Raw genomic sequence first — 57,671 nt, 5'->3', positions numbered from 1 at the left:
AGAAAGCATGCAGTTATGCGGTCTTCATCCGGCACCTCAGTGACTTCCCTAATAATCCGCAATGCAGAACAAACACACACAAAAATTGGTTGACGGAAAGCGAACGCCCGTGCCAAATTTGTTCCGCTCCGCCGCCCTTCGCGATGCGCAGTCCGCAGCCGAAGGTGCGTTTTCAAGCATCGGCTGTCGCCGTCGGGATTGAAGTGCCGCGGCATGCGCCGAAAGCCAACGCAATGCGCACCCAGTGTGTCCCAGTGGGAGGATGTCGAAGCGTGGATATGTTCTTGCAGCAGGTCCTCAACGGCTTGACGCTAGGCGGCATTTACAGCCTCGTCGCGCTGGGTCTCACTCTCGTCTACGGCATCCTCGCGGTGCCGAACTTCGCGCACGGCGCGTTCTACATGGTCGGCGCGTTCGTGTCGTTCTATCTGATGAGCCGCCTCGGCCTGAACTACTGGCTCGCGATGATCGGCTCCGGCATCGCGGTCGCCCTGCTGGCAATCCTCGCCGAGCGGCTCGTGTTCACTCCGCTGCGCAAGTCCTCCGAATTGCATCCGATGATCGCCGCGATCGGCCTGCTGCTGTTTCTCGAAGCCGGCGCGCAAGCAATGTGGGGCGCGGATTTTCATCGGATGCCGACGCCTTATACCGGCATCGTCGAGCTCGGCAGCGTCAGCGCGCCGTTGCAGCGGCTGCTGATCATCGGCGCGGCGTTCGCGCTCGTCCTGCTGCTGCAGCTGTTCCTGCGCTTCACCGTGATCGGCGCGAGCATCATCGCGATGGCGCAGGATCGCGAAGGCGCATCGCTGATGGGCATCGACACCAACAAGGTGACGATGCTCACGTTCGGCATCTCGGGCCTGCTCGCGGCCGTCGCCGCGACGCTCTATGCGCCGATCAACCTCGTCTATCCGGCGATGGGCCAGCTCGTGATCCTGAAGGCGTTCGTGATCATCATTCTCGGCGGCATGGGCAGCGTGCCGGGTGCGATCGTCGGCGGGCTCATCATCGGCATGGCCGAGAGCTTCGGCGCCTTCTATATCTCGACCGACTACAAGGACATCATCGCGTTCGTGCTGCTCGTGGTGATTCTGTCGGTACGTCCCCAGGGACTCTTCACGAGGGAACTGCGCGCATCATGAAACTCTTCGAGGGCAAGACCGGCTGGACGTTGCTGTTCGCGCTAGGGCTGGCGTTTCCGTTCGCCGCGACCAACGACTACATGCTGACCGTGATGTCCACCGCGTACATCTTCGCGCTGGCCACGGTGGGCCTGAATCTGATCACCGGCTACACCGGCCAGTTCAATCTCGCGCACGGCAGCTTCATGGCGCTCGGCGCGTATACGGTAGGCATCCTCACGGTCGATCATCAGGTGCCGTTCTGGCTCGCACTCGTCGCGGCCGGCGCGGTGGTCGCCGTGTTCGGCGCGCTGGTCGGGCTCGTGTCGCTGCGCTTGCGTGGCCACTACTTTTCGATTTTCACGCTGTGCGTCGGCTACATCATGTTTCTCGTCATCGAGAAGTGGGACTCGCTCACGCATGGCGTGACCGACATCATCGGCATTCCTGCGCCCTCGGGTTTCGGCCTCGTGTCGTTCGACACGCCCCGCGCGCTGTACTACCTGACGTTCGCGTTTCTCGTGCTCGGCGTGTGGCTGATGCATCGCATCGTCAACTCGCTGCTCGGCCGCACCTTCATGGCGATCCGCAACAGCGACGGCCTCGCGCAATCGCTCGGTATCGACCTGATGCGCAACAAGGTGCTCGCGTTCGTGCTGTCGGTCGTCTATGCAGGGCTCGCGGGCGGACTCTATGCGGGCGCCGTGCGCTTCCTCGGCCCGGACCTCGCGGGCGTCGAGCATACGTTCGACATGACGATGTACATGCTGGTCGGCGGCATCGGCACGCTCGCGGGTCCGCTGCTCGGCGCGCTGCTGGTGCCCTGGCTCACGCAGTACCTGCAGTTCCTGCAGGAGTATCGCTTCGTGGTGTTCGGTCCGATCCTGATCGCGCTGGTGATCTTTCTGCCGAACGGCATCGTCGGGCTGTATCAGTCGCGCAAGCATCGACGCGCGCGGCGTGCCGCACCGGCCAACGGCCGCAGCGCGGTTCATTCGACGCAGCAGCCGCAGCCCACGCATGGAGACCGGCATGCTTGAAATCGACTCGCTCAGCAAGCGCTTCGGCGGTCTCGTCGCGGTCGACGACGTCAGCACGCGCATCGAGGCAGGCAAGATCAACGCGATCATCGGACCGAACGGCGCGGGCAAGACCACGTTCTTCAATCTGATTAGCGGCACGCATCTGCCGAGTTCAGGTCGGATCGTTTTCCAAGGCGAGGACGTGACGAAGCTCGGCGCCGACAGCATGGCGCGGCTCGGCGTCGCACGCACGTTTCAGTCGACCGCACTATTCGATCGCGCGAGCGTGCTCGATAACCTGATCGTCGGTCACCGTTTGCGCACGCAATCGGGGTTGTGGGACGTGCTGCTGAATACGCGGCGCCTGAAGCATGAGGAACGCATTTGCCGCGAAAAAGCGCGCGAAGCGCTCGACTTCGTCGGCCTGTCCGCGCTAGCCGATCGGCTCGCCGGCGACATCTCGCAGGAAGAGCGCAAGCGCGTCGCGGTTGCGCTGGCGCTCGCCACCGAGCCGAGCCTGATGCTGCTCGACGAACCGGCCGGCGGCGTCAATCCCGAGGAGACCGAAGGCCTGGCCGAACTGATCCGCAAACTCGTCCGACACGGCATCACGGTGTGCCTCGTCGAACACAAGATGAACATGATCATGAAGCTCGCGGATCGCATCATGGTGCTGAACTACGGCCGCAAGATCGCCGAGGGCACGCCTGCCGAGATTCGCGCGAACCCGGCCGTGATCGACGCCTACCTCGGGAGCGAGCATGCTGAAGTTTGACAACGTATCGCTCGATTACGGCAGTTTCCGCGCGCTCGACGGCATCAGCCTGCATGCCGGCGACGGCGAACTCGTCGTGCTGCTCGGCGCCAACGGTGCGGGCAAGAGTTCGATCTTCCTGACGACCAGCGGCCTGCGCCGTGCGGCCGCGGGCAGCCTGCGTTTGGGAAACCGCGAACTGCTCGGCATGACGCCCGCGCAAATCGTGAGGAGCGGCGTGATCCAGTGTCCGGAGGGGCGCAAGCTGTTTCCGGGCATGTCGGTGCTGAAGAACCTGACGCTCGGCGCGTACGTGCATCGCGGCGACAGCGCCGGCAACCGGCGCAATCTCGACCACGTGTTCAGCCTCTTTCCGCTGCTCGCCGAACGCAAGGATCACGCGGCCGGTTCGCTGTCGGGCGGTCAGCAGCAGATGGTCGCGATTGCCCGCGCGCTGATGGCGCGGCCGAAAGTGCTGTTGCTGGACGAACCGTCGCTCGGTCTTGCGCCGCTCGTCGTCAAGCAGGTCTTCGACGTGATCCAGCAGATCAACCGCGCGGGCACCACGGTGCTGCTCGCCGAACAGAACGCGTTCGCCGCGCTGAAGATCGCACACCGCGCGTACGTGATCGAAAACGGCCGCATCGTGCTCGAAGGCGATCAGGCGAGCCTGATGAACAACGAGGCGGTGCGGCGCGCGTACGTCGGCGGATAAAACGGGTTGGACGCGCCGATGCGCGGGCATTCGAACCACACCCTGGTCATTCAGGACATTCCATAGGAGACACGTATGACGAACCAACGCCCGGGCGTTCGCGCCGGACTGCTTGCGATCGCTGCCGCCACCGCCCTGCTCGGCTCCAGCGCCGTGATGGCGCAGCAGGTCGTGCACATCGGCTACTCCGGTCCGCTGAGCGGCGGCGCGGCGAAGTACGGCCAGGAAGTGCTCGACGGCATGCAGATGGCCGCCGCCGATGTGAACCAGGCCGGCATCGACGTCGCAGGCAAAAAGATCAAACTCGAAATCGTGCCGCTCGACGACAAATACAATCCGAGCGAAACCGCGATCAACGCGCGGCGTCTCGCCCAGGAGCAGCAAGCCGTGGTCGTGCTGGTGCCGCATTCGGGCGGCGGCTTCGCGGTGCAGACCACCAACGAGCAGCAGAAGCTGTTGCTGCTGTCGTACACGAGCGTGCCGCAGATCAGCGAGCGCGGCAACAAGCTGACCGTGCGCATTCCGCCCGCGTTTACGTCGTATCTGGACTCGTTCATCAAGTATGAAATGAAGACATACGGCAAGAAGGCCGCGCTCGCCGCGACCGATACCGATTACGGCAAGGTCTGGGTCGCCGCGTTCAAGCCCGCGTGGGAAGCGGCCGGCGGCACGATCGTCGCGGACAACGCGATGTCGTATAACCGCGCGACGGATTTCTACAGCGGCGTGAGCCGCGTGCTCGCGGCGAAGCCGGACGTGATGTTCATCGGCGGACCGTCGGAGCCGACCGGTCTCGTCGCGCAGCAGGCGCGCGAACTCGGCTTCAAGGGCGGCTTCATCGTCATGGACCAGGCCAAGCTCGACGAAGTCGCAAAGGTCACGAACGGCTACGCACCGCTGAACGGCGCGATCGGCGTGTTGCCGCTCGCCGACGACACGACGCCGAACGCGAAGTCGTTCGTCGAGCGGTTCCGCAAGACGCACGGCGGGCGTGATCCGAGCCAGGAGGTGTCGCTGAATTACACGGCTGTGTATGCGACCGCGCTCGCGATGAAACTCGCCGGCACGACCAGCGATGCCACCGCGATTCGCAATCAGTTCGACAAGGCCGTGAAGGCACTGCCGCCGCAGAACAATCCGCAAAGCGTGTCGGGGGTCGACGATCATGGCGGCTTCGTGCTCGGCAATCCGCTCGCGGCGGTGGTCGAGGGCGGCCAACTGAAGGAGGCAACGCTGAGTTCGCTGACCGCGGCGAAGTAATGGGCGTGATCGACCCCGCATGAAAAAAGCGCCGTGAATTTCAGTTCACGGCGCTTTTGTTTGTGCTTTACCTTCGACCTATTATCCCCGCAACGCCGCCACGACCTGCTCGCGCACCTGTGGCTTCTCGGCAAACGGATCGGTCGGATTGCGCGGCGTGACGATATCTTCGGCACGCGTCTTCACCGCATTCAATGCATGCGGATGCGAGTAGATATAGAACTGCTCGTCGCGGATCGCATCGAACACCATCGCCGCGACCGCTTCCGCGCTGATCTTGCCCGAGCTGACCGCCTTTTCGCTCAACGCGCGCGCGACACGCTGCGATAGCGTCGGTGGTGCGTCGTTCGCGAGATCGGCCGGACGGTTACGCTGTGCGTTCGCGATGCCCGTCGGCACGAAGTACGGACAGAGCACCGAGCACGCGACCTGCTGCGTGACGAGTGACAGATCCTGGTACAGCGATTCGGTCAGCGCCACGACCGCGTGCTTCGACACGTTGTACGGCCCCATCAGCGGCGGCGCGAGCAGTCCCGCCATCGACGCCGTATTGACGATATGCCCGCGATAGCCGGCATCGCGCTTCGCCTGATCGAGCATCAGCGGCGTGAACGCGCGCACGCCGTGTATCACGCCCCACAGGTTGACGCCGAGCAGCCACTGCCAGTCGCGCTCGGTGTTCTCCCACACGAGCCCGCCGTTGCCGCCGACGCCCGCATTGTTGAACACCAGATGCACGCCGCCGAACGCATCGAGCGTGGCGCGAGCGAGCGCATCGACCTCGTCGCCCTTCGCGACGTCGACGCGGCGCGCGATCGCCCGTGCGCCGGACGCCGTGACTTCGGCGAGGGTTTCATCGAGCGCATCCTGCTGCACGTCGGCGAGCACGAGCCGCATGCCGAGCTTCGTGCCGAGCCGCGCGAACTCGCGGCCGAAGCCGGAGCCCGCGCCCGTGATCACCGCGACCTTGTCTGCGAATTGGTTCATGCGTCGTCCTGTTTCAGTATTGATCGGGATTGCGCTTCGAGCGTGATGCCTCAACGCGAAACCGGATAGAACTGCTCACGCAGTTCGCGCTTCAGCACCTTGCCGATCGGGCTGCGCGGCAAACTGTCGAGAAACGTCAGCGCCGACAGCCGCTGCATCTTGCCCACCCGCGTGTTCACCCATTCGAGCAGCCCTGCTGCGCTGATCCGCGCGTGCGCACGCAACACGACGAATGCGACCGGCGTCTCGCCCCATTGCTGCGAGTGCGCGCCGACCACGGCCGCGTCCGCGACCTCGGGATGCTGGCGCAACTCGCCTTCGAGATCGCTCGGGTACACGTTGAAGCCGCCCGAAATGATCATGTCCTTCTTGCGGTCGAGCAGCGTCAGAAAACCGTCGGCGTCGAAGCGGCCCATGTCGCCGGTACGAATGAAGCGCTTGCCGCTCGGGTCGTACCACTCGGCTTCAGCGGTCTTGTCGGGCTGGCGGTAGTAGCCGGTCATCATCGCCGGCGAATGGCCGACCACTTCACCGACCTCGCCCAACGGCACCTCGTTGCCGCGTTCGTCGATCAGGCGGATGTCGTGCCCCTCCATCGGCCGGCCGACCGAATGCAGCTTGTCCGGCCACTGATCGGCTTCGAGCTGACACGAGCCGCCGCCCTCGGTCATCCCGTAGTACTCGGTCAGACGACCCGGCCAGCGGCGCACGATGTCGGCCTTCAGGCTCGCGGCGAACGGCGCGCTCGTGCAGAACTTCGCCTGAAAACTCGACAGGTCGTAGCGGTCGAACTCCGCATGCGCCATCAGGCGCTGATACTGCACCGGCACCAGCATCGTGTGCGTGACGCGGTGGCGTTGCGCGAGTTCGAGGTAGCGCGTCGTCTCGAACTTCGGCATCAGCACGACGGTGCCGCCGAAGGTCAGCGTCGGCATGAAGCTCACCAGCGTCGTGTTCGAATAGAGCGGCGTGGAGATCAGCGTGATCGCGTCGGGACCATAACCGCGTTGGACGCTGCGCACCGCGTAGGCCCAGCGCATGCCGTGCGACTGCACGATGCCCTTCGGCGTGCCCGTCGTGCCCGACGAGTAGATGATGTTGAACGGCCATGCCGGATCGATCGTGACCGGCGTGGGTGCGGTGCCTTGCGGTGCGAGCCATGCGTCGAGTGCCACGCTGCCCGCGTGTCCATCGAGCGCGACCGGTGTTGCGCCGATGTCCGCCGCGACCGGATCGAGCAGGCGCTTCACGTCGGCATCGAGAAACAGGAGCCGCGCAGCCGAATTTCCGATCATGCCCACGAGGCTCGCCGCGCTCGACGCAGGCGCGAGCGGCGCGACCGCGGCGCCCGCGCGCAAGCCGCCGAGAAACGCGACCACGTAATCGACCGATGCGCTCGCACACAGCGCGATCGCATCGCGCGGCTGGATGCCGTCGCGTTGCAAGGCGGCGGCGAAGCGCTCGACGCGCGCATCGAGCGCCGCGTAGGTAAGCACCTCGTCGCCGCAGATCAACGCCGCGTGCTCACCACGCGTTTTCGCAAAGCGACGCAGCATGTCGGTGATGCAGACGAACGGTTCGTCCATCAAGCTATCGAGCCAGTTCATTGCGCGGCGCCTCCGTTGCCCGCCTGACCGGCCGCACTCGCCGCCGTGCGCGCCGCATCCTCCTCCTGCAGCTTGCGCCACAGAATCTTGCCGCTGCCCGATTTCGGCAACGACGCGACGAACTCGACGATACGCGGCGCCTTGTACGCGGCCATCTGTTGATGCGCCCAGTCGATGATCTCCTGCGCGCCGATCTTGCCCGCCTGCGCCGACGTCGGCACGACCAGCGCCTTGACGGTCTCGCCGCGCTTTTCGTCTTTCACGCCGATCACGCAGACTTCGTGAATCGCCGGATGGCGGTACATCAGCGCCTCGACCTCGGCCGGCCAGACCTTGTAGCCCGACGCGTTGATCATGCGTTTGAGGCGGTCGGTCATGAAGAAATAACCGTCCTCGTCGATATGCCCGAGGTCGCCCGTGCGCAGAAAACGCTTGCCGTCGAGCTCGATGAACGCTTCGTCGGTGGCCTTCTGATTGCGCCAGTAGCCGCGCATCACCTGCGGCGCGTTGACGACGATCTCGCCGGTCTCGCCTTGCGGCAACTCCTGCAGCGTGACCGGATCGATCACGCGCGAATCGACGTCGAACACCGGAATGCCCAGACACTGCGGCTTCGGCCGATGCGGCGGATTGATGTGCGTGCCCGCGATCGTCTCCGACATGCCGTAGCCCTCGACATAATCGAGCCCGGTCAGCGTCTTCAACTTCTTCGCGATCGCGTCGGGCATCGCCGCGCCGCCGCCGCGCGCGCCGGACAGGCTCGACAGATCGTATTCGCCGAGCCGCGGATTCGACAGGAAATCGACCATCATCGTCGAGATCGACTGCCATGCGCTGATCCGGTAGCGCTGCATGCAGACCGCGGCGGAATCCCGATCCCAGCGCGACATCACGACGATCGTGGTGGCCGAATACACCGCGTTGTTCATGCCGCCCTGCATGCCGGTCACGTGAAAGAACGGCAGCACCGACAGATGCACGCCGTCGGCCGCCGCGCCGAACCACACGCAGCCGCCGAGCAGCGTGCTCATCACGCTGCGATGTGTATGCATGCAGCCCTTCGGCCGGCCCGTCGTGCCCGACGTGTACGGCATCACGCACAGATCGTCGGGGCCGGTAGTGAGCGGACCGGGCGCGAGGCGTCGATCGAGCGCGTCCTGCCACGCCGTGACGCCCGCGCAATCGATCCTCTTGCGCGGCGCCGCGACGAATTCGGGCACCGCGATCGGCGACGGCCGTTTCAGATAGTCGCTATACGTCGCGACGATCGCATGCTCGAGCCCTTGTCCCGGCCCGTCGCCGATCAGCGGCTCGACGTTGTCGAACAGACACTGCGGCGCGATGATCGTCGTCGCGCCGCTATCCTCGACGTAGTGCGCGAGCTCGGTGCCCATGTTCATCGGATTGACCGGCACCACCACTGCGTTCGCGCGCAGAATGCCGTAGTACGCGACGATCCACTGCGGACTGTTCTGCATGTAAAGCAACACGCGATCGCCGGCCTTCACGCCGCACTCGTGCTGCAGAAAACCGGCGAGACGCTCGGTCTCGTCCTTGAACTCGGCGAACGTGATCGGCGAGTCGTAATAGATGACGAACGGTTTGTCGGGAAAACGCGCCGCCGAGACTTCGGCGTTGTAGTAGAGATTGGTGTGCGGCAGCGTCAGATGCAGCGGCACTTGCGGCGGCCAATGCGGGTAATGGCGTTCGTTCATGGGCGTCTCCGGCTTTTTCTGCGCACGCGTGCGCGCGACTCGTCACGCGTGGGGTTCGTGAATTGAAAAGCGAGCTGGGCTCAGCGTTCGAGATAACGCCCCAGTTCCATGCTCGCAATCGCATTGCGATGCACTTCGTCGGGACCATCGGCGAAACGCAGCGTGCGCGAGCTTGCGTAGGCGCGCGCGAGACCGAAGTCGTCGCTGACCGCGCCGCCGCCGTGCGCCTGCATCGCCCAGTCGATCACCTGGCAGGCCATGCTCGGCGCCGCGACCTTGATCATCGCGATCTGCTGGCGCGCGTCCTTGTTGCCGACCGTGTCCATCTTGTACGCGGCGTTCAGCACCAGAAAGCGGGTCTGGTCGATTATGATCCGCGCGTTCGCGATCCGCTCGCGCGTCACGCCCTGCTCCGCGATCGGCTTGCCGAATGCGACGCGATCGAGCGAACGGCGGCACATCGCTTCGAGCGCGCGCTCGGCGCGTCCGATCAGGCGCATGCAGTGATGGATGCGGCCAGGACCTAGCCGACCCTGCGCGATCTCGAAGCCGCGTCCTTCGCCGAGCAGCATGTTGCTCCCCGGTACGCGCACGTTGTCGAACAGGATTTCGGCGTGACCGTGCGGCGCGTCGTCGTAACCGAACACCGGCAGATGACGTAGTACCTTGACGCCCGGTGTTTCCATCGGCACCAGAATCATCGACTGCTGCTGATGGCGGTTCGGATGATCGGCATTCGACTTGCCCATGAAGATCAGGATCTTGCAGCGCGGATCGTTCGCACCCGAGGTCCACCATTTGCGGCCGTGCAGCACATAGTGATCGCCGTCGCGCACGATGCTCGCGGCGATATTGGTCGCATCCGAGGACGCGACCTCCGGCTCCGTCATCGCGAACGCCGAGCGGATCGTGCCGTCGAGCAGCGGCAGCAGCCACTGCTGTTGCTGCTCGGGCGTCGCGTAGCGCACCAGCGTTTCCATGTTGCCGGTGTCGGGCGCCGAGCAGTTGAACGGCTCGGCGCCGATATGCGAGCGCCCCATGATTTCGCACAGCGGCGCGTATTCGAGGTTCGTGAGCCCGGCGCCGTATTTCGATTCCGGCAGAAACAGGTTCCACAAACCGGCGGCTTTCGCTTTCTCCTTCAACTCATCGATCACCGGCGCGGGCTGCCAGCGATTGCCGGCTTCGCGCGCGGCATCCATTTGCGCTTCGAACACCGCTTCGGCCGGATACACGTATTGGTCCATGAACGCGGTCAGACGCTTCTGCAGGCTCTTGACCTTGTCCGAGTACTCGAAATTCATGCAACGTCTCCAGGGTTGTTATACGGCCGCGCGCGTCGCGTGCGGCGCCAGAACGTTGCGCGGACTCAGACGATGATCGACCCGCCGTCCACCGCCAGATATTGACCGGTGATGTGCCGCGACGCTTCGCTCGCGAGAAACACCACGGGGCCTTTCAGATCCTCGTCGCCGCCGAGCCGCCGCAACGGCGTGCGTGCGACGATCGCGTCTTCGAGCTTGTCGAGCAGTCCCGCCGACATCTTCGACGGGAAGAAGCCCGGGCAAATCGCGTTGACGTTGATGTTGTACTTGCCCCACTCCGCCGCCAGCGCACGCGTGAAATTGATCGCCGCGGCCTTCGACGTGTTGTAGGCAATCGTGTTCATGCCCGTCGGCGAGCCCTTCAAGCCGGCCACCGACGCGACGTTGATGATCTTGCCCGCGCGGCGCGGGATCATGCTGCGCTTACCGACTTCGCGCGCGAGAAAGAACGGCGCGTTGACGTTCAGATTCATCACCTTGTGCCACGCGTCGTCGGGGTAATCTTCGGCGGGCGCGCCCCAGGTGGCGCCCGCGTTGTTGATGAGAATATCGATGCACCCATGCGCGCTGATGACCTCGTCGACGAGACCCGGAATGCCCTCGGAGCGCTGCAGATCGTTGATGATGGTTCGCACTTCGATACCGCGCCCCTGCAGATGCGCTTTCGCTTCCTCGAGTTCGCCGGCCTTGCGCGCGGTGATCGCGACGCGGCAGCCCATTTCGCCGAGCGCTTCGGCCATTTGCAGACCGAGCCCGCGCGAACCGCCTGTGATCAAGGCAACCTTGCCGTCGAGTTGAAACAGGTCCTTCACTGACATGCGTCGCTCCTCCAGTTGTTCTGCTATGCAGATTCCGATTCCACGGTTTCCGACCATCATACGTGCCGAAATTCGGCATGTAAATAAAAGCACGATCATTCGTTTTACGTTATAAACTGACGTGCATCGGCAGCGCGCGGTTCCTCGGGACTTACCCGCATAGCGCGTTTTTCCAACGATCCACGCCATTGACGCGGTACGCATCAGCGAGCCCCGAACGACACGCTTCGCGATGCGGTTCCGCACAGCGGCTTACCTTTAAACGGGCTTCATCGATGCAAGATGCGCTGATCATCAACACGCGGGATCTGGAATTCCAGCTGTTCGAAGTGCTCGAAGCCGAGACGCTGACGCAGCGCCCGCGTCACGCCGATCACAGCCGCGAGACTTTCAATGCGGCGCTCGAAACCGCGCACGCGGTGGCGGTCGAGAAATTCGCGCCGCACAACCGGCTCTCCGACGAGCACGAGCCGCAGTTCGACGGCCAGCGCGTGACGATGCCGCACGAGGTCAAGGACGCGCTCGACGCGTTGCGCGCGACCGGCTTTCTCGCCGCGGGCAAAGATTACGAATGGGGCGGCATGCAGTTGCCTGCGGTGATTTCGTTCGCCTGCCTGTCGCTATTCAAGAGTGCGAACATCGCGACTTCGTCTTATGCGATGTTGACCAGCGCGAACGCGAACGTGATCGAACGGTTCGGCTCCGAGGCGCAGAAGCGCAAGTACCTGGGCGCGCTGCTCGAAGGCCGCGCGTTCGGCACGATGGCGCTGACCGAGCCGCAGGCGGGGTCGAGTCTGTCGGACCTCACGACCACCGCGACGCCGAACCCGGACGGCACCTTCTCGATTCGCGGCAACAAGATCTTCATCTCTGGCGGCGATCACGAGTTGAGCGAGAACATCGTGCATCTGGTGCTCGCGCGCATTCCGGGCGGGCCGCCGGGGGTCAAGGGCATTTCGCTGTTCACGGCGCCGAAGTTTCGCGTCGACGACGACGGCAGCCGCGGCGCGCGCAACGACGTCGCGCTCGCGGGCCTGATTCACAAGATGGGCTGGCGCGGCACGACCTCGACGATGCTGTCGTTCGGCGAGCATGGCGAATGCGTGGGCGAACTGGTCGGCGAGCCGCATCATGGGCTCGCTTATATGTTCCATATGATGAACGAGGCGCGCATCGGCGTCGGTCTCGGCGCGGTGATGCTCGGCTATCGCGGCTATCTGGCCTCGCTCGACTACGCGCGCGAGCGGCCGCAAGGACGTCATCCGACCAACAAGAACCCGCTGGATCCGCAATTGCCGCTGATCGAGCACGCCGACGTGCGCCGCATGCTGCTCGCGCAAAAGGCCTATGTGGAAGGGGCTTACGCGCTGAGCCTGTATGCGGCGCGGCTCGTCGACGAACAGAACACCGGCGAAAGCGACACCGCGCGTGCCGAGGCGGCGCTGCTGCTCGATCTGCTGACGCCGATCGTCAAGTCGTGGCCGTCGCAATGGTGCCTCGAAGCGAACAGCCTCGCGATCCAGATTCACGGCGGCTATGGCTACACGCGCGAATATCCGGTCGAGCAGTTCTATCGCGACAATCGCCTGAACATGATTCACGAAGGCACGCACGGCATTCAGGCGATCGACCTGCTCGGCCGCAAGGTCACGATGAAACAGGGCGCGGCGCTGAAACTGTTCGCTCGCGAACTACAGCGCACGATCGACGCCGCGCGCAAGCACGCGCCGCTACAGGCTCACGCCGACGGGCTCGGCGCCGCATGGGCCGATCTGAGCGACACGCTCGCAGCGCTGCTGCCCGCGCTCGCCAGCGACACCGACCGCGCGCTCGCCAACGCGAACGCGTTCCTCGAAGCATTCGGACATGTCGTGATGGCGTGGACGTGGCTGCGGCAGGCGCTGGTGGCGAGCGCCGCGCTGCCGCGCGCGAACGGCGCGGCGGATCAGGACTTCTATCGCGGCAAACTGCACGCGTGCCAGTGGTTCTTCCGTTGCGAGTTGCCGCGCGTCGCGTCGATGCTCGCGCCGTTGCGCACGCTCGATGACACGACGCTCAGCATGCAGCCGCAGTGGTTCTGATGACCAACGTCGCGCTGCCGCTCAATGCGACAGCGCGATTTCCAATTGGGTGACGACATCGATCAGGCGCGGCCGCACTTCTTCGAGCAAAAACTCCTTCGACAGCTTGAACGCCGGCCCGCCTACGTTGATCGCCATGACCGGCAATTCGCCGCCGGGCTGAAACGCGCGCGCGATGCCGTTGACGTCCTTCTGCCAGTCGCCGAACGAGGTCGTCACGCCGAGCGTGCGGTAGTCCTCCAACGCCTTCTCGATGCCGCGACGCGTCTTCGGCCACGCGATGTGATCGAGTTCGCGCACCTGCTCCATGAAACTGAGCCGCTCGTGTTCGGGAATCGCCGCGAGCCACGCGCGGCCGATCGCCGACGTCGCGACCGGAATCCGCGAGCCGACTTCGAGGGTCAGCGTCAGCGCGACCGAGCCGCGGCAGTTTTCGACGTAGATCATCGACAGACGGTCGCGCGTGCCGAGCGAAACGGTCGCACCGGATACGTCGGCGAGTTCCTGCATCACGGGCCGCGCGATCTTGCGCACATCGAGACGCGCGAGCATCGCGCTGCCGAGCGCCAGCGACGCGGTGCCGAGCCGGTACTTGCCGCTCTCCTTCAGATGGATCAGATAGCCGAGCAAGGTCAGCGTATGAGTGAGCCGCGACACCGTCGATTTCGGCAGCCTGCAGCGCGCCGCGAGTTCCTGGTTGCTCAGCGATTTGTCGCCGGAGCGGAAGCACGCGAGCACCTCGAGTCCGCGCGCGAGCGCCGTGACGAAATGGCGGTCGTCCTTGTGCAATTCATGCGCGGTGCGCATCGCGAGCGCGGCGGGTGCTTTTGTGGACGCCGGGTCGGCGTCGGAGCTGAGGTGGTCGTCGGGAAGATCGGCCGGGCCGTGGTGGGTTGTGCTCAAGGCGAATCAGGCTCCCGCGAAACGGCCGCCTGCTGATGATGATGCGCGCCGTGGGATGGATCGTCACGATCCGGGATGCGGAATTATAGTCTGAAACGTGGGACGTTCTTGACGTGTGCGCGGGGTGCGTCGCGGATGCAAAACAGCGCGTCGAAACCGGCGCGACACCGCTTTCCGCGTGCGTCGCGCCAGAATTTTCAGTGGCACCGCGCTGCCTGGAGTATCGTTTAAGCGCGCCGGAAGCGCCGCGACCGCCACTCATCTACAAGACAGCCGCTTCCCAGAGTCCAGACCAGCTCGACAAAGCGCGACGTTTTTAACATGCAACGAAGCGAACTCAACTTATCGAGGATGGTGAAACCGTGAAAACACTCAATCTTTTGAAGGCGCTCGGTATTGCCCTGTGCGTGGCGACCGCATCCAGCGCCTATGCCCAGGCGAGCGACGCCATGGCTGCCGCGCCGGCCGCGAAGGCCCCATCGACGCGCGCGGCGGATCGCAAGCTCGGCCGCGACGTGCGGCACGCGCTCGCGAGAGCGCAGGGCTTCAACGTGTCGAACGTGTTCGTGCGGGCGCGCGGCGGCGCAGTGACGTTGAGCGGCTCAGTGCCTGAGAGCGGCATGATCCAGCAGGCCGCCGACGTGACGAAAGGCGTGCCAGGCGTGACCTCGGTGAACAACAAGCTCACGCTGAACTTCCCGTCCCGCGGAGGTGGTGGAAGCTGAGTGTCGGCATTCGACTCACAAACGGGAGCGCCGCGAACCTGCGTTGCATGCGGTGTCTCCCGCTAATCCCTGGTCCTCGTTCTGCTATCCGGACCGCTGGACACAACCTGGCATATCCTGGCACACGTCAGCGCCGCACCAGGCCCACCACATATCTACACACCTCGGTGCCTCCATTGAAGAACTCGCATTCGACCGGCGCACCGAGTTGCAGGCAGTCCCCCGCTTCGAGCCGGTACGTCAGCGAGCCCTCGCGAAACGTCAGCACCCCTTGCGTGACCCAGATCTGCTGATGCTGAAACACGAACGCATCCGACGGATAAGGCACCCTCACCCCAATCGGCAATTCGATTTCGAGCAGTTCCAGCACGCCGCCGGTCGGCGGTGAAATACGCCGCCGCGTGTAGCCGGTTTCGGGGTCTTCCCACAGCGACTGGTCCGCGTGACGCACGAGCCGCTCGCCGGTCTGCTCGGCGAGTGCGAGCAACGTCGACAGTGTCAGCCCGAACGCGCCCGACAGCCGCCCGAGCACCGTCGCGGTCGGACTCGCCTCGCCGCGCTCGATCTTGCTGATCATCGCCTTCGACACACCCGAGCGCTCGGCCAGCTCGGCGAGCGACCAGTTGCGCGCCTCGCGCTCGGTCTTCACGCGCGCGGAGATCGCCTGGGTCAGATCGATGGCGGAGGATTCGGACATGGTGGGGGCGTGATGCTGAGGTGAGTACGGCGAAATTATATCGATGCGAAGCGGCCGCGGGCGGTCAAACGGCGCTCAAAGCGCACTCACCCGCGCCACCGAATAAAGTCTTGCATAGTGATTTTTCGTCCACTATATTAAACGCAACGCCATCGTCCGAACCCGCTCATCAGACGGAACACACCATGCCGAAGGAAATCGTTCTCAACGCGTTCGACATGAACTGCGTAGGCCACATCCAGCAAGGGCTATGGACCCATCCGCGCGACCAGTCCACGCGCTACACCGATCTGCAGTACTGGACCGACTACGCGCGCAAGCTCGAAGCGGGCCTGTTCGACGGCATCTTTTTCGCGGACGTGGTCGGCGTCTACGACGTCTACGGCGGCAGTCCCGACGCAGCGATCCGCGGCGCCGTGCAGGTGCCGGTCAATGATCCGACGCTGCTGATTCCTGCGATGGCCGCGGTCACCCGACATCTGTCGTTCGGCGTCACGTCGAATCTGTCGGTCGAGCAGCCGTTTCTGTTCGCGCGCCGCATGTCGACGCTCGATCACCTGACGCGCGGCCGGGTCGGCTGGAACATCGTGACCGGCTATCTGGACAGCGCCTCGCGCGCGATCGGCCTGAGCGGCCAGATGGCGCACGACGACCGCTACGATCTCGCCGACGAGTACATGGAGCTTGTGTACAAGCTGTGGGAATGCAGCTGGGAAGACGGCGCGGTGCTGCGCGACAAGGCGCAGGGCGTCTACGCTGACGCGTCGAAAGTCCACGTGATCCATCACCACGGCAAGCAGTATCGCGTCGATGCGATGCATCTGGCCGAGCCGTCGCCGCAACGCACGCCGGTGCTGTATCAGGCCGGCTCGTCGGCGCGCGGCAAACAGTTCGCGGCGGCACACGCCGAGTGCGTGTTCGTCAACGGCCAGGCGAAGCCGGCCGTCAAGACGATCGTCGACGACATTCGCGCACACACGGTCGCGGGCGGCCGCCGCGCCGACGACATCAAGGTGCTGCTCGGCCAGACCGTGATCACGGGCCGCACCGATCAGGAAGCGCAGGAAAAATTCGCGGAGTACCGCCGCTATGTGAGCTCGGAGGCGGCGCTGGTGCACGCGGCCGCATCGCTCGGCATCGACTTCGCGCGCTACGACCTCGACGAGCCGATCGAAACCGGCAAGAGCCAGGCGATCGTGTCGAACGTCGAGGCGATGACGCGCGCGGCCGGTCCGCAATGGACGAGGCGCAAGCTGCTCGAACAGATGGTGCTCGGCAGCCGCCAGCAGCCGCTCGTCGGCTCGGCCGAGCAGATCGCGAACGAGCTGATTGCGTGGACCGAGGAGACCGGCGTCGACGGCTTCAATCTGTCGCGCACCGTCGTGCCGGAGTGCTTCGACGACTTCATCGAACTGGTCGTGCCGCTGCTGCAGGAACGTGGCGCGTACAAGCGCGCGTATCGCGACGGCACGCTGCGCGAAAAACTGTTCGGCCATGCGCGGCTCCCCGAGAACCATACGGCGGCACGCTTCCGTTCGCCGGCTTGCGCAGCGGCACCGGCCGACGAGGCTCGCGGCTGACGCGACCACCGTTGTTCAACGAACGCCGTCGCCTGCAAGTCATGCGGCGGCGCCCCGACTTCCAGCGAGAGGCCCCCATGGTTGACAAGAGCACGTTCCGCGACGCGATGGCCGGTCTTGGCGCGGCCGTCAACATCATCACCAGCGATGGCGAAGCCGGCCTTGCGGGCTGCACCGCGTCGGCGGTCTGCGGCGTCACCGACGAGCCGCCCACGCTGCTCGTCTGCATCAACCGCGGCAGCCGCAACAATGCGGCGTTTCGTGCCAACGGCAAGCTGTGCGTGAACGTGCTGAGCGCCGAGCAGCAGACGCTGGCCGCGCACTTCGCCACCAGCGCGCTCGCAATCGAAGAACGCTTCGCCGCCGCGCAATGGGACACTCTGTCGACCGGCGCGCCGGTGTTGCAGCACGCACTCGCGTCGCTCGACTGCGAGATCGAGTCGGTGACCGAAGTCGGCACGCACACGGTGTTCTTCTGCGCGGTGAAGGCCGCGCGCACGCAGGGCGCGGGCGATGCGCTGATCTACTACGGACGCCGCTATCATCGCGTCGGCGAGCGCTCGGTTCACGCGACGCATGCGGTCGCGGCGAGTCAATGCGACGCGTCCGCCTGCGCGCGCTGAGTTCGCACTGCTTGTTGATAGGGGCGGACGTCATTGCGACGTCCGCCGCTTTAGCAGCTTCGCCTCCCCCCCGCGAACGACTGCGACGCGTGCGCTCCGGATCAAGCGCAATACTGTCGCTTGCCACGCCGATGAACAACGTGGAGCCAAGCGGGCGACGTCGACTGCCGTGACTCGCTTGGCCGCTGTAATGCGAACCGCCGTCTTCCGCGATCACAAGTCCTCGCGCGCCGGACTCTTCGGTCACGCGCCCCCACACGTCTTCGATCACCGCCCCCCGTTCACACCTGCTCTCACACCGAACTCCCGATCACCCGTCACGCCTTCTTCATCGCTATCGCACGCCGTTTTTCAATCAACGCATCACGCCCGCACGACGCCCGTCATCGGTCTGCCCGCCACCGTTCGACCAAACAGCGCCGCCGCGGTCCGCTCAGGATCGAGCCCGAGACTTTCACTCGCGGTGCCGGCGATCAACGCATCGAGCGAAGCGGTCGGCCTCAGGTCACGCGACTGATACAACTGATGCGGCGCGAGGCCCGGCCAATCCGCGATCACGCGTCCGCCCTGCACCGAGCCGCCCAGCACCATCGCGACCGACCCGGTGCCGTGATCGGTGCCGCCCGTGCCATTCGCGGCCGCGGTCCTGCCGAACTCCGTCGCGACCAGCACCGTGGTTTTGCTCCACGATGTCCCCATGCCGTCGCGCAACGCCGCGAGCATCGTATCCAGAGCCTTCAGCTGATTCGCGAGCCGCGCGTTCTGCGCGCTGTGCGTGTCCCACCCGCCGGTCACGATCATCGCGATGCGCGGACCGTCGTCGCGCGCCAGAAAACTGGCCGCGAGCTTGCCGAGGCTCGCCGGGTCCTGGCGCGCGCCCGCATCGCCCGCGAGGCCGCGGGCCGCCATCGCCGATTCCCACAGCGGACGCAACTGCGCATCCTGCTCGTACAACTGCGACACGCGCGCGAGCAGATCGTCGGGCGCCTGCGGCAACGCCGACGGCGCATACGACGTCACCGAAGCGGGACCGCGCAGCGCCATCGGCACGGTCGGCGCGAACGCAATTGCGTTTTCCCGGGTGGCGGGCAATTGCGCGGCGAGCCGGTTGAGCCAGCCGTCCTTCATCTGATACGGCGACGTGCCGCCGGTTTCCAGCACGTTTTGTCCGTCGAAATGCGAGCGGTCGCGATACGGCGAGGCAATCGCGTGAACGAACAACATCTCGCGCTGCGCATACAGCTTCGCCATCTGCGCGAGCGCCGGATGCAAAGCGAACGTGCCGTCCAGATGCGGCGCGTTCGACGCATCGATCGCGAGCGGACCGCGCAGCGTCGCATACGCGGGGTCCGCGTACGGCACGACGATGTTCAGCCCATCCGCGGCACCACGCTGGATCACGAACACGAAGCGGCGTTCGGTCGCGACATGCGCGAACGCAATCCGCGGCGACACGAGCAGTGCGCCGGCACCGGCGGCAGCGACGCTCAGAAACTGGCGGCGTGACAGCATGGCATTTACCTCCGTTGAAAATCAGGCGATACGAGCAGCAACGCGATCGCGGTCGACCCGCTTTCCGCGCGCGACACCGCCGTCGCCGTCGGTTCGCTGAGCGAGCCAGCCAGCAAGATCTGGCCGAGCGCGCGCGCATCGAGCTGGTCGCCGACGCGCGCGGCGAAACGTTGCGCGACTTCGACGCGGCGCACGAGCGCATCGGGCGCGGCCCAACTCGCGGCGATATCGTCGTAGCCCGCGGGCGAACCGGGACGCCACACCGGCTGGCCGAGCTGCGTGAGGATCGGCGCGCTTTGCAGATTGCCGAGGTCGTGCCAGCCGAGCCCGCGCATCGACGAAATGGTCCACTCCCACGGCGTCTTGAACTTCACCGCACTTGCCGACCACGCTTGCGGCGTGTCGATCAACGCGCGGTAGACGGTCGGCAGATCGCCGTCGCTGCGCGCGAACGCATCGGCCAGACGTTCGCTGACGCCAGCCGGCGGATTGTCGGCGATGAAATGGCGCGCGAGCTTGTTGCCGATATGCTGCGCGGTGGCCGGCGCATGCGCGAGGTCGTGCAGGATCGCGAGCGCCTGCTGTTCGCCGGCTTCGTCGTAGCGGCGTCCCATGATCGTGCGCGAGCCGGGCTCGTGCAGCGCGGGGCGAAACACGAAGCTGCCGGGGGGGCCGTTCTGCTCCAGTGCGCGCCGGTTCGCATTGGCGCCGCCGTTCCCCGGATTGCCGACGAGACTCCAGCCGGTCAGCGCGCGCGCGAACTCGGTCACGTCGTCCTGGCTATAGCCGCTGCGCACGCCGAGCGTATGCAGCTCCATGATCTCGCGCGCGAGGTTCTCGTTGAGTCCGCGTTTGTTGTCCGGATTGCGTTGCGCGGCGCGCAGCGCGGCCATGCTGTCGGGACCCACCGAGCGGGTCTGATCGAGGAACAGTTGCATGGCCGGATGACGCTCGACGGCCACCAGCATGTCCTCGAAACGGCCGAGCACGTGCGGGCGAATCGCCTCCGCTTCGAACGACCCGGCGAGCGCCGCGACGCCGGGCTTTTCCGTCGACACCGCGAAATGATTCGCCCAGAAATGCACGAGACGCTCGATGAACGGAGTCTGCGTGCTCAGCGCACTGGCGACGCGTGCATTGACCGACGAGCGGTACAGGTCGAGGATTTCGACGCGAAACGCCTTGCGTTCCGCCTGCTTCGCTGTTTGCGCGTCGTTCTGGCTCGCGGCTGCGGCGTTGCTTGCGGTGTTGCTTGCGGTGTTGGCCGCGCTCTGGTTCGAGTTGGTCTGCTCGCCCGCCTTCTGTTTCGCCTGCTGCTCTATCTGCATGCGTTGCTGCACGAGTTGCGTCGACAACGCAATCGAATCGGGCTGGTTCGCCCACGCATCCGGTCGCGGCTGATACTGCTCGAACTGCGCGAGCAACCAGGCCTTCGGATCGGCGGGCGGCGTGTCGTCGGCGCGTGCGCCGAGGCCGAAGCGGTTCAGTGCGATCGCCGCGGCATTCAGGTTCGGTGAGTTGGCCATACGATCCTCGTCGGCAGGTCGGACGCCTGCATGTCCGTTAAACGGCCGGCATGCCGAAATCCGTCGCCATCGCACACATTTTTTTATTCGCCCGACGCGGCATTCGCCGCCGGCTTCTTCGCGTTCGGCGCCGCCTGCGCTTCGCGCCACTGCCCGCGCAGTTTCAGACTCTCGGCGAATTCGACGCGCTCCGCGGGCGTCAGCGTCGCCGCGAAATCGGCGACGCTCGCTTCGACCATCGCGCGCAGGCTGCTGTCGGCCGCGCGGGTGCGCGCGAGCGCGGCATCGAGCGCGGCGCGATCGAACTGCGGAGCGGCCAGCAGACGCAGCACCTCGCGACGCCCTTCGCGAGCGTCGCGCGCATACTCGCGCCCGTCGCGCCGCGCGTTCTTCAAACCGTCGAGGAACGCCTGCCGCTGCTGCGCGGACAGCGGCTCGGCGGCGAATCGCAGCGCGCGCTGGTCCTGTGCGGCCGCCGGCTGATTCGCACCGTGCGCGGCGAACCACTGATACGCGCCGCCGGCGATCGCGCCGAGCAGGAACACGTTGAGCACCGCGGAGCCCAGCAGCGCAGATTTCCACGAGCACCCTTTCATTCGCCGCTCCAATCGGCGGAGCTGCCGCCGAAGCTCGAAGTCAGATACGAGGACTCATGCACGACCGGCGCGTTCTCGGTCAGCACGAAGAACGACACCGCGAACGCGCCCGCCACGCCACCGAGCAGCCCGACCCCTGCGACCGCCGCGCCCGACCACCATAAACGCCAGCGCGCGGCCGGGCGGCGCGACGGCGCGCCGTCGATGATGCGACGCTGCAGTTCGAGGCTCGGCGGCTCGAGCTGGTCGGCGCCGAGCCATGCGTCGAGGCCGGCCGCGTCGCTCAACGCCGCGTCGGCTTCGGCGCGATGCGCGCGCGCCCATGTCTGCGCGGCCTCGCGTTCGCGCTCCGGCCAGCGACGCGCGTCGGCGCCGTACGCTGCAACGATCTGATGGAATCTTTCGGGCGTCATGGCTTGTCCTTGCTAAGGCCGCTGCCGGCCAGTTGAGCGCGCAGGTTGCGGCGCGCGCGGGTCAGCAGACTTTCCAGCGCGTCGACGCTGACGCCCAGCAAGGCGGCAGCGTCGACGTTCGACATCTCCTGGTAATAGGTCAGCACGAGCGCTTCGCGCTGTCGCGCCGGCAGCGCGGCGAGCGCCGTGCGCACACGCGCGTGCTCGGCACGTGCTTCCAGCCGCGCGTCGGGTGGCGCGGCGGGATCGGCCGGGTCGGGCAGTTCGTCGCTCGGGTCTTCGCGCTGGCCGCGCAGACGGTCATAGCAAAGATTGAGCGCGACCCGGTGCATCCACGTGTCGAACTTCGCTTCGCCTTCACGCCAGCGGGCCGCCTGTTTCCAGATTCGCACGAATACCTCCTGCGCGACGTCCTCCGCTTCCATGCGATCGCCGAGCATGCGCGTGGCGAGCGCGAGCAGCCGCGGCAGCTTGCGCGCAACCAGCGAGCGCACCGCGCCGGGCTCCTCGCGGCCCACCCGCGCGATCAGCTCGGCGTCCGGATCGGGCGGCGTGTCGCTCAAGGCGCGCGGCTCCGTCGCGACTTCACGCGCGCGCGTTCGCGTTTGCGCGCGGGCCGCATCACGGGATCAACGTCGTTCACTTGCCGCCGCTCCTTAAGCTGTCGTGTCGTTATGGTTTTAGTGCCGCTGTGCCGCGGTCCGGCGTGGTATCACGTACGCGATCAATATACGACGACCGCCGGCCGATAAACGGCCGGGCGTGCCGGATAGACCACACAGCCGGCGAGCGACGCCGCCAGCAGAATCATCACGAGTGTTTTCATCGCAGACCTCGCTCAAGCCCAATGACCTTCGATCCAGCGCCAGTGCGGCCCGCGTTGCGCCCAATGCCCCGGCACCCAGTGATAGCCGACGCGCACCGGCTGCCAGTGGCCCGGCACCCACACATAGCGGCCGTGATCCCAGCGCCAGCGGCCCTGATCCCATACATAGCCGTCGCGCGGCGCGGGCACGACTTCGACGCGCGGCGGCGGCGGCGCCATCGGCGCGATGACCACTTGAGCGGATGCGGGCACGGCCGTCAGCGTGGCCGCGCAGCACAGCGCGGTCGCCAGCGTGGAACCCAGCAGACGAATCATGCGATTGGTGTTCATGTCGGTTTCTCCCCTTCAAAGCCGGAACGAGTCGGCGCCTTCAGTGGCGCCGTTTCTACTTGAACGCGGCCGCGAGAAAAATCCGTCGCCGAATCGGCAAAAATAATGAGCCGCAGACGCCATCGGTGTCCGCCTGGCGAAGGTCCAACCCAATGAGGTATGCTCATCCGCTTCGCGAACCTTATCTTTACCTTTCCCGAATGGTCGATTTTCCTTTCGACGCCGTGCTCTTCGACTGCGACGGCGTGCTCGTCGATTCCGAACCCATAACGAACCGCGTGCTCACCGAGATGCTCGGCGAGCTCGGCTGGCATTTGAGCGTCGAAGAGACGATGCGCATTTTCGTCGGCAAGATGGTCAAGGACGAAGCCGCGCTGATCGAGGCACGCACCGGCTTTGCAATCACCGCCGAGTGGCTGACGCAATTCCGCGCGCGTCGCAACCTTGCGCTCGACAATGAATTGCGCGCGATCGACGGCGCGCCTTTCGCGGTGCGCGCGTTGCAGCAGAGGTTAAACGGACGCATTGCGGTGGCGTCGGGCGCGGATCGGGTCAAGATCGAATTGCAGCTCGTGAAGGCCGGCATCCTCGACTGCTTCGACCGACACATCTTCAGCGGCCACGAAATGCCGCGCAGCAAGCCGTTTCCCGACGTCTACCTCGCCGCCGCCGCGGGACTCGGCGTCGAGCCGACACGCTGCGCGGTGATCGAGGATACGGTGACGGGCGCGACCGCGGGCGTCGCGGCCGGCGCGACGGTATTCGGCTATTGCCCGACGCACCTCGGCCATAGCAGCGCGACCGCGTTGCATGGCGCTGGCGCGGTGCACGTGTTCAGGGACATGGCCGAGCTACCGGCATTGCTCGCGGGATGGGACATGCGCTGATCGGCCGACATGTTGGCGGCTCAACGACACCGGCCTGCCGCAAGTTGGCCGACGACGATCAGTTTGCGGGTGCCCGAGTCCAGTCGATCAGCGCTCGAGCCAGCACGGTCGTGGAATGGCGCCGCATGGCATGGTGCGTGCAACAGGAACGCTCGAGCGCAAAGCATTTGCACGCTCGATACCCATCCAACGTTGCCGGAGATTCATCATGTCCCACTTGACCCTTGCCGATCTGTCGCGCTGCGACGACCTCGACCACATCGCTGCTCAGTCCGTGCGTGGCGGCCATTCGTGCTACCCGCGTGAGTACGAGCCTTCGTGCTACCGCGAAAAGCCGCCGGTTTGCGGCCCGTCGTACTACAACCCGCCTCACTACAACCCCTGCGAGCCGGTGCACTATGGCTGTGGGCCGGTCTACACCCCGCCCTGTCATTCGGAGCCGGTCAAGGTCATTCCGCTGTAAGCACCAGGCCTCGCGCCGTTTCATGCGACGGCGCAATCAAGCTTGCGAAGCGGCCCGGGTTGGTACGACCGGGCCGCATCGCGTTTCAAGCTCTTATTCGAAAGCAGGATCGATCGGGACGCGATAGCCGACCGCCAGGCGGTTCGTTTCATTAGCCATCCCGATGATCGCCTGCAGCTCGCCGAACATCTCGTCGGTCATGCCGGCGCGGCGCGCCGCCGCGGTGTGGCTCGCGACGCAATAGCCGCAGTTGTTCGTCACGCTGACCGCCACGTACAGCAGCTCCTTCACGAGCGGATCGAGCGCGCCGGGCGCCATCACTTCTTTCAGGCTGTCCCACGTGCGCGCGAGGGTCGGCGGATGCTGCGCGATGTACTTCCAGAAGTTGTTCACGTCGTCGACCTGGCGGGTCGCCTTGATGTCGTCGTAGACGGCTTTGACTTCGGGCGGCGCGTCGGCGTATTCGATGGGTTTGGGCTGGGGCATGCGGGCTCCTGGGTGGGGGGCTGGGTGTGTGTCGGGGTATTGTGCACTTCCCGGAGACGATGCGCGCCGGAATAGCTTCGGCCATGTTAGGACATTCGACCTCGTGGTTCAAAACACCGACAATCGTCGGTTTCAACTGTTGGCGACGATCGAACGCAACCGATGAAGCGCAAACCAGTTTTCTCTGGCAGCGTCTTATGCGCGATGTTATTAACCGCGACTTCGTCGGCCCGTGCTGGATGGTATGAGATCGAAAACTATGCCGGCACGATTGGTAGCATGCCTATTCACTTGTCGTTGCAGAGCTACGATGTCGTCGATCGTAATGAGCCAGGTCAGTGGCATATCGACGGCAGCTACTACTACGATGCGCATCGCATTCCCATTCCACTGCAAGGCAAACGTCAACCCGATGGATCGATGGCGCTGTGCGAAGCAATCGAACCTGATTCTTTCGCGGATTCGCCCAGAGTGCCAGCCGCGTCGGCAACGCGGCCGGTTCCGTGCCCTATCGTTCTAAAAGTCAGCGGTACCAAGGCTTTGGGCGAGTGGCGTGATGGCAAAAACGTTCTGCCCATCGCATTGCATCAGGTTGGGAGTCTTAACGACACAGATCGGCAGTCCGCCCGGGTGGCTGGTGTCGTTGAAATACCAATGTGGCATCACACGAAGAATCATCTATTGCTGGGTGTGTATGAGACTTCCAGGGATTGTTCTTTGTCGATGATCCGTTTGCGGCTCGTCAATATAAAAAGTGGACTGATCGACCGGGACATGAAATTCGACTGTGGCACCGGCGTCGTGGCCACGTCCATCTATGCCAACGTCTATCGTGCAAATAACCCCCGTTACGTGACCGTGATATCTCAGGGCGGCTATCACGGGATGGGCAACGACGAGGATGTTGCCGTCGATCCATAAGTCTTGCCGAAAACCTTCGGCACCTTCCCGCGCTCGCAGCGAACACTACCCAACGCTAGTGGGCTTAAGGCCTCATCGGCCGCGCTGGCGTCGCAACTCGGTTGGCAGACAGCGGACCATCAAGTGCAACGCCATCGGGACCAGTACGCCGTCGTCCACGACCCCGACGAACGGAACCGCGAAATTGAAAGGATCGATCGCGTATAACCCTACCAAAGCGACTGCCGGAATCAGCCATCCGGGCCGGTCGGGATGCTGCAGCGCAGCCGAGAGCACGCGCAGATCGTTCCTGACCAATTTCCATAGCAAAGCGAGTTTCTTCATTTCGACAGTTCCCTTTTAACGAAGGAAGCGATGTCACCGTCCAATGGATCTGAACCTACGCTGCGTGGTGCCTCGTTTTCGGATGTGCCCAACCAGTTTCTCGAAGTTCAAATCCTACTCCCGATCTAGCTGCCGCGTCGGTCAGTAAATGTAAGGAATATGAGCGCTAGCCGCTTTCTGTTCTGATTATTGGTCGTCGATGTCGTGTCACCCATATGAAAAAAGCCACCGGTCTTTCGACCGATGGCCTGCGAAATGCGCTGCCGGGTTTAACCGGCAGAGGCGTCAAACCTTCGCCACACGCCCGTACGTATCTTCGAACCGCACGATATCGTCCTCACCGAGATACGCGCCCGACTGCACCTCGATCAGTTCGAGCGGAATCTTGCCCGGGTTCAGCAGCCGATGCGTCACGCCGAGCGGAATATAGGTCGACTGGTTCTCGGTCAGCATGATCTCCTTGTCACCGTTCGTCACGAGCGCGGTGCCCTTCACGACGATCCAGTGCTCGGCGCGATGATGATGCATCTGCAGACTAAGCTGCGCGCCGGGATTGACGACGATGCGCTTGACCTGGAAGCGCTCGCCGCTATCGATGCCTTCATACGAACCCCACGGCCGCACCACGCGACGATGCGTGACCGACTCATGACGCCCCATCGCATTGAGCTGCGCAACGATCTTCTTCACGTCCTGCGCCTGGTCCCGATGCGCGACCAGCACCGCGTCGGCGGTCTCGACGATCACGACGTTCTCGAGCCCGATCGCCGCCACCAGCCGATGCTCGGCGCGAATATACGAGTTGCTGACCGCGTCGGTCAGAACGTCGCCGATCAGCGCGTTGTTCTGCGCGTCGCGCTCGGCGATGTCGGCGAGCGCGGTCCACGAACCGATATCGTTCCAGCCCAGATCGGCGACCGCGACGACGGCCGCGCGCTGAGTCTTCTCCATCACCGCGTGGTCGACGGAGATGTTCGGGCAGGCTGCGAACGCCTCGGCATCGAGACGCACGAAATCGTAGTCCTGCTGCGCGCTCTGCAGCGACAGCTCCGCCTGACGCGCGATCTCCGGCTCATAGCGGCGCAGCTCGTCCATATACGTCGACGCCTTCAGCATGAACATCCCGCTATTCCAGTAGTAACGGCCCTCATCGATGAAGCGCTGAGCGGTCGCGGCATCGGGCTTCTCGACGAACGAATCGACCGCGAACGTCTGCGTGCCGTCGATCAGCGCCGCGCCCGACCGAATGTAGCCGTAGCCCGTATGCGGCTCGGTCGGCGCGATGCCGAACGTGACCAGACGCCCGTCTTTCGCGATCTGCGCGGCCGCTTCGACCGCCTTGACGAACGCGGCCTCGCCCGCGATCACATGATCGGACGGCAGCACGAGCAGCAACGCGTCGGGGGTGTCGCGCAATGCGAGCAACGCGGCCACGGCGATGGCCGGTGCCGTGTTGCGGCTCGCCGGTTCCAGCACGATGCTCGCCGACCCCACGTCGACCTGGCGAAGTTGTTCGGCGACAAGAAAGCGCTGCTCGTTGTTCGTGACGACGATCGGCGCGGTGACGCCATCGATGCCACGCAGGCGCAACGCGGTCTGCTGGACCAGCGTGTGTTCGCCGGTCAGTGCCAGGTACTGCTTCGGGTAGCCGCCGCGCGACATCGGCCACAGTCGCGTGCCGCTCCCGCCGCAAAGAACTACGGGGTGGATGTGCATGTTTCAGGTCCTCGTTTTTGTTTTATCAATCAACCGCATCGTGCGTCTATCTCGTACTTTGCGTTGTCTGTTGCAAGCCGGCTTGTTAGCGGCTCGCCTTATTCCTTCCCAACCCACTCCATCCGCACCGATTCGAGCTCGCCCGGCAGTCGCGCCGAAACCGGCGCCCTGCGCGGCAATTCGACGAAGCCCAGACGCCGGTACAGCGCGTATGCGCGCTTGTTGCTCACCAGTACATCGAGCACGAGTTGGTGCCGATCGGGCTCGCCACGCCCCGCGCGGGTCCACGGACTCACCTGCTCACGCGCGCGCATCGCATCCGCGAACAGCGTGCTGAAAACCCCCGTGCCGCGCAGGCGCTCATGCGTCGCGCAGTGGGCGATCAGCGTCTGCGTCGACTTCGGCGCCGGCAATTCGCTTTCGAGCACGAGGCCGCGCAATAGCATGCGAACCGTGCGGCGCAGGCCGAAGAACCACACCAGCATCAGCGCGACGTGCGGATCGTCGAACCAGGCATGGCGTCCGTCATGCAGCGCGAGCACCGCGACCGGTTGATCGTCGTCGGTCACCGCCACACGGTGGCGTCGATACGAAAAGCGTCCGAGCTTCGACGCGAACGCGAATGCCAGAAACTGGATGCACGCGTCGGCCGGCTCGCCGAGAAAGAAACCGAACTCACGCACGCCCGATGCGAAGATCAGCGGCGCGCAGGTTTCGGAATCGCCGGCGCGCGCGGCGCGAAAGCGCAGCGCGAGCGGTTCGTGTTCGCGATCGGGCGAATCCGCGCGCGCAGGTTCTACGGCATACATGGCAGGCTGCCCCGGGTTCGATTCTTTGTGTATGTGGTTAGCGAGCGATGCGCGTGAGCGCGACGATCGTGCGGCTGATCTGTTCGGGTTCGTGCGTCGAGCAGATGAAAAAGCGCAAACGCGCAGCCTTTTCCTCGACGGCTGGATAGAAGATCGGCTGCACGTTGATGCCTTCGGCAAACATCGCGTTCGCCCATTGCGCGGCCTTCAGCGTGCTGCCGGAAATGATCGGCACGACGGCGTATCCCGCGCTCTTGCCGGTATCGAGACCGGCGGCACGCGCTTCGTCGATGAACTGCCGCCCGCGTGCGCGCAAGCGCGCGACCCGCTCGGGCTCGGCCACCAGACGCTCCAGCGCCGCGAGCGACGCCGCCGCCAACGCAGGCGCGAGCCCCACGCTATACAGGAAGCCCGGCGCGAGATGGCGCAGGATATCGATCAACGCCTGGGTGCCGGCGATAAACCCGCCACACCCGGCCAGCGTTTTGCTCAGCGTGCCCATCCAGATATCGACGTCGCCGCTCGCGACGCCGCAATGCTCGCGCACGCCCTTGCCGCGCTCGCCGAGCACGCCGAGCGAATGTGCCTCGTCGACCATCAGGAACGCCGCATGACGACGCTTGATGTCGACGAATTGCGCGAGATCGGGAATGTCGCCGTCCATGCTGTACAGACCTTCGATCGCGATCAGCACGCGGCGGTAGTCGTGCCGCACGCGCGCGAGCAACGCATCGAGCGCCTGCCAGTCATTGTGCGGAAAGCTCAGCCGTTTGGCGCCGCTCAATTGCGCGCCCTGCACGATGCTGTTATGCGCGAGCGAGTCGTGCACGATCAGGTCGCCGGGCCCGAACAGCGAGCCGATCACGGTCACGTTGGTCGCGTGGCCGCTGACGAACACGACGCAATCGTCGACCTCGTAGAACGACGCGAGCGCCGTTTCGAGTTCGCGCTGCACGGGCCGCTCGCCCGCCACCATGCGGCTTGCCGACGCCGACGTGCCATAGCGGTCGATCGCCTCTTTCGCACGCGCGCACACGTGCGGATCGCCGGCGAGGCCCAGATAGTTGTAGTTCGCGTAGTTCAGATACTCGGCGCCGCCGATCTGTGTCGTCGCGCCCGCCACGCCTTCATGCACCCGAAAGAACGGCGACTGCACCTGCAGCTTGTCGCCCATCTGCCGCAGGATCTCGACCTGCTGATAGCCCGGCATGCTTTCGAAGCTGCACAATTCGGCGCGCGCGGCATCGTGCGCCGCGCGAGTGCCGCTTGCCGCGAGCGGCGCGCCTGGCTCGCGCGCCTCGTCGGACACGCGTTCGAGCTGCCTCATCAACGCCTTCGCGGCGAGTTGCTGGCGAAGGTGATCACCCAGTCCCATAGTGTTTCGCTAATCCTGTACGTTCAGCCCGCGAATTCGGCCCATTCCCACGCGTCGCGATCCGCGAGCAGCGCGGCGACGAGCCGATAGTTCATTTCATGACTCGGCCGCAGCGCGCTCACACGGCCCAGCAGCGGCGCGCCGGCCATCGCCATGTCGCCGACCAGATCGAGCACGCGGTGGCGTACGAACTCGTCGGGCACGCGCATGCCGCCAAGCACCCGATTGCCGACGATCGCCGCCGTGCACGACAGACGCGCGCCACGCAGAATCGGCATGCCGCGCACGTAGCCTGCCGCGATCGCCGGGATCGCCCACTTGACGCGTCCATACGAGCGCGACGGCGCGATCTCGCCGGCAAAGCTCGCGGGGGTCAGCGCGCCGTCCCAGCGCAATTCGCCGAAGCCCTTCAGATCGTTGCGCACGCTCATTTCATAGGCGGCCGCGGGTTCGATCGACATGCTGCGTTCGTCGCGCGTGCCGGCACCGTCGACGATCTTCACGGGCCGCAGCACGCGAATGAAGCGCTTCGCATTCGGCAGCTCGATGCGTCCGCACGCGCGAATCTCGTCGAGCCACGGTTGCGCACTACCATCGAGAATCGGCACTTCCTCGGCGTCGAGTTCGACTGTCGCGCGATCGATTTCGCACGTCAGCAGCGAAGCCAGCAGATGCTCGACGGTGCGCACGCGCACGCCATCGGCCGATTCGAGCATCGTGCACAGCGGCTGCCCGCGCCGCAACGCGGGACTCACCGCGAATTCAGCCAGCGCGCGGCCCTCTTGCATGCGCCGGAACAGGATGCCGCGCGGACCGCTTGCCGTGCCCGGAACGATCCGCACGTTCACGCGCCGGCCCGTGTGGAGGCCGTGGCCGCTCACGGTCAGCACGCGCGCGAGTGTTCCTTCGCGATGACTCCAGCCCGCGGGCGCGCGCATCAGACCGTCTCCGTCGCGCTCGACTGCGCGGACAGCGCATCGGCTACGTCGGCCAGTGCATGAGCGCCGACATCGAGCGCATGCTGCGCGGCGACCGCCGCGACCTGCGCCGCCATCTGCGCGGCCGCGCCGTTCGGCTCGGCCGCCTCATCCTGAGTCTGGATCGATTCGACGATACGTTGGGCGAGTGAATGCACGGTTGCGCCCTCGGCCATCGTCATGATCGACAGCTTGACCTCGAAGCGCTCTTCGACCGCCATGCCGAGCTCCATGCCCATCAGCGAATCCATGCCCATGTCGAGAATCGAGCGGCCGGTTTCGATCTTCTCCGGCGACATGTGCAGGATGCGCGCGATCTGCGCCTGCAACGTCTCTTCGACCAGTCGCCGTGCGTCGTCGAACGGCATCGCCGCGATCTGCTCGCGCATCTGCACGCTGCCCTGAGGCGCCGGTTCGTGACTGCCGCGCGTTTGCAACTCTGTGTAACGATGCGCGCGCGCCGCCGGCATGCCGAGCGCGAGTGCGTGCCAATCGAGCCGCACCACCGCCTCGCCCGCATGCATCGTGACCAGCGCGCGTTCGAGCGCGGTCATCGCTTCGGCCGAACTGATCGACACGCCGCCGATCCGCGCCTGCAGCGCTTCCCGCGTCTCTGCGTTGCGCGCGAGGAAACCGACGTCGTCGAGCGGACCCCATGCCATGCAGGTGCCCGGCAAACCGGCCGCGCGGCGCTGCGTGATCAGTGCTTCGAGGAAGCTGTTCGCCGCGACGTAACTCGATTGCCCCGGATTGCCGAGGAAGGTCGTCGCCGACGAATAGACCACGAAGAAATCGAGCGCCAGCTCGCGCGTCGCGCAATGCAGATTCCATGCGCCCGCCACCTTCGGCGCGAGCACCGCGGCAAAACGCTCGTCGTCGAGATTGCGCACGAGACCGTCGTCGATCACCATCGCCGAATGCAGCACGCCCTTCAACGGTGTGCCGCGTTGCGCGAGGTCGGCGAGCAACGCATCGAGCGCGGCCGCGTCGGTCACATCGCAGGCGACCGTGCGCACTCGCGTGCCGTTGCTTGCGCGCCAGCGGGCGATCTCTTCGGCCAGTTCGGGCGCTAGCGTGCCCGAGCGGCTCGCGAGCACCAGATGACGCGCGCCGCGCGACATCATCCAGCGTGCGCTCGCAAAGCCAAGCCCGCCCGTGCCGCCGACGATCAGATACGCGGCCGCCGGATCGAGTTGCAGCGTGTCACCGTCGTGAGCCGAGCGTGCGGGACTCGGCGTACCTGCCGGATACGTGACGAGAATCTTGCCGATCTGCCGCGCCTGCTGCATGTGACGGAACGCTTCCTCGACGCGCTCGGCCGTGAACGCGCGATACGGCAGCGGATGCAGCACGCCGTCCGCGAACAGTTGCATCACGTCTTCGAACAGACGCGCGGTCAGCCCCGGCAACGCGCTCATCAACTGGTCCGCGTCGATGCCGAAATAGCTGATGTTGTTACGGAACGGCCGCAAGCCGATGCGGCTGTTTTCATAGAAATCGCGTTTGCCGAGTTCGAGGAAACGACCGAACGGACGCAGCGTGTCGATGCTGCGCACCATCGCTTCGCCGGCCAGCGAATTGAGCACGATGTCCACGCCCGCGCCTTGCGTGCGCTCGCGGATCTGATCGGCGAACGCGAGACTGCGCGAATCGAACACATGATCGGCGCCGAGCAGACGCACGAACTCGCGCTTCTCGCGGCTGCCCGCGGTCGCGAACACTTCCGCGCCGAGATGCCGCGCGAGCTGGATCGCCGCGATCCCGACGCCGCCCGCCGCGCCGTGCACGAGCACACGTTCGCCGCGGCGCAGACGCGCCAGCTCGCAGAGCGCGTAGTACGCGGTGAAGAACGTGGTCGGCACGGTCGCCGCTTCCTCGAACGTCAGACGCGCGGGCTTGTGCGCGATCGCTTCCGCTTTCGTGCGCACGTGGCTCGCGAACGACGCCGGCGCGAAGCCGAGCACCGCATCGCCCGCCGCGAAACGCTGCACGTCGCGGCCGACGCGCACGACGCGCCCGGACAGCTCCATGCCGACCGTCGCACCAGCGAAGCCGTTTTCGACGGCCTCGTCGGACAGCAGGCCCATCGCGTACATCACGTCACGGAAATTGAGGCCCGTTGCGACCGGTTCGATCTCGACTTCGTCCGCGGCGAGCTCGCTATACGGCAGCGGGAACCATTCGAGGTTGCGCAACGAGCCCGGCGACGCGAAACCGAGCACCGCCGCTTCATTACGCGCGCGCAGCGGCTCGGCCACGATGTCGCGCAGCGCCACGTTCGGGGTGGGCAGCATGCGCGTCACGTAGCGGCCGCGCGGCGTCAGCAGCACTTCTTCCTCGCCGTCGGTCGCGAGCAATTCCCGCGCGAGCAGCGTGCCCGCTTCGAGTTGCGTCGCGCCGCACACGTCGATCAGACGGCACGACAGTTCGGGATGCTCGTTGGCCAGCACGCGCACGAGCCCCCACAGTGCGCCCTGCTCGGGACGCAGCGACGCGGCCTCCACGAACGGCGTCGGGACCGGCGCGCCGCCCCGCGTGACGATCCACAGTTGCGGGCGCATTTCGTTCGACGCTGCCGCCACGTCGCGCACGAGCTGTGCAAGCGCGAGCGTGGTCTGCCGCTGTGCGTGCATCACTTCGGCGCCGTCCGCGTCCACCGACAATGGCTGATCGGGCGCGACGAACACCACGTGATGAGCGACGCCGGCCGGTGCGGCCAGTCTGCTCATATCGTGCTGCAGCGCCTGCAGCGTCGTGCTCGATGTCGTATGGCCGGCGGCTCGCAGCGCCGTGGCGAGCGTGGTGTCGATCGCATTGGAAGTGGCGTACAGCAACGACCAGTGCGCGGACGACGCGCTCGCCTGAGTCGCGCGCGCCGCATCGTTGCCGGCCGCTTCTCGCGGCGCGCGCGCCACCAGCAGCGTCGGCGCACCTTCGAGATCGAGGCCCTGCTCAGCATGGCGTGCGACCTGTTCGAAGCCAGCCTGTTCGAGCAGTTGCGTCAGCGCCTGCGGCGACAGCCACGCCGCGCGGCGCGCGTTGGCATGCGCGGCGTCCGCGTCGAGATCGAACACGAGATCCGCGAAACGGCTGTTGCGCGGTTCGGCGATCACGACCAGCGCGCCCGGTGCGAGCCAGCCGCGCAATGCCGCGAGCAACGCACGCGGTTCGCTTTGCGCCGCCAGCACGTGACTCGCGACCACGACGTCGTAGCGCTCGCCCGCATCCACGCCGACGAGACGCGGCGCATCGCCGAACTCGACGGTCGCGACATGGAGCGACGGATGCTCGGTCGTGTCGAAGCCGCTCAACTGCTCGCGCGTACCTGCGATCGTGTAATCGCAACGCGAGACCGGCACGTGAATCGCGAGCGGCTGCAGCACGTCGGTGAGCGGCGAATCGAGTTCGAGCACGCGCAGACGCCGCGGCTCGCTCCAGCTTTCGATCGCGCGATGCAGACACGCGCCGGTCAGCGCGTTCGCATGCGTCCACGTCGGCGACGCTTCGAAGAAATGCTCGACGAGGCTGCTGCGCGACGGCGGCAGGATCTGCGCGCCGCTCACTTCGCCGCGCAGCACGGCAGGCAGCGACGCGCCGCAATGCGCGAGCAGCGTCAGTTCGGCCACATGCGCGGGCGATTGCGCGAGCAGCTCGCGCCACAGTTCGTCGATGGCGGGCAAGTTCGCGCAGGCGTCGTCGTCGCGCACGAGACGCGCGCCATCGCGACGCGCGAGGCCATCTTCGATCACGATCTGCACGAGTCGCGCGAGCAACGCCGGATGCGCGCAATCGGGCAGCGCCGGCTGCACGAACACGTCCAGCGCGTCGAGCGCCTGCAGCGCGTACGCGCCCGCGAGCACGTCGAGCAGCGGCAGCATCTCGGTGAGATGCGTATGTCGGCGCGCTTCGTCTTCCTGCGTGGCGAGTGCGTTCGTCGCATCGGCGAGCAACGCGGCGGCCGTCGGCAACGTATGGGCGTTGACGTCGGCGGCCAGCGGCTTCGCTTCGACGATATACGTGTAGCGTCCGGGCGCCTGCTGGCGCCGGCTCAGCAGATCGACGCGGCGGAACCGGCATGCGCTCAGACGCGCGACGATCTCGCCCTGCGCGTCGGCGAATTCGAACGACGCGACGACCGAATGCGGGCTACGCCGCTCGATGCGCGCGAGCACGTAGCGGATCGCGTCACCGCGCAGATAGTCGATGCGACCGAGTTGAACCGGCACATAAGCCGCATGCTCGATCTCGCCATGTCCCGGCGAAGCGAGCAGCGCGAACAGCGGATGAAACCCGCTGTCCATCAGCGCGGGGTGCAACGCGTACGCGTTCGAGGCGTCGGCGGACTGCGCGAGCACCGTGGGCATCTCCACTTCGGCAAGCGCCATGTCGGCGTTCGCGTCCACGTGGACCGCGCGCACCCAGCGGAACGCGGGGCCATAGTTCAGGCCGATCGCGGCGGTGTTCGCGTACAGCGTGTCGCCCGAGATCGCCGGCTGCGCGAGCAGACTCGTCAGTTCGAAAAGCGGCAGGTTGGCCGACGCATCACCGAGCGCGCAACCGCTCGCGAGCAAACGGCCGGTCACGTTCAGCGACCACGCTTCGTCCGACATGCGATCGCGCGTTTCGATCGTGAAGTTCGCGGTCCGCACGTCGACGGTGAAGCGGAACAGCTTCGAATGCTGCGGCTGGAACACGACCGGCAGACGGATCTCGACGTTCTCGACCGCGCAGCTCGCGGTGCCGAAATGCACGCGCGCGGCGGCGAGCGCCATCTCGACATAGCCGGCACCCGGAAAAGCCGCGCCGCCATCGACGACGTGATCGGCCAGCATCGGCAGACCCGCGGGGTCGAGCTGGTTTTCCCACGCAAGCGCGTGCTCGTGCAGACGATAGCCGAGCAGCGGATGCTCGCGGCGGCGGTACACGAGGTTGTAGGCCTCGGCGGTCGGGCCGAGCCAGTGGCGTTCGTGCTGCCACGGATAAGACGGCAGCGCCACACGTTGGCTGAGCAACGTACGCGGCGCGAAACGATCGACGTCGACGCTGGCGCCGTTCACGATCATCGCGTGCAGCGCGTGATGCAGCGTCTGCGCGCTGTCGTGATTGCGCTTGAGCGTCGGCAGCGAACGGCCCGCGATGCGCGCGTCGTCGAGCGTTTGCGTCACGTAGGTGCGCAGAATCGAATGCGGGCCGATCTCGAGGAACAGACGCACGCCGTTCTGTGCGATGCGCGCGATCGCGTCGCCGAAGCGGACCGGCTCGCGGATATTGCGCCACCAGTAGTGTGCGTCGAGTTCGGTGCCGGCGAGTTCGTCGCCCGTCACCGTCGAGACGAAGCCGCGCGTGGCCGCGCCCGGCGCAAGGTCCGCGAGACCCGTGAGTACGTCCAGCTCGATCGGGTCCATCTGGCAGCTATGGAACGCGTAGTCGAGGTCGAGCATCTGGAAGAAACGGCCGCTCGCCTTGACGGCCGCTTCGAGCATTTGCAACGCGTCGAGCGGACCGGCGAGCGTGACCGCCTGCGGACTGTTGACGCCGGCAACTTCCACCGTCGCGTCGAGACCGTGTTGAGCAATCAACGCACGCATCGCCGCTTCGCCGAGACCGGCGGCCGCCATCCGGCCAGTGCCGCGCGTTTTCGCCTGCGCGCGGCTGCGGATCTTGAGCACGCGCACGGCCTGCGCGAGCGTCAATGCGCCCGACGCCCATGCCGCCGCGACTTCGCCGACGCTGTGGCCGACGCACACGTCATAAGTGACGCCGCGCGCTTCGAGCACGCGCACCACGCCGACCTGGATCGCGAACAGCAGCGGCTGCGAATGCTCGGTGGCCGCGAGCGTCTCGGCGCTCACGCCTTCGCGCAACATGTCGAGCAGCGAAGCGCTGCCGTCGGCGCGCCACAATGCGTCGAGCTCTTCGAGCGCCGCGCTGAACAGCGGCTCCTGTTCGAGCAACTGCTTGCCCATGCCCGCCCACTGCGAGCCGTTGCCGGAGAACACGAGTGCGAGACGGCCGTCGTCGGCCGGCGCTTCGCCTTTGACGAGCGCCATGTCCGCATGCTCTTGCACCGACGTGGCCAGTTCGACGAGTGCCGCGCGTGCTTCGGCGAGCGTCGACGGTGCGACGATCGCGCGATGTTTGAGCCACTGCCGGCGATGCGCTGCGTTCGCGGCCAACAGGTTCCATGACGCGCCTTCATCGAGCGATGCCAGATAGCGCGCCGCGAGGTTCGGCAAGGCGGCCGCGGCGCGCGTCGACAGCACGAGCGGCGTGAGCGTTGCCGTTGCGTCGCCGCTTTCGGGTTGCGACGCTTTCGTGACGTCAGAAGCCGGCGCCTCGCGCAGCACGACGTGCGCATTCGTGCCGCCGAAACCGAACGAGTTCACGCCGACCACCAGCGGCGCGTCGGCGCCATCGGGTGATTCGAGCGGCGTCAGACGATCGACGACACGCAGCCGGCCGCCGACGAAATCGATCGCCGGATTCGGCGTTTCGAAATGCAGCGTCTTCGGCACCGCGCGGTGCTTCAGGCACAGGATCGCCTTGATCAGGCCGGCCATGCCCGACGCCGTTTCGAGGTGGCCGACGTTGGTCTTCACCGAACCGATCAGCAACGGCCGGTTGATGTCTCGCCCCGCCGACGCGACGCTCATCAACGCGCGCGCCTCGATCGGATCGCCGACGGCGGTACCGGTTCCATGCGCTTCCACATAAGCGAGCGAGCGCGGATCGACACCCGCGCGTTGATAGACCGTGCGCAGCAGCGCGGCCTGAGTTGCCGCGCCCGGGACGCTGATGCCGCCTTGCGAGTAGCCGTCCGAGTTCACGCCGGTACCGGCGATGACCGCATGAATCGTGTCGCCGTCGGCGAGCGCGCGCTCCAGCGTCTTCAGCATCACCAGCGCGCCGCCTTCCGAGCGGACGTAGCCGTCGCCGGTCGCGTCGAACGCACGGCAGCGGCCGCGCGGCGACAGCATCGATGCCTTCGAGAACGTGACGAAGCCGAACGGATGCAGCAGCAGATTGACGCCGCCCGCGAGCGCCACGTCGGCGTCGCCTGCCTGCAGCGCCTGACACGCCTGGTGCAGCGCGACCAGCGACGACGAGCACGCGGTGTCGACCGACACGCTCGGCCCGCGCAGATCGAACAGATACGACAGACGGTTCGACGCGATGCTCAGCGTGTTGCCGGTCGCCGAATACGGATCGACCGCGTTCAGGTCGTCGACGAAACGATTGCCGTAGTCCGGGCTCGCGACGCCGACATAGACCGCGCAATTGGTGCCTTCCATGTCGCGCGGACGCACGCCGGCATCTTCGAAGGTTTCCCATGCGAGTTCGAGCAGCAGACGCTGCTGCGGGTCCATCTGCTGCGCTTCGCGCGGCGAGATGCCGAAGAACGACGCGTCGAAACCGGCGACGTCGTCGAGCACGCCCGCGGAGAACGTATAGCTCTTGCCCGCTTCGCGCTTCGACGGATGCTGGTAAAACTCCGTGCCGAAACGGTCGGCCGGCACTTGCGTGACCGCGTCCGTTTCGTCGCGAAGCAACGCCCAGAAATCTTCCGGGTTTTCAACATGGCCGGGAAAGCGGCAGGCCATCCCCACAATCGCAATCTGTTTCGTCATCGTTATTCTGTTGGGTGCAGCGTGCGTGTCGGCTCCTCGCGCGATACGGCTGGCGCGAGCGCTTCTACCAGGGCGACGCCAAGTTGCCCGGCGTAAAGATCTGTTCGGATGGCAGGCGCATCACCATAGTTGCGCCAGATGAAGTAGTTGCTGTGTGCCGGTTCGTTGTCGAACTGCGCGTAGACGTGCGATAGCGCCGGCACGTGATCGCCATAAAAGCACAGCACCGTGTCGCGGCGCCGTGCGCGCAGCGCGGCGAGCAGCCGGCCGAGCATTGCATCGGCATTCGCGAGGTGGCGCAGATAGGCGGTCAGGTCGCGCCATCGCTCGTCATCACCGAGCGAATGGAAAGCGGCGGCCTCGCCGGGGCGCACCGTTTCCAGATGCAGCGGGCCGTGGTTTTCCATCGTCATCGAGAAAATGAACGCGGGCTTCTCGCGCGGTTCGTCGAGTGCTTCGATGATCGCATCCGCGACCGCCATATCGGCGACGTACGGGCCCGCACGCGGTGCGTCCGCGAATGCATCGATGTCGATGAAGCGGTCGAACTGCAGATGTTTGAAGGCTCGCTCGCGACCGAAGAAATCCGCGTAATACGGGTGAATCGCGAGCGTCTGATAGCCGCCCTGCTTGAACCACGACGCAAGCGACGCGCACGCGCGCCGCACGAACGCGTACGGATAGAAACGCGCGTAGCCGAGTTGAGCTTCGTCAACGCCGGTCAGCACCGCGAACTCCGTTCGCATCGTATTCGCGCCCCACGCGGGCACCGTCAGCTCGCCGTGCTGCACCGACTCACGGCGCGCGAGATCGAAGTTGCGCAGGATTGACGGATCGATCGAGATGGATAGACGCCGCGCGTCGAAGAATGATTCGCTCTGAATCAGGATCACGTCGGGCATCGTGTGCGGCTTGCCGCTCGCAAACGGACCGGCGGCGAGCGCGGCGCGCAATTGACGCACGGTCGCCGCGCGCATGCCGTTCAGCAGATAGGCGATGAAGACCGCGAAGAAACCGTGGCGCTGCTGATCGTTGACGGCACGCAGTGTCAGCGGCAAGCGGGCGGCGCATGCGTAGGCGGCTGTGATCGAGGCGCATGCAGTGAGCAAAAGAGCCGTGACGGGCAGATGCGCGAGCGGCGGGTCCGCGACAAACGCTGCGACGACCACGACGATGCCGAGCACGATCGCAATGACGGTGCCCACGCTCAGGAACGGCAGATAAAGACGCGGATGCGCGAAGAGTTGGCTGAAGAGGCTAAGGTCGGTGAATACGAATGGCTCACGCAGCGATGCGTATTTCGCGTTGCTGACGCCTGCGAGCAGCGCGACCAATGCGATCGCGACGAAGGCCGAAAAGTGCACGCGGCCGGTGATCAGCAACACGCACACGCAGAGAAACACGATCGCTGCGACGTGCAACGCGAACGCCAACGGCGAGCGGCGCAGCGACGCGCGCGGCTTTGCCAGCGCTTCCGGCAGAAGCGCGAGGCCAGCCGCGGCCACGAAGCTGAGCGCGAGCGTCGCGTTCACTCAGTGCTCCTCGCGTGGTAGATACGACAGGCCGCCGAGGATTGCGTCGGCGAGGGCAGCGGGCAGTAACGGCAATAGCCGCATGCCGAACGCGAGCAAGCTCGGAAACGCGATTTCGGCGCGGCCTGCTTTCAACTTGCGCTGAATGTGGTGGGCGGCTTTGTCCGCTGACCAGAGGAAGGGTTTGTCACCGGGGAACACGTCGCTCATTGCGGTCTTGACGAAGCCCGGCAGAACGATCGACATGCGAATGCCATCGCGCGACAGGAGCGGACGGACTGAGTCGCCGTAGGCTTTGATCGCTGCTTTGCTTGCGCAATATGCGGGTGAGATTGCCATGCCGCGCAGTGCGGCGAGTGAGCTGATTAGCGCGACGTGGCCGTGTTTGCGCGCGCGCATGCGCGCGATCACCGGCAGCGCGGCGTGCATTGCGCCGTAGAAGTTCGTGTCAACGATTGCCGCCATGCGCCCCTGGTCTTCCCAGTCGGTTGTGGACGCGAGCGTGCTGGCGGCGCCTGCGTTGGCGATGAGCAGGTCGATCGGGTGTGTGTCGTCGAATTGGTCCAGCCAGGTTTGCATGGCTTGCGCGTCGCGTACGTCGATCAGGGCGGTCTGCACGCTTGCGCCTTTTGCGCGGCAGGCTTGCGCCGCCGCTTCGAGGCGGTCGGGATCTCGACCGATAAGGCCGAGTTGGACGCCTGGCGCCGCGTAAGCCAGTGCGAGCGCGCGACCGAGCCCGGCGCTCGCGCCGGTGATCACGATGTGGCGCGACTCGGCTTTACGCATGCGCGGCCGCCTCCAGACGTTGTACCGCTCCGGCTACGGCCATTGCGATGCCGGTCTTCGTATAGAAGTCGCCGTTGATCTGCGTGTGGTGGACGACGTAGTCGAGGAAGGCCTGGTACAGGTTCATGTCCGGCTCGCTGGCTTGGGTCCAGAAGTCGTCGAGTGAACCTTGCCAAGTGAGACCGGGCATGTTGTAGATGGACGCGCCAAGCGCCATCAGCGGGCGACGGTGGTGCAGTGCCGACAGGCCTACCGTGCTGTTCACCACCACGGCGCCGCGCGCGTTGTCGAGTAGCGTCGGCAGATGGCCGGCATCGATGAAGCGTAGGCGATCGGTGATGTCGAGGGCGCGGGCGAGTTGCAGCGCGTGACTGCGGTGGTCGATCAGGCCGGTGTCGAGTGGGTGGTTCTTCACTACGAGCCAGGTGTCCGCAGGTGCGTGACTAGCGAACGACGTCAGTACCTTGGTAATGGCTTCGCGCACGCCATCGAATGGCGAGTGCACGACGATCTGCGCGTCCGAATTCAATTGCAGCGGGAAGATGTAGTACGGCTGCTTTGCGTCGAGCAGATCACCGGTGACTTGATCGGAGTCTTTGTGATGCTGACGTTGACGCAATGCGCGAGCGGCGAGGCCCGCGTATTCGAAGAAGCCGTTTCTCGGCCGATGGCTGCGATAGTGCGGAAAGCGCGGGGCGAACAACGTGTTGGCGGCCCGATAACGGATGTCGTGCAATGCCCGTTCAAAGAGGCTATAGCCGGTGGGCTTTCCTATCGGACTGGGTGGCGTGAGACGGCGCTGCCCGAGATACCAGGCGGGATCGCTGGGCAATTTGGAGCGACCGTTGACGCCGTGTTGCTCCAGCGTCAACCAATGCGGGCGGACATAGCCTTCCTCGAATACGTGGACGCGCAGGCCGTGGGCTTGGGCTATCGGATGGATTGGGCGGTGGATTTCGCGGCAGTCGCCGAACATTATTACGTCGGTGAAACTTCCCGATTTTAATTTGTTTGCATACCAGCCACTTAATTCCGTCGCAGCGCGATCAAAATTCCACGCCTCACCCTTTCCGGCATACGCCAAATCGCCACCGCAAAAATTAACCCGACTGATAGTATGACCATGTTCACGCAATGCAGCGGCGAGCCGGCTAAAAAAAGGAGAAGCCGTGCCTTGCAAGGCGAGAAAGGAGCGGTGCATGTCAAGTACGTCGAAAGCGGCCCGAGCCTTGTTGAAGACCGCTTTGGCGGTGCGGCCTCCCACGGAGATCTCAGAATTGTTTGAATATTTGGTTGCTGGTCTAGGCAAGGATGGAGAATACAACAATATGAGATGAAAAATATGAAACAGAGCGAAAATTCCAAATAGTTGTTGGAAGCATACGAACGCGGATGACGCACTCCATATTCAGTAGCTATAATCGGCCGCCGCCTCCTTGTTCGGATCAGCAGACGTGGGGTAATTGTGCGCAGCCCATCGCGCGAGAATTGCTTGGCCTAAACTAAACCTGACAGTGGTCGGCTGATGCTGTCGGGGCGCAATGCCTTTTAGGTCAAGACCCTTCAAGGCATTGCGCCCCGCAAACCGCGAATAGTCCGCCATGACACAGGAGCAGAAAGTCATTCGCGCCGAATGTCGGCATCCTGGAACTGCCCTGGTAGCTCCGTAACGTGAGTCAAGACTTCCGCGTAATGAGTCATCCACGCGACAGTTTCTATCATTTCAAGGATCTGTACGACAAGGGCGGCTAAGCCGCGCTGCAGGTGATCACCTGTCGCCGCCCGCCGCTGAAGAACCGCGCGGATCCCGTCAGACGCTCAGATGGACTCTCCTTCCGAGTGCGGGCTCATCACTCGTTGCGAAGATCTGAGCACAGCTTCTCGCCTTTTCGGTTCGTCCCGCTGCTCGGCAATCACACGATGCAAAAAGCTAGTCCATTCCGGCAGAATATTTTCGCTGAGATAGCGCGCGCTCTGTTCTCTTCCCACAGTTCGTAAATGTTCGCGACGAGCTTCGGCTCCTTCATCGCAGACCAAATAGTTTAGTTTATCTTTCAGTGCTTCGGAATCGTATGGATCGAAATAATCGGACGCGTCCCCATAGATCTCCCGGTGCACCGGAATATCTGACGCGACGACAACGCCGCCACAACGCATTGCCTCCACGCCGGAAAAATCAAAACCCTCTCCAACACTTGGACAGACCGTGAGCAAAGCCTCGCGGTACAGAGCCCTCAGATACGGTGCTGGAACACCCTGCAACATCACGAGGCCACCTTGCTCCACTGCTGGAACGCACGCGTCTAGAGTCGCGCTGTAGTCCCAACCTACATGACCAACAAAAACGAGCGCGAGATCGGGGGCGAGTGTTTCCCGAAGCGACTGCCAGGCCTCCAGCAGTCGCATGTGATTTTTGCGCGGCTCCAGAGTCGATACCATTAATAGGAATCGAGCGCCCCTACCGAACTTCTTAGCGTAGAACTCAGACTTCTCGAGTTCTGAGTTAAACCTCTTTGCCAAGCTCCACTTGTTCCTGCCATCTTTCGTTTCGAAGTTGCCGTGTAGGTAGCGGCGAACTATTCCACCAACTCCATCCTTCTCCAAGGTACTTGGGAAATAGTGAGACGGCAAGATATTGTGGATGGTGATCGATCGGGCCTCAGCCTCTGGAAAAAGCGTTATCAAATCCCGCCTTGTCGCCTCTGAAACGCAGACGAACCAGGCACCGTCACGCACGTTTGCTGCTAGCGCATGGAAATGACTTGCCTCGTGGAACGCTCGATCTGAGATCGTGTGCGGCATCAGGAGCGGCAACGCGTCGTGATAGTGAATAACGAGAGCCGTACCATCCTTGACGCGCCCCGGGTAGGGAGTTTGCGCGATCAAAACGTCAATACCCGAGGTATCAATAACCGGATAACGTGACTTTTTAAAGAACAGGGCGCGGTCGATACCAGATTCGTGCATCCACCTCCAAGGTACCGGGCATATGAAATGGTCCGAGCTCAGCACCTTCTCGCGCTCACTTGCAGGTACACTTCTGGAGAAGATATGCTGCCAGACAAAATCGCGAAAATGTCGAGTTTCAAAGAGTCGCAGTTCTATCGACCTGCCGAAGAAAAACGCTCCAATACGCAATCGAAGTTTAATGTCCAAAGACATCACTGCATCGATAACGGCGGTCTTCCAGTCGAAATAGGTTTTGCCGCGGACAGACACGACTACCTGAGAAAACCGGTGAAGTCGATCTCCGTCGGCAATCATTCTCCCGGCGACCACGCCCCCTTTCGTGACGCGTTTGGACATTTGTATCAACCCACGCACACGCATACCACAGCCCATCAGCGCGCTAAACAGCAGCCGGTTCTCCTGCGGAATTCCGTAAAATCCATCCAGCGCTGCACGCAAATCGACCACGACTTGCGGATCGCTCGTATTGTTCTTCTCTGAAAACGGCATCTTAAAATCCAGAAATTCAATGTTGCAGTTCAACCGGATACCTCGCTCACCGGCAAGAAACCCGTTCAATGTTGAATCAGCCGGTCACCTCGACCTCAAGGTCCTGGCAGGTGAACCCTCGTTGGTCGAACCAGCAAATCATCTCTTGAACAGGGATTATCTGCAAAATATACGTCCCGGGCCTTTCTGGAGCACACACCCTGATATCCGTTTTAACGGAAGATCCCCCATTCAGGCGAGACGTAGGAAACGGCGTTCTGACGCCATCACGCACCACCACCGACCTGTCACCACACAGCCATCTATAGGACAAGCTTATCGGATAGCGCTCAAACCCGATCCAGTCTTGCCGGCTGCCGTTCGTCAGCTCAATAGCTACGTCGAACCGCTGCCCGGCGCGTACTTTGGTTGGAACATTTTGCGCAACGATCCGCCCACTTCCGTCATTTACGAACGAAAAAGGCTTAGTCTGTCGCTTGGAGAACCTAGTGGTTCGGGTGACAGGAAGGTACCCCGATTGTGCGCGCTCCCTGGAAACTCCTACTCTGAAGCCTCGGATACGATTCAGCTTAGCGACACATACACCTTGATCAAATATTTCGACGTTTACGTAAAATCGCCCTTCCGGAAAATTTGCGCAGAACGTGAAGTTCATTTCGCAAACACCACCACTGGAAAGGTCGTCCCCTTCGAAATCAATAGCTCCAAATTCTGAAAAAGCTTCGCCATCGCTCTCGTCACAGATAGAGAATCTGAACTTGGGCGCATTCAATCCAATCGCTACAGAAAACATCAGGTCGAAAGTTAGCAACTCGCCCCAGACCTGCTTTCCACGCAAGCTACTGCTGACGAGAATAAAGTCTTCGCGCCAACGATCGTCGAATGACTTCAGGCCGCTCCAGCGATCCCACTTGCGCGGCAAAACCTGCGCGGGGATGACGCCGCGCCTGGAGTATTTCTCCCTCAGGATATTATAAAAAATAATATCCTCCGAGAAGATCGATTCCAACTTCCTCCTCAATGCGGGAGAAACATTTTCGACCTCTGGCCTGCCTCTTGTGATATTCGCTTTGGCCAACGCTCCCGGCGGCTCCAAACCGATAAGGCGCGCGATGTCGTCCACCAGCGCCCCCATATCCTCCTGAAAGCCCCAAACGGAGTATTTCAAAAAGTTCTCGATCGCCACGTCCACTCGCGAACCTTCCCGGGGACAAACATCGTAAAAATGGTCCACGTAATGCTGCGAGTGTTGTCTCAACACATAGAGATCGTCGTCGCTGATTTGCGATTGTTCCTCAGAAACACTCAAGATCCGTTGCGCCGCGGCAAATATCTCCGGCGCCTCGCTAGGTACGTGATTCTGTACTATGAAGAAAAGCCAGCTAACTGCTCTGTCGATCGGCTCTCGCAAACAGGTTATATATTCATATCTTGGATCGAGATCTTCGCCCGAGAAATGCGTGTGCGAAAGTATGACAGAATACCTCCCCCCGAAACGCCGAATTACTTCTTGGTGGTTTCCCAGCGCGGTATCGGAAACGCAGCCTTCGCCTAACGCGGATTTCAACCAAGCACCTAAAGCCGTGCCAGCCGTCTTCGGCAGATGGTCAACAAATATGCGCCCCGGATAAACACCACCATTATTTTTCATAAATAGATCTTCTATTTGGCTACGAGCCGGCCGGATCGGCCGACTAAAGTCCTAATGAGGCGGACAGCAACTGCCTCGGGAATTTCCCTCGTTCGTTATCGTCCGCCCCTTGTCCGCTCATTCCGCCTGCAACTCGTGCACCGCCGAGAACCTTGCTTTTCGCTCCATCGTCATTCGCACTAGCGGTGCAAAAATTGAGTCAATCCTTGCATTGTGATGCCGCACATCGAATTGGGCTCCCTGCTCGGCGGCGGCCGCAGACAGATCGAAAAATTCCCCGTTTGAGTGCTCGAAGAGATCCATCAATCTTTCCGTATTGGCGACTAATCCGTCCTCATCTGAGAACAACAAAAAGGAAAGTCCTTCACCCAGAACCTCGGGTATTCCGCCACCAGAGAATGCAACCGGGACGCAACCTGCCGACATGGCCTCCGCGATCGCCATTCCAAAATGCTCCATCGATTCCGGATCGATGGAAGCTACGCCAAGTCCCGACGCATGCCAATACACAGGGGTGTCGGACAACAATTGCAGGAGCCTATTTCGCGAGCAATTTGTCAAAATTTCAATATTTTCGCCTTCCGCCGCTGAGTAGAGTTCAGACAGATAGCTAACGGAATCCGGATCCTTAAGGTTCACCGACCCCACAAGGGTTAGCTTCCAGTCGAAATCGCGCCGCTTACGGGCGATTTTCTTGAAAGCATTGATCATCTCAAGCTGACGCTTGTTATGTCCATTCTTGAAGAACCGGCCGATGCTCAGAATATTTTTCACGCGCGCATTTCCGTCGCGCCGCTCATTACTGAATGCACGGATACCACTGGCGTCGATAGGAGGATACAACACTTCAACGGGAGCCCAGTTCCCCCAATATGTCTTCGTCCACTCCGCCGTGAAGTCCGAATTAGCCAAAATGAGGTTGTAACTCGCAAGACATTCCGGAGTCACATGTCGATGAGGAAAACTCAGCAAATAGACGGAATAGTGCGCTCGAGAAATCAGATTGCTATGATGAGTTGTATTGACGAACAGGTCGTAGTGCTTGGTATCCTGAGACGAAAACCCGCCTACAATAATCTTCCTAACACCCTCCAGTTTCAGATTAAAATACGCTCGCAAGCCGTCCAGATCAAAATCGTGCGGTGAAATCAAATCGATTCGACCGTATTTCGAAAGAGCTTCGGCCAAATAGAGTGCTCGGAGCTCGCCACCACCCTTTGTATTCCAATAAAGGTTATAGATCCCTATCGCCGGCAATCTAGTTCCTCTAGAAAAAATCAGCCCAGCTTTGACCCTTCCGATAAATCCCAACGTTTCGGCCCTGAGATCCGGTATACCACGAATGAATTCAAGATCGACAGCTTCAAATTTCACACCGTTCGCTGCGGAATGTTCTAGGTGCTTCCAATTTGACTGTGCAGCCGCGAGCTGTGCTTCCAGAAGATGCGGAAAGTGAATGGCCATGAAACCGAGCCGATTTTTCGCGATCAACCGTTTAAAAAGTAGCGATTTATCGCTGCTGGTTGACGCGTGCTTGTGCCGTACGACTGCAGTCGGGTAATAGTGAATCAACCATCCACCTGAGCGAAGACGGATCGACAACTCGGAATCTTCGTAATATGCGAAAAAATCCGGTGCAAATAGTGGATAATTCCCCAAGGCGGAACGGCGGATCAGCGCAACGCAGCCGCATAGCGCGTCGCGCGTGCTCGGGTTGTCATACTGGCCTTCATCTACTTCGTAGATGCCGATATCTCCACACTCCCCTTCGGGCGTAACGTACGATCCTGCATTATTGATTATTGCTTGCGCTTTGCCTCGCTCACAATCGATGGTGACAATTTTTTTATGTTCTGGTCGGATCTCAATCCGAACCTTCGATTTCTCCGAACCGGAGATTGTGACGTTAATGTTAGCATCCGACGCGCGTTCATAAGCCAACGTCACCTTCAGTTTGACCGCTCCGACCGGCACCATGAAACGGTGCTCCTTAAGAGCATTTTTCAACTTTGTCAGCGGAATTAGCTTTTTGTAGTCGCCCAACTGGCCGAGCAACTCTTCCTCGTCCAACCAGAACGAGTCGTCGGATGTGACCTTCAGAGTCATGAAATCCTTATAAAACAGGATTTTTGGAATGACGGCCGCTACATTTTTTTTGTCGCACTCTCCGAAGCCCCTCCAAAGGTCTTCAATCAAGCTAGGACCAAAGCTGATGTCATTGTTCATGAGCAGCAACAATTCACCTGCCGCCGCTTCTTGGCCAATGTTGTTCGCCTCCGCAAAGCCAAAATTCTTCGCGCTGGCGATGATCTTGATCTTGGGTATTGCTTTTTTCGCTACCGATATCGAGGCGTCCGACGAATTATTATCGACGAAAATTACTTCGAAGTTCTTATATGTCTGCTTCCCCAGGCAGTCACCTAGCTCACGGAGATGCCTTTCACCGTTGTAGTTCACAACGATGATGGAAATCAGTGGGGCCGCCCCCAAGTCAACTGGAGTCGGGTATTTGACAGATGACGGAACGACCACGCTTGTCTGCGATTTAGCCCCTTGTTCTTTCGCGCGTGCCACGACCGCGACCCTCTGCTCCGGCGCGGAGCCATTGAGATCCGCGCCAGCTTTGATTGCCCCCACCGGGTCACTTTTCGCTGAGAGAGTAGTCGTACTGGTAGCACGCACGGCCGACAAAATTCCAATCAGGTTTTCTTTAGCCCGGATATTGGCGAGCCGCTTACGTCTGAATGGTCGCAGCATCGGTACTCCGATATTGCCATTCGCTCTGAATACCTTGGCGAGCCTCGATCGCGCATTGTGATCGAGAAGATTCTCTGGCGAACGGGCGAGGTCGTATAGGATGTCGATTCGGTTTGCGCCCGAAAGTAGCCGCGCGAGATAGTGTTCCCGCCCGTCACGATCGATCTCGCGGCCGAACATATACTTGTATGCTCCGCTCAGGAATTCTTCAGATGTGCACTCGAGCAGCTCGTAGATATTTTTATTCATGATTTCACAGTTCTTTATATGCTGTAATCGCGTCACTTACGTTTTCGAATATCTTCAACCGCCCCTTTTCCAGTAGCGCGGCATGGTCGCAGTGTTCCTCGATTAGTTCCGTTTGGTGGGTAACTATTACCATGGCTCTATCGCGGCGTTTCTGGAAAAGCTCGACGTCACATTTTTTCGCAAATTGATGATCGCCAACGGCCATTGCCTCGTCGATCAAGAAGCAGTCAAATTCGATCGACATTGAGATAGCGAAAGCCAGTCGCGACCGCATACCAGCGGAGTACGTTTTAACGGGCTCATTTAGATAGACGCCTAGTTCTGCGAACTGCTTCACATACTCGATAGTTCCTACGGGGTCTATCCCATACACCCTGGAAATGAGCCGGGCATTATCCTTACCAGTCAAGCTCCCTTGAAAGGCGTCTCCGAAAGCTAACGGCCACGAAACCGTCATCGACTTTTTCAGCAACCCCGAATTGGGTAGATCGGAACCACTCATGATCCGGATCAACGTCGACTTACCCGCGCCATTCCGCCCTAATATTCCCCACTTCTGCCCAGGTTGGACCGCAAGATTGATTTTATCAAGAACCAATCGACGATCACGCCCGTGATGCACCGGATAGTGCTTACTTACATTAATTAGTTCCAACATCGATCTTGTTAGTGCAAGCTAATTTTTCTGATAGACATCTGGGTTAATCCATACGCAAACAACATTAGAGCAAGAGTCGCGAATATCGTGTATGGAATGTTATAAAATGTAGTCATTCTCATACCATAATAGCCGTGACGGAAATACTCAACTGCATCTACAAGCGGAAACCATAGCAGCAAATCCCGGTATTCTCTCGGTAACGTCGACAGCGGAATAAATACACCAGAAAATGGAAGCATCAGATACAATATAATATGAGAGACTCTCTCAATCGATTCACTGAGCTCCGACAGCGCCGCCATAATCAATACGAAGCAAAACGAAAACCAAATGATCAGCATATAGCCACCGACCATTGAAAAAATATCGTCTGGCCATTGGCAAATATTCAACTGAACAAGGATGATAAACAGAATAAAAAAAGCTCCAGCCGATCCGGAAAATTCCAACAAAATTCTGGAATAAATAATATCAATCGGACGAATAGGTTGATGATGCAACAGTGCGCGATTCACTTCCAGCGCCTTTATTACGCGTCCGGTCCCATTGCGCCAAAGTAACAGCGTAGGATAGCTGACGGACAAATATTCGGCAATCGGAAAGGCCGCCTTCCTTTCGATGTGGCTAAAAATAATCATCACGCCGACAATAAACATTGCCGGCTCTGCGAGCAGCCAAAATACGCCCAGACCCTCTCTGCCAAACCGGGTGATTACTTCGCGCATCGTAAGGGCCCATATCACTCGCCCTTGAATTCGTGCCTTTGTAAATAAATCGAATTCGTTTTCACCGATCATTATGTTCTCGAATTCCCGCGAAGATCACACTAAACACGCCCCATAGCAAAAGCCCGACCATCAGCGTCGATAATACCCCTCGAATTCGTCTCGGCTCCAATGCCTCGTCCGGGAGGCTTGGGGTTGAGATGGTCTCAAGGAACAGTTGCTGCTTCTGCGCCTGAATCCGCGCTTGCTCCAAAGAGGTTAGAGAGGCCGCCAGTTCCTTCTCGGCGAAGTCCTTCTCAAGTGAGAGTTTCTCGTAGTCTACCGCATTGCTCGCAAGCGACGAATTACCTCCGGTAATTTCGCTCATCTGCTTCTGAATCTGGCTCTGAAGCGTTGCATCTTCAATTTTCAACGCTGCAATTTGAGGATTCAGCGGCGAAATAGACTCCAGCTGATGCAGCCTTGTATCGTTGGCGATTAAGTCATCCTGCAATTTGCTGATCAACTGTGCCTTAAGGGTTACTTGCGGTTCCGGGCTAAACACACCCTTCTTGTTACGATATTCGGCCAGACTGACGGATGCCATCTCGACTTTTGACTTCGCATCGATCACACTTTTCTCAAAGAACCGGACGGCGTCCTTGTTCGCCCTTTCATTTAATCGGTTTACCAACTCCTGGCTTTGGGTCAACAATTCGCTGTTTATCCGCCGCGCGTCTTCCGCTGTATATGCTTTGGTACGGAGAGTTGTAATATTCGAGGTCGAATCGATGTCCTCGCCAATCATGTGCTGATAATAATCAAACAACTTTTCGTTGCTTCGGTCTGGCCAAAACACCCCCCCGAACCTGTTAAACAGGTCGGCATCGCGATTGGTGTAGATCTCAGTGACCTTAATACTCTTTTCCAAGGCGCGCAATGCGTCGCGCGAAAGAATATAGTCTCTCACCGCGTATACGCCGGAAGAAGAATTACTCAATCCCGCAGTCTGCAGGAATGAGCTCAATCCTGTGGATTGCTGAGTCTGCTGACTGTAAATTACAAAGCTGGATTCCGATATATATACATCGCTCGCCAACGGTCCGAAATATAAAATTGAAATCGCGACAGGTATGACAACAACCCCAAAAAACAGCCTATCCGCCATCGAAAGGCGCTTTATTATATTAAAGCTCAATTGACTTCACCAATTAATTTTCAGATGCGAAATCTTATCGAAATTACACGTCTTTTCGTTGCAAAAACGATTACGATTACCTAAATGTCTGTACGCCATAAACAATTGGATACGCAATAGAAAAGATCACGTTCAGAAATTTTTGCAACTCGGCGACTGGCGCATTTGATACGTAAAGTACGTCCTTATTATCCATCATGAAGCTCTGAGCAACAAAGAACGAACTCGGGTCTTTTAGATTGACGCGATAGATCACTGGCACCTTGCCGTCTGCTGTCGTACGAACAGGCTGGTTCGGCCAGTTAAGAGCGCCTGCATTCTCCATGCGGAAAATGAAGACCCCCTTTGCATCCGAACGGGAGTCTTCGAGACCACCAGATCGTGCCATCGCCTGCGCGAGCGTAATACCTTGCGCTTCGAAATTGATTTCCTGATTTTTCCCCGTGGCACCGAGAGACGTGAAACTGAATGGCTGGAAGAGTGCCGTTACAATGTCGCCCGCATGTAGTGGCACATTCTGTCGAGGATCGCGAATGACGGTTTCAAGTGGCAGCGATGCAACCGTTTCGCCTCGCGTAACCTGAATGGTGATTTTGTCGACAGGTTGCTTTACTCCACCCGCGGCCGCTAGTGCGTCCAGCACGCGCTCACCGCGGGCGCTTAACGCCATCCTGTTGCTGCTTGCGACATCGCCCACTACGGTTATATAAGAAGTCGCGTTGTGCGAGAGCTTCACTAACACTTGCGGATCGTGCGCGATAAATTTAAGTTTTAAAACGATGTCGCGCTGCAGTTCGGACGGCGTCCGCCCTGCAGCCTTCACCTCTCCCGCGAACGGCACGCTAATTTTGCCGTTTCCGTCGATGGTTTGATCCGGCAGAACCGTCACGCCCGCGAGGCTTGCGCCAGCCTTCGAATCGAGTTGCGAAGCACCAAACAAGGTGGCAGGCGGCGCCTCCCAAATCGATACTTCAATGGTGTCCCCCACACCGAGTTGCTGTTGAAACGATGTGCCGCTACCCAACGTGGTGGCAAAGTTCCCGACGCTACGTTCGGCGAACAGTTTGCGAGCGACGTCGTCCGTCACATCGACAATCTGAATGCCTGTGGGATTCGCGGTAGCCGCTGCGCTGCTTACCTGTGAACTGCTAGGCCCGGAGGTGGGAATGCTCGAACAACCAGAATCCGAAATCGCGCCCAATGCGGCCGCGGAGAAAATGACATAACGAGACAGACGCGACATTTATGGCGATGTATTAGTAAGTAATTAAGGCGTGACGCGGATTGTCTCATGCTCGGGCGACGAATTGCGCAATCTGACGAAAATCCCACACTACGATCACAAAAATGAAACGTAGCTTGCATCGCCGCTGTCAAGTATTCGGCAAACATGACGAAAGGAAAAACATACTGGGCGCTGGCAAACGTTTGCATTTGAGCTGGTTCCCCTGAATTATCAGACACGGCCTCCCATTTCAAATAACGGGTAGGGCATACGACTGGGTTTGTGACTAACGACAGGCAACAAATGCTGGAAGTGTTGACAGGGGGAGGGTCGGCGACAATCGTCACTCAACCAAACGCTGACGATGTTGCGAGAGAGTTTTGAGCCGGGCTGTTGCACGCCAGCACGGCGTCGATCCCAACCAGCTGTTTCACCCACTCTGCTGTCAAAGGATGGCAGTCTGTCAGTGTCGGCAAGAAAGTCGCTCCCTTGAGCTTATAGGCATTGCGAATGTTGATGACCTTCTCGCGAATAAATGACTGAAGGTTATTAGATCTGGAAAGGTAAGCCGCAAGCAAACTGATGTACCTTCCTTCGCGAAATATCGCATGGATTGAAAGATGCTGCCTATCACCCGGCAGCAGGCCGTCAATCAGTTGGCTATTCTGTGCGGGGAGCGCATCGCCTGCGCCCCCCATCTGCTTGACCGCAACGGAAGCGAACGTGGATCGAGATCTGCTCAGCTTTTACAAGTGTGAGGTGATGTTCGACAAGGGTCTTGACGATTTGTCATTCGCCGGTGCCGGATTCGCTCTTCCGAACGATCATAGGCGCTCTCAACCTCCTCCACGAGAGGTGTGATTTCGCCCAGTTATGCGATACGGTCGACGGGCGCATTGTCGCCGAGTGAGCAATTCGAACGGCGCCCGTTTCAAACAGACTGCCACTCCTCAATTCCCGGCTCAATCTTGTGATTAGACGGGACATGACGGAACCAGGAGTCGTTTAGGTCAGTAAGTTGGGAATCCCCGACTCCACCATTGAGATGCCGGGAGCACGGCGGGAATGGACCAAATTTGATGCGCTCGCTCTTCAGACGTCGCTGCACCGATTCGGCGGAGAACTCGCCCCTCAGTCTGGTTACGTTGGATCGGAAACGGCATCTCCCCGATAGAGCAAGAAAAAGCAGCATATTGCGGGCGTTTCTGCGCGGGCAAACAGCCAGTATGCAGAAGCGCGAACAGTCATCGATGGCCTCGTATTGATGGACGCGTTGCCCGATCTTTGTCGTCTCCATGTGGACTCTCCCCGGGAGCCGGGCGGCTAGAGCGTCTGGGACGTGCCAGCCGCCTTAAAGTGCACTAACAGCTTCACAGAGGCCGTTCTGAGCATCTGGTGAATTCTGGCGAGGCACAGTTCTCGTTGCTCGCGGAGAGGCAGATCGTTCTGGATCCGCTGTGCCCGCTTGTGTTCGGAGCGCAGCCGGAGAATTGTCGCCCCGCCACCCTCTGAAACTTTCCGGGTTGGGCTGCCAAGAGGGCGGAGACTTTGCGAGCAAAGATCTACTTCTCCGGCATCCCGATAGCGCCGTGGCCACCTGCGAAGCGTCGGCCTCTAAATCCCGAGCCGCGCACATACGAGACCCGGGTTGCAGGTCTCGCGATACGTCAGCACCCAACTTAATCGAGTCAAGATTTCTCGGTTCACCGCTTCATTTTGGTTGAAGCGACGTGTGTAAATCACACATCTGAATCGCCGCAGGGTTCCTCCGCCTGGCGCCACCGTCATTTGGCGAGGCTCCCTCGTCCTGCACAAAATCACTGCGAGATACCGCATTTTCAAACCATGGGACCGCCCGAACATGCGAGTAAATCTCAGTCCTCGGCGGAATGCTGTCTTGTACTGACCGTAGAATGCAGCGCGTCATTCGTAAACATTCCCCATCATTGAGACGCGCAGTCGCGATCTGCTGCTTGCAGGCCCAGCTAGAAAGATACTCGCTCGATCATCTCTTCGTCGCAAACCACGCGGTCCATGCGGAAATGTGACTGCTCCGCCGCGATGCCGTCGTTTGGGGAATTCGCTACCTCAGCATCTGTGGTTCGACCCGCGCCACTCGAAGAAGCTATGTAGTTTCGGACGAAGCACCTCATGACGTGGCTGACGCCAATACTATTAATCTCGCGCAGGTCATTTTCATAGTACCGACCCGCGTTAAAATTGCCCGTGATGATTTCGAATGACGGGAAGTAATCCACCCAATTGAATTCGGCAGTTACCATCTCGGCCGCCACCCGAAGAACCGACTTGCTATACGTCGTCGAAGTGAGCACGTGCCTCCTCTCAAAGGTCGCAATGAGTGGGACCGGTGAGACCGTCAGTAGCACTCGAATCTTCGGATTAACGCACTTGAGTTGAGAGAGGAAGCGACGCAGGTCAGAAACAACGTCCTCAATGTTGAAATTTGCGAATTCGTAGCTTATCGAATCATAGGATCCTCCGGAAACGCCCGGCGCCAAGGGGAAGACATCCCCCGAAGTGCGACTCAGCCAGCTCTCGGTCAGTCCAAGCGTGAATACGAAAATATCCGCATCCAAAAACACCGATCTCACGTGTTTCATATGGATTTGCCGGGCCTCCTGCATATCATCGGGGCTGGCAAAGCCTGCAGGCTCAATGGCAGGGCGAAAAGGATCTACGTACCGACCATCCTCTCGTACCCACGCGCTTTCGCTTTTCGAACGGGCACCGAAAGCCTCTTCAAACGTTTGTAGTAATTGCCTGACGGTATAGATATTTCCGTAACGTGCGGAGAATACCCCATACCCCAACGCCAATTTTTTATCTGGATCCAAATTTTCCCCAGATTCTGGCACAAAGTAATTGAAACCAATGGAGGACAACCGACGAGAAATGTGCTGCGCGAAACAACTTCCAGCGGTCGCGACTCGGTCCGACTTTTCAATCACAAACTTCGGGGAAACGACCGGGTCGACCGCATGCATATCTACAGCAGAAATGGCGCGCCTCCAGAAGTGGTGATCATCCAGGTCTTTATAGGGATTATTCATATCTGCTCCGAAATCAGGTTCATAGCGCGTTCATAATATAGACTTTGTATTTCGAGACCATCCACGGGAAATTTCCTGTATGCCTCGTAACTGCCAGCAATGAACTCATCCAGCCCGAAAAACTTATAGGGAAAGGACTTGAAAAGGTATGAACCACAATCCAGCCCATATCGCTCAGCGATCTCCGGATAAACGGGAAAGACGGGAGCAACTGCGAGGTTGTCATGCGGTCGGAACGCACTCTGGATATAGTCGTCACCTTTGAGCATTTTGGCTACTTTTGCAGCCACATCGTAAATCGCATCAATCTTTGGGTGATTGACGCTGTGCATGAAGCCGCCTCTTCTCATCCATCCAGAAAATTCAGATCGGACATTTAAACCGTAAGCATCAAAATTTTGGATAAATTCCTGTTTTGCCGCGTCCCACATCGAGAAGTAGCCAAGGCGCTCATAAACGTCCCCTACAAACAGACGGCGTGCTTCAGATTCAGTTAATCCCTTCCTGAAGGCAACTGCGATGATCACCGAATGGTAATCGTCCATTGGACTTTTCACGGGTACGCCGTCGCAACGCACATACGTTAGATCGGGGTGAAAACCTTGAAAATAGAAGGACGGAACGAAGGTTACATGGTCCGTACCGGAAAGATCAAGTTCGTGCCTGAATAAAGGATTCAAGATCACTTGGCTGTACTCGCCCAATTTCGATTTCCAGCCGGTCATCTCAGAACGAAAGCTCCAGATGTCACATGTCTCAACCTTCACGAAGGGACAAAGTAGCGATAGACAGTTCCCAAGTCCCACGGTTTGACAGTTCGATACTACGAGCCACTTTTCCATTTGGATTTTTAATTAAAATTCTTAATCGAAATAATGATTTGAAATTACATACGATTCGATCTCAACACGGATGCTTGCACCCCACTCCGGCGCGCTGCCGTTTAAAACAAGATTGAATTAGCGTAATTCGTGAAGCCACATCATAATAGCACCTCACATCCCTTTCAATACGTGATTTGCGCTGGTTATGGATACGCCGGCAACACTTCCGAATCCGGATCTGGTCGAGCCTACGACAGACGTCGTAGCACGACAAATCTGCGTTGGGCTAGACTGCCGACGTTCATTTCTCGTCTTGAGCATTTGGCGAGGTGTAATCTGAGGGAATGACTGACTTTTAAGACGCGTGCGCGCATTCTACTGTGTATTTTTCTAACATGGTGCGCTTGATGCAGTTGCGTCTGTTCCGCGCCCTCCTCAGCGCCTTCCGGCTGCGCGTCAATCAGACAGCAGGCGATTTCAAGTTGCTTTTCCAACAAGTTATTTCGGACAGGCGGATAAGTTCTTTCGCTGTCGGATTCGCCTCGTAGACGGCGAGCGACAGCTAGTCCAGCGTGGAGTGCAAGCGCACCGGATTGCAGAAAGGGACGATGTACCAGCTTATATCGCACCGAGCCACATCGTAGTTGGCATACTGACACTGGCACACGCGCTCCATTTTCAGGTTCAGCGGCTCATGCTGCAAAACAGGTGATGCCGCTTCAGCACTTCAGCAAGGCCTGGTACTCACCGCTGCATACTGGGCGGATTCAACCGGTCGTCGCAACACGAGATTGTTGAACAGATTTTAGGTACTCGTCCAGAGCTTCGGCCG

44 protein-coding genes and 2 pseudogenes are annotated in these 57,671 nt (G+C 61.6%); 12 read left to right on the top strand and 34 right to left on the bottom strand.

The window, feature by feature from the left end:
• The first annotated feature begins 278 nt into the window (after nucleotides 1-278).
• The 5 genes from EVC45_RS25295 to EVC45_RS25275 all read left to right on the top strand — a co-directional run bounded on the left by EVC45_RS25295 (nucleotide 279) and on the right by EVC45_RS25275 (nucleotide 4,872).
• Nucleotides 279-1,142, top strand: coding sequence for a branched-chain amino acid ABC transporter permease (locus EVC45_RS25295; protein ID WP_373683063.1), 864 nt, complete (start codon nucleotides 279-281; stop codon nucleotides 1,140-1,142).
• Nucleotides 1,139-2,161, top strand: coding sequence for a branched-chain amino acid ABC transporter permease (locus EVC45_RS25290; protein WP_129960970.1), 1,023 nt, complete (start codon nucleotides 1,139-1,141; stop codon nucleotides 2,159-2,161). The genes EVC45_RS25295 and EVC45_RS25290 overlap by 4 nt, the downstream gene beginning before the upstream one ends.
• The gene (locus EVC45_RS25285) at nucleotides 2,154-2,918 is read left to right on the top strand and encodes an ABC transporter ATP-binding protein (RefSeq protein ID WP_129960969.1); all 765 of its coding nucleotides are present in this window, start codon (nucleotides 2,154-2,156) and stop codon (nucleotides 2,916-2,918) included. The genes EVC45_RS25290 and EVC45_RS25285 overlap by 8 nt, the downstream gene beginning before the upstream one ends.
• Entirely contained in the window at nucleotides 2,905-3,612 is a 708-nt protein-coding gene (locus EVC45_RS25280; protein WP_129960968.1) for an ABC transporter ATP-binding protein, read from the top strand. The genes EVC45_RS25285 and EVC45_RS25280 overlap by 14 nt, the downstream gene beginning before the upstream one ends.
• A 75-nt stretch (nucleotides 3,613-3,687) precedes the next feature.
• The gene (locus EVC45_RS25275; protein ID WP_129960967.1) at nucleotides 3,688-4,872 is read left to right on the top strand and encodes an ABC transporter substrate-binding protein; all 1,185 of its coding nucleotides are present in this window, start codon (nucleotides 3,688-3,690) and stop codon (nucleotides 4,870-4,872) included.
• Nucleotides 4,873-4,953: 81 nt separating this feature from the next.
• On the opposite strand, the gene EVC45_RS25270 is transcribed toward EVC45_RS25275, so the two are convergent.
• The 5 genes from EVC45_RS25270 to EVC45_RS25250 all read right to left on the bottom strand — a co-directional run bounded on the left by EVC45_RS25270 (nucleotide 4,954) and on the right by EVC45_RS25250 (nucleotide 11,324).
• Entirely contained in the window at nucleotides 4,954-5,859 is a 906-nt protein-coding gene (locus EVC45_RS25270; protein ID WP_129960966.1) for an SDR family oxidoreductase, read from the bottom strand.
• 50 nt (nucleotides 5,860-5,909) lie between these two features.
• A complete protein-coding gene (locus EVC45_RS25265; protein WP_248295249.1) occupies nucleotides 5,910-7,466 on the bottom strand; it encodes a class I adenylate-forming enzyme family protein in 1,557 nt (518 codons plus the stop codon).
• Nucleotides 7,463-9,181, bottom strand: a complete 1,719-nt coding sequence (locus EVC45_RS25260; protein ID WP_129960965.1) for a long-chain fatty acid--CoA ligase — start codon at nucleotides 9,179-9,181, stop codon at nucleotides 7,463-7,465. Before EVC45_RS25260 ends, EVC45_RS25265 begins: the two co-directional genes overlap by 4 nt.
• Before the next feature lie 80 nt (nucleotides 9,182-9,261).
• A complete protein-coding gene (locus EVC45_RS25255; RefSeq protein WP_129960964.1) occupies nucleotides 9,262-10,485 on the bottom strand; it encodes an acyl-CoA dehydrogenase family protein in 1,224 nt (407 codons plus the stop codon).
• A gap of 65 nt (nucleotides 10,486-10,550) precedes the next feature.
• Nucleotides 10,551-11,324 (bottom strand): SDR family oxidoreductase, encoded by a 774-nt coding sequence (locus EVC45_RS25250; protein WP_129960963.1) that lies wholly within the window; start codon nucleotides 11,322-11,324, stop codon nucleotides 10,551-10,553.
• A 275-nt stretch (nucleotides 11,325-11,599) separates the two neighbouring features.
• On the opposite strand from EVC45_RS25250, the gene EVC45_RS25245 reads away from it, so the two are divergent.
• Complete coding sequence (locus EVC45_RS25245; protein WP_129960962.1) at nucleotides 11,600-13,405, top strand: acyl-CoA dehydrogenase; 1,806 nt, start codon at nucleotides 11,600-11,602, stop codon at nucleotides 13,403-13,405.
• A gap of 21 nt (nucleotides 13,406-13,426) precedes the next feature.
• Here the strand turns inward: EVC45_RS25245 and EVC45_RS25240 are convergent, their stop codons facing one another.
• Nucleotides 13,427-14,212 carry an IclR family transcriptional regulator gene (locus EVC45_RS25240; RefSeq protein ID WP_129961005.1) on the bottom strand — a complete coding sequence of 262 codons (786 nt, stop codon included), beginning with the start codon at nucleotides 14,210-14,212 and terminating at the stop codon, nucleotides 13,427-13,429.
• A gap of 458 nt (nucleotides 14,213-14,670) precedes the next feature.
• On the opposite strand from EVC45_RS25240, the gene EVC45_RS25235 reads away from it, so the two are divergent.
• Nucleotides 14,671-15,033, top strand: a complete 363-nt coding sequence (locus tag EVC45_RS25235; RefSeq protein WP_129960961.1) for a BON domain-containing protein — start codon at nucleotides 14,671-14,673, stop codon at nucleotides 15,031-15,033.
• 127 nt (nucleotides 15,034-15,160) lie between these two features.
• Here EVC45_RS25235 and EVC45_RS25230 read toward each other — a convergent pair whose 3' ends face one another.
• A complete protein-coding gene (locus EVC45_RS25230) occupies nucleotides 15,161-15,730 on the bottom strand; it encodes an XRE family transcriptional regulator (protein ID WP_129960960.1) in 570 nt (189 codons plus the stop codon).
• A gap of 185 nt (nucleotides 15,731-15,915) precedes the next feature.
• Between EVC45_RS25230 and EVC45_RS25225 the strand changes: the two genes are divergently transcribed.
• Both EVC45_RS25225 and EVC45_RS25220 read left to right on the top strand, forming a co-directional pair.
• Nucleotides 15,916-17,310, top strand: a complete 1,395-nt coding sequence (locus EVC45_RS25225; RefSeq protein ID WP_129960959.1) for an LLM class flavin-dependent oxidoreductase — start codon at nucleotides 15,916-15,918, stop codon at nucleotides 17,308-17,310.
• A gap of 77 nt (nucleotides 17,311-17,387) precedes the next feature.
• Nucleotides 17,388-17,933 (top strand): flavin reductase, encoded by a 546-nt coding sequence (locus tag EVC45_RS25220; protein WP_129960958.1) that lies wholly within the window; start codon nucleotides 17,388-17,390, stop codon nucleotides 17,931-17,933.
• A gap of 363 nt (nucleotides 17,934-18,296) precedes the next feature.
• Here EVC45_RS25220 and EVC45_RS25215 read toward each other — a convergent pair whose 3' ends face one another.
• The 6 genes and pseudogenes from EVC45_RS25215 to EVC45_RS25190 form a co-directional block, all read right to left on the bottom strand.
• Nucleotides 18,297-19,445 carry a DUF1501 domain-containing protein gene (locus EVC45_RS25215; RefSeq protein ID WP_129960957.1) on the bottom strand — a complete coding sequence of 383 codons (1,149 nt, stop codon included), beginning with the start codon at nucleotides 19,443-19,445 and terminating at the stop codon, nucleotides 18,297-18,299.
• A gap of 5 nt (nucleotides 19,446-19,450) precedes the next feature.
• Complete coding sequence (locus tag EVC45_RS25210) at nucleotides 19,451-20,971, bottom strand: DUF1800 family protein (protein ID WP_129960956.1); 1,521 nt, start codon at nucleotides 20,969-20,971, stop codon at nucleotides 19,451-19,453.
• Nucleotides 20,972-21,054: 83 nt separating this feature from the next.
• On the bottom strand, nucleotides 21,055-21,567 hold the full coding sequence (locus EVC45_RS25205; protein ID WP_129960955.1) for a periplasmic heavy metal sensor: 513 nt from the start codon (nucleotides 21,565-21,567) through the stop codon (nucleotides 21,055-21,057).
• A complete protein-coding gene (locus EVC45_RS25200; protein WP_129960954.1) occupies nucleotides 21,564-21,980 on the bottom strand; it encodes a hypothetical protein in 417 nt (138 codons plus the stop codon). Before EVC45_RS25200 ends, EVC45_RS25205 begins: the two co-directional genes overlap by 4 nt.
• Nucleotides 21,977-22,582 (bottom strand): annotated as a pseudogene (locus tag EVC45_RS25195) (RNA polymerase sigma factor); the annotation flags it as partial. The gene EVC45_RS25200 and the pseudogene EVC45_RS25195, both read right to left, overlap by 4 nt.
• 236 nt (nucleotides 22,583-22,818) lie before the next feature.
• Nucleotides 22,819-23,136 (bottom strand): YXWGXW repeat-containing protein, encoded by a 318-nt coding sequence (locus EVC45_RS25190; protein ID WP_129960952.1) that lies wholly within the window; start codon nucleotides 23,134-23,136, stop codon nucleotides 22,819-22,821.
• A gap of 200 nt (nucleotides 23,137-23,336) precedes the next feature.
• On the opposite strand from EVC45_RS25190, the gene EVC45_RS25185 reads away from it, so the two are divergent.
• Together EVC45_RS25185 and EVC45_RS25180 are read left to right on the top strand one after the other, a co-directional pair.
• Nucleotides 23,337-24,023, top strand: a complete 687-nt coding sequence (locus EVC45_RS25185; protein ID WP_129960951.1) for an HAD family phosphatase — start codon at nucleotides 23,337-23,339, stop codon at nucleotides 24,021-24,023.
• Nucleotides 24,024-24,231: 208 nt separating this feature from the next.
• Nucleotides 24,232-24,486, top strand: coding sequence for a hypothetical protein (locus EVC45_RS25180; RefSeq protein WP_129960950.1), 255 nt, complete (start codon nucleotides 24,232-24,234; stop codon nucleotides 24,484-24,486).
• A 93-nt stretch (nucleotides 24,487-24,579) separates the two neighbouring features.
• Here EVC45_RS25180 and EVC45_RS25175 read toward each other — a convergent pair whose 3' ends face one another.
• On the bottom strand, nucleotides 24,580-24,972 hold the full coding sequence (locus EVC45_RS25175; RefSeq protein WP_129960949.1) for a carboxymuconolactone decarboxylase family protein: 393 nt from the start codon (nucleotides 24,970-24,972) through the stop codon (nucleotides 24,580-24,582).
• 162 nt (nucleotides 24,973-25,134) lie between these two features.
• Between EVC45_RS25175 and EVC45_RS25170 the strand changes: the two genes are divergently transcribed.
• Nucleotides 25,135-25,893, top strand: coding sequence for a hypothetical protein (locus EVC45_RS25170; protein WP_129960948.1), 759 nt, complete (start codon nucleotides 25,135-25,137; stop codon nucleotides 25,891-25,893).
• Nucleotides 25,894-25,965: 72 nt separating this feature from the next.
• Here the strand turns inward: EVC45_RS25170 and EVC45_RS25165 are convergent, their stop codons facing one another.
• The 20 genes and pseudogenes from EVC45_RS25165 to EVC45_RS25070 all read right to left on the bottom strand — a co-directional run bounded on the left by EVC45_RS25165 (nucleotide 25,966) and on the right by EVC45_RS25070 (nucleotide 56,857).
• A complete protein-coding gene (locus EVC45_RS25165; RefSeq protein WP_129960947.1) occupies nucleotides 25,966-26,217 on the bottom strand; it encodes a hypothetical protein in 252 nt (83 codons plus the stop codon).
• A 285-nt stretch (nucleotides 26,218-26,502) separates the two neighbouring features.
• Nucleotides 26,503-27,933, bottom strand: a complete 1,431-nt coding sequence (locus EVC45_RS25160; protein WP_129960946.1) for a mannose-1-phosphate guanylyltransferase/mannose-6-phosphate isomerase — start codon at nucleotides 27,931-27,933, stop codon at nucleotides 26,503-26,505.
• A gap of 98 nt (nucleotides 27,934-28,031) precedes the next feature.
• Nucleotides 28,032-28,742 (bottom strand): N-acetyltransferase, encoded by a 711-nt coding sequence (locus tag EVC45_RS25155; protein ID WP_129960945.1) that lies wholly within the window; start codon nucleotides 28,740-28,742, stop codon nucleotides 28,032-28,034.
• A 37-nt stretch (nucleotides 28,743-28,779) separates the two neighbouring features.
• The gene (locus EVC45_RS25150) at nucleotides 28,780-30,117 is read right to left on the bottom strand and encodes an aminotransferase class I/II-fold pyridoxal phosphate-dependent enzyme (protein WP_129960944.1); all 1,338 of its coding nucleotides are present in this window, start codon (nucleotides 30,115-30,117) and stop codon (nucleotides 28,780-28,782) included.
• Between the two features lie 23 nt (nucleotides 30,118-30,140).
• A complete protein-coding gene (locus tag EVC45_RS25145) occupies nucleotides 30,141-31,055 on the bottom strand; it encodes a UDP-3-O-acyl N-acetylglycosamine deacetylase (RefSeq protein WP_129960943.1) in 915 nt (304 codons plus the stop codon).
• Nucleotides 31,055-38,722: a type I polyketide synthase gene (locus tag EVC45_RS25140; RefSeq protein WP_129960942.1), complete on the bottom strand. Its 7,668-nt coding sequence runs from the start codon at nucleotides 38,720-38,722 to the stop codon at nucleotides 31,055-31,057. Before EVC45_RS25140 ends, EVC45_RS25145 begins: the two co-directional genes overlap by 1 nt.
• 2 nt (nucleotides 38,723-38,724) lie before the next feature.
• Nucleotides 38,725-40,254 (bottom strand): LTA synthase family protein, encoded by a 1,530-nt coding sequence (locus tag EVC45_RS25135; RefSeq protein WP_129960941.1) that lies wholly within the window; start codon nucleotides 40,252-40,254, stop codon nucleotides 38,725-38,727.
• Nucleotides 40,255-41,040, bottom strand: coding sequence for an SDR family oxidoreductase (locus EVC45_RS25130; RefSeq protein WP_129960940.1), 786 nt, complete (start codon nucleotides 41,038-41,040; stop codon nucleotides 40,255-40,257). It abuts the gene before it with no gap.
• Complete coding sequence (locus EVC45_RS25125) at nucleotides 41,033-42,241, bottom strand: capsule biosynthesis protein (protein ID WP_129961004.1); 1,209 nt, start codon at nucleotides 42,239-42,241, stop codon at nucleotides 41,033-41,035. Before EVC45_RS25125 ends, EVC45_RS25130 begins: the two co-directional genes overlap by 8 nt.
• Nucleotides 42,242-42,858: 617 nt before the next feature.
• A complete protein-coding gene (locus EVC45_RS25115) occupies nucleotides 42,859-44,532 on the bottom strand; it encodes a glycosyltransferase family 1 protein (RefSeq protein WP_211193473.1) in 1,674 nt (557 codons plus the stop codon).
• A gap of 43 nt (nucleotides 44,533-44,575) precedes the next feature.
• Nucleotides 44,576-46,150 (bottom strand): sulfotransferase family 2 domain-containing protein, encoded by a 1,575-nt coding sequence (locus tag EVC45_RS25110; protein ID WP_129960939.1) that lies wholly within the window; start codon nucleotides 46,148-46,150, stop codon nucleotides 44,576-44,578.
• Nucleotides 46,151-46,267: 117 nt separating this feature from the next.
• Nucleotides 46,268-49,156 carry a glycosyltransferase gene (locus tag EVC45_RS25105; RefSeq protein ID WP_129960938.1) on the bottom strand — a complete coding sequence of 963 codons (2,889 nt, stop codon included), beginning with the start codon at nucleotides 49,154-49,156 and terminating at the stop codon, nucleotides 46,268-46,270.
• A 4-nt stretch (nucleotides 49,157-49,160) separates the two neighbouring features.
• Nucleotides 49,161-49,814: an ABC transporter ATP-binding protein gene (locus EVC45_RS25100; RefSeq protein ID WP_129960937.1), complete on the bottom strand. Its 654-nt coding sequence runs from the start codon at nucleotides 49,812-49,814 to the stop codon at nucleotides 49,161-49,163.
• Between the two features lie 8 nt (nucleotides 49,815-49,822).
• Nucleotides 49,823-50,614 (bottom strand): ABC transporter permease, encoded by a 792-nt coding sequence (locus EVC45_RS25095; protein ID WP_129960936.1) that lies wholly within the window; start codon nucleotides 50,612-50,614, stop codon nucleotides 49,823-49,825.
• Nucleotides 50,604-51,689, bottom strand: a complete 1,086-nt coding sequence (locus EVC45_RS25090) for a hypothetical protein (protein WP_129960935.1) — start codon at nucleotides 51,687-51,689, stop codon at nucleotides 50,604-50,606. Before EVC45_RS25090 ends, EVC45_RS25095 begins: the two co-directional genes overlap by 11 nt.
• A gap of 106 nt (nucleotides 51,690-51,795) precedes the next feature.
• The gene (locus tag EVC45_RS25085) at nucleotides 51,796-52,962 is read right to left on the bottom strand and encodes a polysaccharide biosynthesis/export family protein (RefSeq protein ID WP_129960934.1); all 1,167 of its coding nucleotides are present in this window, start codon (nucleotides 52,960-52,962) and stop codon (nucleotides 51,796-51,798) included.
• A 329-nt stretch (nucleotides 52,963-53,291) separates the two neighbouring features.
• Nucleotides 53,292-53,642 (bottom strand): hypothetical protein, encoded by a 351-nt coding sequence (locus EVC45_RS25080; protein ID WP_129960933.1) that lies wholly within the window; start codon nucleotides 53,640-53,642, stop codon nucleotides 53,292-53,294.
• Nucleotides 53,643-53,703: 61 nt separating this feature from the next.
• A pseudogene (locus tag EVC45_RS46875) lies at nucleotides 53,704-54,636 on the bottom strand (IS481 family transposase); the annotation flags it as partial.
• 293 nt (nucleotides 54,637-54,929) lie between these two features.
• Nucleotides 54,930-56,015 (bottom strand): GSCFA domain-containing protein, encoded by a 1,086-nt coding sequence (locus tag EVC45_RS25075; RefSeq protein WP_129960932.1) that lies wholly within the window; start codon nucleotides 56,013-56,015, stop codon nucleotides 54,930-54,932.
• The gene (locus EVC45_RS25070; RefSeq protein ID WP_168991530.1) at nucleotides 56,012-56,857 is read right to left on the bottom strand and encodes a WcbI family polysaccharide biosynthesis putative acetyltransferase; all 846 of its coding nucleotides are present in this window, start codon (nucleotides 56,855-56,857) and stop codon (nucleotides 56,012-56,014) included. Before EVC45_RS25070 ends, EVC45_RS25075 begins: the two co-directional genes overlap by 4 nt.
• Nucleotides 56,858-57,671: the final 814 nt, after the last annotated feature.

Origin of the sequence: Paraburkholderia sp. UYCP14C (genome assembly GCF_004197395.1) — a bacterium.
Classification (GTDB): Bacteria; Pseudomonadota; Gammaproteobacteria; order Burkholderiales; family Burkholderiaceae; genus Paraburkholderia.
This window is presented reverse-complemented; position numbering and strand designations above follow the sequence as displayed.

Excerpts from the sequence above, each read along its gene's own strand:
- EVC45_RS25295 (WP_373683063.1), top strand. The coding sequence starts at position 279 with ATGTTCTTGCAGCAGGTCCTCAACGGCTTGACGCTAGGCGGCATTTAC.
- EVC45_RS25290 (WP_129960970.1), top strand. The coding sequence starts at position 1,139 with ATGAAACTCTTCGAGGGCAAGACCGGCTGGACGTTGCTGTTCGCGCTA.
- EVC45_RS25285 (WP_129960969.1), top strand. The coding sequence starts at position 2,154 with ATGCTTGAAATCGACTCGCTCAGCAAGCGCTTCGGCGGTCTCGTCGCG.
- EVC45_RS25280 (WP_129960968.1), top strand. The coding sequence starts at position 2,905 with ATGCTGAAGTTTGACAACGTATCGCTCGATTACGGCAGTTTCCGCGCG.
- EVC45_RS25275 (WP_129960967.1), top strand. The coding sequence starts at position 3,688 with ATGACGAACCAACGCCCGGGCGTTCGCGCCGGACTGCTTGCGATCGCT.
- EVC45_RS25270 (WP_129960966.1), bottom strand. The coding sequence starts at position 5,859 with ATGAACCAATTCGCAGACAAGGTCGCGGTGATCACGGGCGCGGGCTCC.
- EVC45_RS25265 (WP_248295249.1), bottom strand. The coding sequence starts at position 7,466 with ATGAACTGGCTCGATAGCTTGATGGACGAACCGTTCGTCTGCATCACC.
- EVC45_RS25260 (WP_129960965.1), bottom strand. The coding sequence starts at position 9,181 with ATGAACGAACGCCATTACCCGCATTGGCCGCCGCAAGTGCCGCTGCAT.
- EVC45_RS25255 (WP_129960964.1), bottom strand. The coding sequence starts at position 10,485 with ATGAATTTCGAGTACTCGGACAAGGTCAAGAGCCTGCAGAAGCGTCTG.
- EVC45_RS25250 (WP_129960963.1), bottom strand. The coding sequence starts at position 11,324 with ATGTCAGTGAAGGACCTGTTTCAACTCGACGGCAAGGTTGCCTTGATC.
- EVC45_RS25245 (WP_129960962.1), top strand. The coding sequence starts at position 11,600 with ATGCAAGATGCGCTGATCATCAACACGCGGGATCTGGAATTCCAGCTG.
- EVC45_RS25240 (WP_129961005.1), bottom strand. The coding sequence starts at position 14,212 with ATGCGCACCGCGCATGAATTGCACAAGGACGACCGCCATTTCGTCACG.
- EVC45_RS25230 (WP_129960960.1), bottom strand. The coding sequence starts at position 15,730 with ATGTCCGAATCCTCCGCCATCGATCTGACCCAGGCGATCTCCGCGCGC.
- EVC45_RS25225 (WP_129960959.1), top strand. The coding sequence starts at position 15,916 with ATGCCGAAGGAAATCGTTCTCAACGCGTTCGACATGAACTGCGTAGGC.
- EVC45_RS25220 (WP_129960958.1), top strand. The coding sequence starts at position 17,388 with ATGGTTGACAAGAGCACGTTCCGCGACGCGATGGCCGGTCTTGGCGCG.
- EVC45_RS25215 (WP_129960957.1), bottom strand. The coding sequence starts at position 19,445 with ATGCTGTCACGCCGCCAGTTTCTGAGCGTCGCTGCCGCCGGTGCCGGC.
- EVC45_RS25210 (WP_129960956.1), bottom strand. The coding sequence starts at position 20,971 with ATGGCCAACTCACCGAACCTGAATGCCGCGGCGATCGCACTGAACCGC.
- EVC45_RS25205 (WP_129960955.1), bottom strand. The coding sequence starts at position 21,567 with ATGAAAGGGTGCTCGTGGAAATCTGCGCTGCTGGGCTCCGCGGTGCTC.
- EVC45_RS25200 (WP_129960954.1), bottom strand. The coding sequence starts at position 21,980 with ATGACGCCCGAAAGATTCCATCAGATCGTTGCAGCGTACGGCGCCGAC.
- EVC45_RS25190 (WP_129960952.1), bottom strand. The coding sequence starts at position 23,136 with ATGAACACCAATCGCATGATTCGTCTGCTGGGTTCCACGCTGGCGACC.
- EVC45_RS25185 (WP_129960951.1), top strand. The coding sequence starts at position 23,337 with ATGGTCGATTTTCCTTTCGACGCCGTGCTCTTCGACTGCGACGGCGTG.
- EVC45_RS25180 (WP_129960950.1), top strand. The coding sequence starts at position 24,232 with ATGTCCCACTTGACCCTTGCCGATCTGTCGCGCTGCGACGACCTCGAC.
- EVC45_RS25175 (WP_129960949.1), bottom strand. The coding sequence starts at position 24,972 with ATGCCCCAGCCCAAACCCATCGAATACGCCGACGCGCCGCCCGAAGTC.
- EVC45_RS25170 (WP_129960948.1), top strand. The coding sequence starts at position 25,135 with ATGAAGCGCAAACCAGTTTTCTCTGGCAGCGTCTTATGCGCGATGTTA.
- EVC45_RS25165 (WP_129960947.1), bottom strand. The coding sequence starts at position 26,217 with ATGAAGAAACTCGCTTTGCTATGGAAATTGGTCAGGAACGATCTGCGC.
- EVC45_RS25160 (WP_129960946.1), bottom strand. The coding sequence starts at position 27,933 with ATGCACATCCACCCCGTAGTTCTTTGCGGCGGGAGCGGCACGCGACTG.
- EVC45_RS25155 (WP_129960945.1), bottom strand. The coding sequence starts at position 28,742 with ATGTATGCCGTAGAACCTGCGCGCGCGGATTCGCCCGATCGCGAACAC.
- EVC45_RS25150 (WP_129960944.1), bottom strand. The coding sequence starts at position 30,117 with ATGGGACTGGGTGATCACCTTCGCCAGCAACTCGCCGCGAAGGCGTTG.
- EVC45_RS25145 (WP_129960943.1), bottom strand. The coding sequence starts at position 31,055 with ATGCGCGCGCCCGCGGGCTGGAGTCATCGCGAAGGAACACTCGCGCGC.
- EVC45_RS25140 (WP_129960942.1), bottom strand. The coding sequence starts at position 38,722 with ATGACGAAACAGATTGCGATTGTGGGGATGGCCTGCCGCTTTCCCGGC.
- EVC45_RS25130 (WP_129960940.1), bottom strand. The coding sequence starts at position 41,040 with ATGCGTAAAGCCGAGTCGCGCCACATCGTGATCACCGGCGCGAGCGCC.
- EVC45_RS25125 (WP_129961004.1), bottom strand. The coding sequence starts at position 42,241 with ATGCACCGCTCCTTTCTCGCCTTGCAAGGCACGGCTTCTCCTTTTTTT.
- EVC45_RS25110 (WP_129960939.1), bottom strand. The coding sequence starts at position 46,150 with ATGAAAAATAATGGTGGTGTTTATCCGGGGCGCATATTTGTTGACCAT.
- EVC45_RS25105 (WP_129960938.1), bottom strand. The coding sequence starts at position 49,156 with ATGAATAAAAATATCTACGAGCTGCTCGAGTGCACATCTGAAGAATTC.
- EVC45_RS25100 (WP_129960937.1), bottom strand. The coding sequence starts at position 49,814 with ATGTTGGAACTAATTAATGTAAGTAAGCACTATCCGGTGCATCACGGG.
- EVC45_RS25095 (WP_129960936.1), bottom strand. The coding sequence starts at position 50,614 with ATGATCGGTGAAAACGAATTCGATTTATTTACAAAGGCACGAATTCAA.
- EVC45_RS25090 (WP_129960935.1), bottom strand. The coding sequence starts at position 51,689 with ATGGCGGATAGGCTGTTTTTTGGGGTTGTTGTCATACCTGTCGCGATT.
- EVC45_RS25085 (WP_129960934.1), bottom strand. The coding sequence starts at position 52,962 with ATGTCGCGTCTGTCTCGTTATGTCATTTTCTCCGCGGCCGCATTGGGC.
- EVC45_RS25080 (WP_129960933.1), bottom strand. The coding sequence starts at position 53,642 with ATGGGGGGCGCAGGCGATGCGCTCCCCGCACAGAATAGCCAACTGATT.
- EVC45_RS25075 (WP_129960932.1), bottom strand. The coding sequence starts at position 56,015 with ATGAATAATCCCTATAAAGACCTGGATGATCACCACTTCTGGAGGCGC.
- EVC45_RS25070 (WP_168991530.1), bottom strand. The coding sequence starts at position 56,857 with ATGGAAAAGTGGCTCGTAGTATCGAACTGTCAAACCGTGGGACTTGGG.